The 55,608-nt window shown below is 68.2% G+C and carries 56 protein-coding genes and 1 tRNA gene (2 of these 57 cut by a window edge); 25 read left to right on the top strand and 32 right to left on the bottom strand.

What is annotated here, in order from left to right:
* The 7 genes from EAH84_RS01730 to EAH84_RS01760 form a co-directional block, all read right to left on the bottom strand.
* Positions 1–923: the 5' portion of an LLM class flavin-dependent oxidoreductase gene (locus EAH84_RS01730; RefSeq protein ID WP_140866719.1), read on the bottom strand. Its footprint begins 76 nt before the window's first position; only the first 923 of its 999 coding nucleotides appear in the window; it begins with the start codon at positions 921–923; the stop codon falls past the left edge of the window.
* 82 nt (positions 924–1,005) lie between these two features.
* Positions 1,006–3,321, bottom strand: coding sequence for a S8 family peptidase (locus EAH84_RS01735; protein ID WP_241656401.1), 2,316 nt, complete (start codon positions 3,319–3,321; stop codon positions 1,006–1,008).
* 219 nt (positions 3,322–3,540) lie between these two features.
* Positions 3,541–4,356 (bottom strand): DUF815 domain-containing protein, encoded by an 816-nt coding sequence (locus tag EAH84_RS01740; RefSeq protein WP_140866722.1) that lies wholly within the window; start codon positions 4,354–4,356, stop codon positions 3,541–3,543.
* Between the two features lie 37 nt (positions 4,357–4,393).
* A complete protein-coding gene (locus EAH84_RS01745; RefSeq protein ID WP_140866725.1) occupies positions 4,394–6,388 on the bottom strand; it encodes a tetratricopeptide repeat protein in 1,995 nt (664 codons plus the stop codon).
* Positions 6,381–7,730 (bottom strand): PEP-CTERM-box response regulator transcription factor, encoded by a 1,350-nt coding sequence (gene prsR, locus EAH84_RS01750; protein WP_140866728.1) that lies wholly within the window; start codon positions 7,728–7,730, stop codon positions 6,381–6,383. The genes EAH84_RS01745 and prsR overlap by 8 nt, the downstream gene beginning before the upstream one ends.
* On the bottom strand, positions 7,727–9,760 hold the full coding sequence (prsK, locus tag EAH84_RS01755; protein WP_170209829.1) for an XrtA/PEP-CTERM system histidine kinase PrsK: 2,034 nt from the start codon (positions 9,758–9,760) through the stop codon (positions 7,727–7,729). Before prsK ends, prsR begins: the two co-directional genes overlap by 4 nt.
* Entirely contained in the window at positions 9,757–11,145 is a 1,389-nt protein-coding gene (locus EAH84_RS01760) for a TIGR03013 family XrtA/PEP-CTERM system glycosyltransferase (RefSeq protein WP_140866731.1), read from the bottom strand. The genes prsK and EAH84_RS01760 overlap by 4 nt, the downstream gene beginning before the upstream one ends.
* A gap of 163 nt (positions 11,146–11,308) precedes the next feature.
* On the opposite strand from EAH84_RS01760, the gene EAH84_RS01765 reads away from it, so the two are divergent.
* Positions 11,309–12,361 (top strand): mannose-1-phosphate guanylyltransferase/mannose-6-phosphate isomerase, encoded by a 1,053-nt coding sequence (locus EAH84_RS01765; RefSeq protein ID WP_140866733.1) that lies wholly within the window; start codon positions 11,309–11,311, stop codon positions 12,359–12,361.
* A 15-nt stretch (positions 12,362–12,376) separates the two neighbouring features.
* Here EAH84_RS01765 and EAH84_RS01770 read toward each other — a convergent pair whose 3' ends face one another.
* From EAH84_RS01770 to EAH84_RS01785, 4 genes are all read right to left on the bottom strand, one after another.
* The gene (locus tag EAH84_RS01770) at positions 12,377–12,922 is read right to left on the bottom strand and encodes a hypothetical protein (RefSeq protein WP_140866736.1); all 546 of its coding nucleotides are present in this window, start codon (positions 12,920–12,922) and stop codon (positions 12,377–12,379) included.
* A 246-nt stretch (positions 12,923–13,168) separates the two neighbouring features.
* Positions 13,169–14,812: a chaperonin GroEL gene (gene groL, locus EAH84_RS01775; protein ID WP_140866739.1), complete on the bottom strand. Its 1,644-nt coding sequence runs from the start codon at positions 14,810–14,812 to the stop codon at positions 13,169–13,171.
* An 82-nt stretch (positions 14,813–14,894) separates the two neighbouring features.
* Positions 14,895–15,185, bottom strand: coding sequence for a co-chaperone GroES (gene groES, locus EAH84_RS01780; RefSeq protein ID WP_140866742.1), 291 nt, complete (start codon positions 15,183–15,185; stop codon positions 14,895–14,897).
* A gap of 84 nt (positions 15,186–15,269) precedes the next feature.
* The gene (locus tag EAH84_RS01785) at positions 15,270–16,730 is read right to left on the bottom strand and encodes an MATE family efflux transporter (RefSeq protein ID WP_140866745.1); all 1,461 of its coding nucleotides are present in this window, start codon (positions 16,728–16,730) and stop codon (positions 15,270–15,272) included.
* A gap of 182 nt (positions 16,731–16,912) precedes the next feature.
* On the opposite strand from EAH84_RS01785, the gene sppA reads away from it, so the two are divergent.
* Together sppA and EAH84_RS01795 are read left to right on the top strand one after the other, a co-directional pair.
* On the top strand, positions 16,913–18,796 hold the full coding sequence (gene sppA / locus EAH84_RS01790) for a signal peptide peptidase SppA (protein ID WP_140866749.1): 1,884 nt from the start codon (positions 16,913–16,915) through the stop codon (positions 18,794–18,796).
* Between the two features lie 4 nt (positions 18,797–18,800).
* Positions 18,801–19,358, top strand: a complete 558-nt coding sequence (locus EAH84_RS01795; protein WP_140866753.1) for a GNAT family N-acetyltransferase — start codon at positions 18,801–18,803, stop codon at positions 19,356–19,358.
* Here the strand turns inward: EAH84_RS01795 and EAH84_RS01800 are convergent.
* The gene (locus tag EAH84_RS01800; protein WP_140866757.1) at positions 19,355–20,008 is read right to left on the bottom strand and encodes a trimeric intracellular cation channel family protein; all 654 of its coding nucleotides are present in this window, start codon (positions 20,006–20,008) and stop codon (positions 19,355–19,357) included. The two genes, EAH84_RS01795 and EAH84_RS01800, sit on opposite strands and share 4 nt — an antisense overlap.
* A 130-nt stretch (positions 20,009–20,138) precedes the next feature.
* Here EAH84_RS01800 and ychF point away from each other — a divergent pair, with 130 nt between their 5' ends.
* A complete protein-coding gene (gene ychF / locus EAH84_RS01805) occupies positions 20,139–21,236 on the top strand; it encodes a redox-regulated ATPase YchF (protein WP_140866762.1) in 1,098 nt (365 codons plus the stop codon).
* Between the two features lie 123 nt (positions 21,237–21,359).
* A complete protein-coding gene (locus EAH84_RS01810) occupies positions 21,360–22,571 on the top strand; it encodes an MFS transporter (RefSeq protein WP_140866765.1) in 1,212 nt (403 codons plus the stop codon).
* 35 nt (positions 22,572–22,606) lie between these two features.
* On the opposite strand, the gene EAH84_RS01815 is transcribed toward EAH84_RS01810, so the two are convergent.
* Positions 22,607–23,848, bottom strand: a complete 1,242-nt coding sequence (locus EAH84_RS01815) for a dipeptidase (protein WP_241656402.1) — start codon at positions 23,846–23,848, stop codon at positions 22,607–22,609.
* A 202-nt stretch (positions 23,849–24,050) separates the two neighbouring features.
* On the opposite strand from EAH84_RS01815, the gene EAH84_RS01820 reads away from it, so the two are divergent.
* Positions 24,051–24,458 (top strand): (R)-mandelonitrile lyase, encoded by a 408-nt coding sequence (locus tag EAH84_RS01820; RefSeq protein ID WP_338326023.1) that lies wholly within the window; start codon positions 24,051–24,053, stop codon positions 24,456–24,458.
* A 27-nt stretch (positions 24,459–24,485) separates the two neighbouring features.
* On the opposite strand, the gene EAH84_RS15855 is transcribed toward EAH84_RS01820, so the two are convergent.
* The 8 genes from EAH84_RS15855 to gltX form a co-directional block, all read right to left on the bottom strand.
* Positions 24,486–24,653: a hypothetical protein gene (locus EAH84_RS15855; protein ID WP_161978311.1), complete on the bottom strand. Its 168-nt coding sequence runs from the start codon at positions 24,651–24,653 to the stop codon at positions 24,486–24,488.
* 50 nt (positions 24,654–24,703) lie between these two features.
* Positions 24,704–25,123, bottom strand: coding sequence for a hypothetical protein (locus EAH84_RS01825; RefSeq protein ID WP_140866774.1), 420 nt, complete (start codon positions 25,121–25,123; stop codon positions 24,704–24,706).
* Between the two features lie 42 nt (positions 25,124–25,165).
* The gene (gene ribH, locus EAH84_RS01830; RefSeq protein WP_140866777.1) at positions 25,166–25,585 is read right to left on the bottom strand and encodes a 6,7-dimethyl-8-ribityllumazine synthase; all 420 of its coding nucleotides are present in this window, start codon (positions 25,583–25,585) and stop codon (positions 25,166–25,168) included.
* A 93-nt stretch (positions 25,586–25,678) separates the two neighbouring features.
* On the bottom strand, positions 25,679–26,755 hold the full coding sequence (gene ribB, locus EAH84_RS01835) for a 3,4-dihydroxy-2-butanone-4-phosphate synthase (RefSeq protein ID WP_425326435.1): 1,077 nt from the start codon (positions 26,753–26,755) through the stop codon (positions 25,679–25,681).
* A gap of 49 nt (positions 26,756–26,804) precedes the next feature.
* A complete protein-coding gene (locus EAH84_RS01840; RefSeq protein WP_140866782.1) occupies positions 26,805–27,410 on the bottom strand; it encodes a riboflavin synthase in 606 nt (201 codons plus the stop codon).
* On the bottom strand, positions 27,410–28,477 hold the full coding sequence (gene ribD / locus EAH84_RS01845) for a bifunctional diaminohydroxyphosphoribosylaminopyrimidine deaminase/5-amino-6-(5-phosphoribosylamino)uracil reductase RibD (RefSeq protein WP_241656403.1): 1,068 nt from the start codon (positions 28,475–28,477) through the stop codon (positions 27,410–27,412). Before ribD ends, EAH84_RS01840 begins: the two co-directional genes overlap by 1 nt.
* Positions 28,465–28,878, bottom strand: a complete 414-nt coding sequence (locus tag EAH84_RS01850) for a hypothetical protein (RefSeq protein WP_241656404.1) — start codon at positions 28,876–28,878, stop codon at positions 28,465–28,467. The genes ribD and EAH84_RS01850 overlap by 13 nt, the downstream gene beginning before the upstream one ends.
* Entirely contained in the window at positions 28,878–30,209 is a 1,332-nt protein-coding gene (gltX, locus tag EAH84_RS01855) for a glutamate--tRNA ligase (RefSeq protein ID WP_140866784.1), read from the bottom strand. The genes EAH84_RS01850 and gltX overlap by 1 nt, the downstream gene beginning before the upstream one ends.
* A 92-nt stretch (positions 30,210–30,301) precedes the next feature.
* Between gltX and EAH84_RS01860 the strand changes: the two genes are divergently transcribed.
* On the top strand, positions 30,302–31,237 hold the full coding sequence (locus tag EAH84_RS01860; RefSeq protein WP_140866786.1) for a ribose-phosphate pyrophosphokinase: 936 nt from the start codon (positions 30,302–30,304) through the stop codon (positions 31,235–31,237).
* A 154-nt stretch (positions 31,238–31,391) separates the two neighbouring features.
* On the opposite strand, the gene EAH84_RS01865 is transcribed toward EAH84_RS01860, so the two are convergent.
* Positions 31,392–31,724 (bottom strand): pilus assembly protein PilZ, encoded by a 333-nt coding sequence (locus EAH84_RS01865; RefSeq protein ID WP_140866788.1) that lies wholly within the window; start codon positions 31,722–31,724, stop codon positions 31,392–31,394.
* 25 nt (positions 31,725–31,749) lie between these two features.
* Complete coding sequence (locus EAH84_RS01870; protein ID WP_140866790.1) at positions 31,750–32,268, bottom strand: sterol desaturase family protein; 519 nt, start codon at positions 32,266–32,268, stop codon at positions 31,750–31,752.
* A gap of 123 nt (positions 32,269–32,391) precedes the next feature.
* Here EAH84_RS01870 and sucC point away from each other — a divergent pair, with 123 nt between their 5' ends.
* The 3 genes from sucC to EAH84_RS01885 all read left to right on the top strand — a co-directional run bounded on the left by sucC (position 32,392) and on the right by EAH84_RS01885 (position 35,503).
* Positions 32,392–33,591: an ADP-forming succinate--CoA ligase subunit beta gene (gene sucC, locus EAH84_RS01875; RefSeq protein WP_140866792.1), complete on the top strand. Its 1,200-nt coding sequence runs from the start codon at positions 32,392–32,394 to the stop codon at positions 33,589–33,591.
* A 118-nt stretch (positions 33,592–33,709) separates the two neighbouring features.
* Positions 33,710–34,456 carry an electron transfer flavoprotein subunit beta/FixA family protein gene (locus tag EAH84_RS01880; protein ID WP_140866794.1) on the top strand — a complete coding sequence of 249 codons (747 nt, stop codon included), beginning with the start codon at positions 33,710–33,712 and terminating at the stop codon, positions 34,454–34,456.
* Positions 34,457–34,561: 105 nt separating this feature from the next.
* Positions 34,562–35,503: an electron transfer flavoprotein subunit alpha/FixB family protein gene (locus EAH84_RS01885; RefSeq protein WP_140866796.1), complete on the top strand. Its 942-nt coding sequence runs from the start codon at positions 34,562–34,564 to the stop codon at positions 35,501–35,503.
* A 259-nt stretch (positions 35,504–35,762) separates the two neighbouring features.
* On the opposite strand, the gene EAH84_RS01890 is transcribed toward EAH84_RS01885, so the two are convergent.
* Positions 35,763–36,848: an alkene reductase gene (locus tag EAH84_RS01890; RefSeq protein ID WP_140866798.1), complete on the bottom strand. Its 1,086-nt coding sequence runs from the start codon at positions 36,846–36,848 to the stop codon at positions 35,763–35,765.
* Positions 36,849–36,897: 49 nt separating this feature from the next.
* On the opposite strand from EAH84_RS01890, the gene EAH84_RS01895 reads away from it, so the two are divergent.
* The 7 genes from EAH84_RS01895 to EAH84_RS01925 all read left to right on the top strand — a co-directional run bounded on the left by EAH84_RS01895 (position 36,898) and on the right by EAH84_RS01925 (position 43,504).
* Positions 36,898–37,851, top strand: coding sequence for a DMT family transporter (locus EAH84_RS01895; RefSeq protein ID WP_140866799.1), 954 nt, complete (start codon positions 36,898–36,900; stop codon positions 37,849–37,851).
* A 3-nt stretch (positions 37,852–37,854) separates the two neighbouring features.
* Positions 37,855–38,502: a COQ9 family protein gene (locus EAH84_RS01900; RefSeq protein ID WP_140866801.1), complete on the top strand. Its 648-nt coding sequence runs from the start codon at positions 37,855–37,857 to the stop codon at positions 38,500–38,502.
* Between the two features lie 72 nt (positions 38,503–38,574).
* Positions 38,575–39,096, top strand: coding sequence for a hypothetical protein (locus tag EAH84_RS01905; RefSeq protein ID WP_140866803.1), 522 nt, complete (start codon positions 38,575–38,577; stop codon positions 39,094–39,096).
* A 30-nt stretch (positions 39,097–39,126) separates the two neighbouring features.
* A complete protein-coding gene (locus EAH84_RS01910; RefSeq protein WP_140866805.1) occupies positions 39,127–39,405 on the top strand; it encodes a FeoA family protein in 279 nt (92 codons plus the stop codon).
* Positions 39,406–41,268, top strand: a complete 1,863-nt coding sequence (gene feoB / locus EAH84_RS01915; protein WP_170209830.1) for a ferrous iron transport protein B — start codon at positions 39,406–39,408, stop codon at positions 41,266–41,268.
* A 122-nt stretch (positions 41,269–41,390) separates the two neighbouring features.
* Entirely contained in the window at positions 41,391–41,954 is a 564-nt protein-coding gene (gene ssb / locus EAH84_RS01920) for a single-stranded DNA-binding protein (protein WP_140866808.1), read from the top strand.
* 35 nt (positions 41,955–41,989) lie between these two features.
* Positions 41,990–43,504: a sensor histidine kinase gene (locus tag EAH84_RS01925; RefSeq protein ID WP_194150342.1), complete on the top strand. Its 1,515-nt coding sequence runs from the start codon at positions 41,990–41,992 to the stop codon at positions 43,502–43,504.
* A gap of 38 nt (positions 43,505–43,542) precedes the next feature.
* On the opposite strand, the gene EAH84_RS01930 is transcribed toward EAH84_RS01925, so the two are convergent.
* From EAH84_RS01930 to metX, 3 genes are read right to left on the bottom strand one after another with little or no spacing between them, the layout of a single operon-like run.
* Positions 43,543–43,941 carry a response regulator gene (locus EAH84_RS01930; RefSeq protein WP_140866811.1) on the bottom strand — a complete coding sequence of 133 codons (399 nt, stop codon included), beginning with the start codon at positions 43,939–43,941 and terminating at the stop codon, positions 43,543–43,545.
* Positions 43,942–44,001: 60 nt separating this feature from the next.
* On the bottom strand, positions 44,002–44,589 hold the full coding sequence (metW, locus tag EAH84_RS01935) for a methionine biosynthesis protein MetW (RefSeq protein WP_140866814.1): 588 nt from the start codon (positions 44,587–44,589) through the stop codon (positions 44,002–44,004).
* Positions 44,586–45,701 (bottom strand): homoserine O-acetyltransferase MetX, encoded by a 1,116-nt coding sequence (metX, locus tag EAH84_RS01940; protein ID WP_140866817.1) that lies wholly within the window; start codon positions 45,699–45,701, stop codon positions 44,586–44,588. Before metX ends, metW begins: the two co-directional genes overlap by 4 nt.
* 60 nt (positions 45,702–45,761) lie before the next feature.
* On the opposite strand from metX, the gene hisC reads away from it, so the two are divergent.
* Both hisC and EAH84_RS01950 read left to right on the top strand, forming a co-directional pair.
* On the top strand, positions 45,762–46,862 hold the full coding sequence (hisC, locus tag EAH84_RS01945) for a histidinol-phosphate transaminase (protein ID WP_140866820.1): 1,101 nt from the start codon (positions 45,762–45,764) through the stop codon (positions 46,860–46,862).
* Between the two features lie 120 nt (positions 46,863–46,982).
* Positions 46,983–47,891, top strand: coding sequence for a prephenate/arogenate dehydrogenase family protein (locus EAH84_RS01950; protein ID WP_140866823.1), 909 nt, complete (start codon positions 46,983–46,985; stop codon positions 47,889–47,891).
* A gap of 33 nt (positions 47,892–47,924) precedes the next feature.
* On the opposite strand, the gene EAH84_RS01955 is transcribed toward EAH84_RS01950, so the two are convergent.
* The 4 genes from EAH84_RS01955 to ftsE are packed head-to-tail and all read right to left on the bottom strand — an operon-like array spanning position 47,925 to position 50,744.
* Positions 47,925–48,611 carry a lysophospholipid acyltransferase family protein gene (locus tag EAH84_RS01955; protein WP_194150343.1) on the bottom strand — a complete coding sequence of 229 codons (687 nt, stop codon included), beginning with the start codon at positions 48,609–48,611 and terminating at the stop codon, positions 47,925–47,927.
* Complete coding sequence (locus tag EAH84_RS01960; protein WP_140866826.1) at positions 48,608–49,150, bottom strand: YdcF family protein; 543 nt, start codon at positions 49,148–49,150, stop codon at positions 48,608–48,610. Before EAH84_RS01960 ends, EAH84_RS01955 begins: the two co-directional genes overlap by 4 nt.
* Complete coding sequence (locus tag EAH84_RS01965; protein ID WP_140866828.1) at positions 49,150–50,040, bottom strand: cell division protein FtsX; 891 nt, start codon at positions 50,038–50,040, stop codon at positions 49,150–49,152. Before EAH84_RS01965 ends, EAH84_RS01960 begins: the two co-directional genes overlap by 1 nt.
* Positions 50,040–50,744 (bottom strand): cell division ATP-binding protein FtsE, encoded by a 705-nt coding sequence (ftsE, locus tag EAH84_RS01970; protein WP_140866831.1) that lies wholly within the window; start codon positions 50,742–50,744, stop codon positions 50,040–50,042. The genes EAH84_RS01965 and ftsE overlap by 1 nt, the downstream gene beginning before the upstream one ends.
* Before the next feature lie 155 nt (positions 50,745–50,899).
* Here ftsE and EAH84_RS01975 point away from each other — a divergent pair, with 155 nt between their 5' ends.
* Positions 50,900–51,652 carry an MJ0042-type zinc finger domain-containing protein gene (locus EAH84_RS01975; RefSeq protein ID WP_140866834.1) on the top strand — a complete coding sequence of 251 codons (753 nt, stop codon included), beginning with the start codon at positions 50,900–50,902 and terminating at the stop codon, positions 51,650–51,652.
* 102 nt (positions 51,653–51,754) lie between these two features.
* Positions 51,755–51,841, top strand: a tRNA-Leu gene (locus tag EAH84_RS01980).
* A 70-nt stretch (positions 51,842–51,911) separates the two neighbouring features.
* Here EAH84_RS01980 and EAH84_RS01985 read toward each other — a convergent pair.
* Positions 51,912–52,358, bottom strand: coding sequence for a hypothetical protein (locus tag EAH84_RS01985; protein WP_140866837.1), 447 nt, complete (start codon positions 52,356–52,358; stop codon positions 51,912–51,914).
* A gap of 234 nt (positions 52,359–52,592) precedes the next feature.
* Between EAH84_RS01985 and EAH84_RS01990 the strand changes: the two genes are divergently transcribed.
* The 4 genes in view from EAH84_RS01990 to msrB are tightly spaced (at most 32 nt apart) and all read left to right on the top strand, a layout consistent with a single transcriptional unit that may run on beyond the window.
* Positions 52,593–53,651 (top strand): type III polyketide synthase, encoded by a 1,059-nt coding sequence (locus EAH84_RS01990; RefSeq protein ID WP_140866839.1) that lies wholly within the window; start codon positions 52,593–52,595, stop codon positions 53,649–53,651.
* The gene (locus EAH84_RS01995; protein ID WP_140866842.1) at positions 53,648–54,337 is read left to right on the top strand and encodes a methyltransferase domain-containing protein; all 690 of its coding nucleotides are present in this window, start codon (positions 53,648–53,650) and stop codon (positions 54,335–54,337) included. Before EAH84_RS01990 ends, EAH84_RS01995 begins: the two co-directional genes overlap by 4 nt.
* Entirely contained in the window at positions 54,316–55,404 is a 1,089-nt protein-coding gene (locus EAH84_RS02000) for an NAD(P)/FAD-dependent oxidoreductase (protein ID WP_140866845.1), read from the top strand. The genes EAH84_RS01995 and EAH84_RS02000 overlap by 22 nt, the downstream gene beginning before the upstream one ends.
* A gap of 32 nt (positions 55,405–55,436) precedes the next feature.
* Positions 55,437–55,608: the 5' end (the start) of a peptide-methionine (R)-S-oxide reductase MsrB gene (gene msrB, locus EAH84_RS02005; protein ID WP_140866848.1), read on the top strand. 230 nt of this gene lie beyond the right edge of the window; 172 of the gene's 402 nt are visible here — the first part of the coding sequence; it begins with the start codon at positions 55,437–55,439; its stop codon lies off the right edge, out of view.

Raw genomic sequence — 55,608 nt, forward strand, 5'->3', positions numbered from 1 at the left:
ATCGCGCTCGCGACCATGATCTCGTCGACCCCGGTGCGCTCGACGAACGCGGCCAGCGCGCGCGCGACAGTGGCGGGGCTGCCGACCGCGCTGCATTGCAGGACGTGATCGAGGATCGCCGATCCCTGCGCGCCGAGGCTGGCGCGATAGCCCGCGACCGGCGGGGGCAGCTGGCGCGGATTGCCGGTGCGCAACGCGACGAACGATTGTTGTTGCGAACTCGCGAGCAGTTCGGCCTCGGCATCGGTGTCGGCGGCGAACACGTTGAAGCCCGCCATGACATGGGGTTTCGAGAGGCGCAACGACGGGCGGAAATCGCGGCGGTAGACGCTGAGCGCCTGGTCGAGCGCGTAGGGGGCGAAATGCGAGGCGAAGGCGTAGGGCAGCCCAAGCGCGGCGGCGAGCTGCGCACCGAACAGGCTGGAGCCGAGAATCCACATCTCGATCTCCGCACCCGCGCCGGGGGTGGCGCTGATCCCGGTCTGGCCGTCATCGGCAAAATAGCTTTGCAGCTCGAGCACGTCCTGCGGGAAGGCATTCGCGTCGGTTTCGAGCGTGCGGCGCAGCGCGCGCGCGACGCGCTGGTCGGACCCCGGTGCGCGGCCCAGCCCCAGGTCGATGCGACCGGGGAACAGCGCGTCGAGCGTGCCGAATTGTTCGGCGATGACGAGCGGGGCGTGATTGGGCAGCATGATCCCGCCCGCACCGACGCGGATGCTGCTGGTCGCGGCGGCGACATGGCCGAGCACGACCGAGGTCGCGGCGCTGGCGATGCCGCGCATGCCGTGATGTTCCGCGCACCAGTAGCGCGCGAAGCCGAGCGATTCGGCGTGACGCGCGAGATCGGCGGCGTTGGCGAGCGCTTGCGACACGGTGCCGCCTTCGACGACGGGAACGAGATCGAGAAGGGAGAGCCTGGTCATTACGCGGATGTGGGGATTGGCGCGCGCAATGCCAGCCCGATCCGCGCCAGGTGAGGCGGCCGAAACGACCGGGGAACGGGCGTCAGAAGCCGATGCCGTAGCGGATCGCCATTCCGTAATCGTCGGGTAGCGCCGCGACGTTGCCGGGGTCGCGCCGCCAGAACAGGTTGGTCTGAAGTTCGCCGCCGGGCATCAGGATGCGATAGCGCGCCTCGACATCGATCTCGCGGCCCGTCGGCGCCAGATTGAGGAATTGCGCGGTGTAGGCGTCGACCGACTGCGAACCATAATCATAATTGGTCGGGAGCAAATAATCGATCCCGCCGCGCGCGACGCGCAACGGCTGGGCGATCCGCAGGCCGATGCTGTCGCCGCCGAAGATGCCGTCCTTGCCGATATCGGCGGCATAGGCCTCGGTGACGAGCACGCCGTGGCCGCCGACACCACCGCGGAGCCGCGCTGCCGACCAGCCGCGCCGTGCGGTGGCGCCAAGCGACCAACCGGTCCCGAATCCCCAGCGCGCGCTGGCGTCGAGGAACCGGGTGGTCGCGTGCGCCGCGCCGAGCCCGCCGTCGAAGCGCGCGCCGAGCAAGGTGTCGCGCTCCACCAGTGTCGTAGCGGCGAGCGTCGTCGCCACCGCGCCAAGATGCGTATCGAAGCCGACGGTAGCCTGGTCGTACGGCGAGTGCCGCCAAGCCGCCGGGCCGCCGATCGCGTCACCCGCGCGCGCGATCACGTCGCCACTCTCGATCGCAGCGGTGATCCCGATGCCACCGATGTCGTGCCGGATCGCGCCGGCGGAACGCGCCTGGTTGCGGAATCCCATCGTACCGGCAGTGGCGACGAGGAAGGCGGGGTCGCTCCGACCGACGAGTTGCGCGGTCAGGACGCCGCTGGCTTGGGCCACGCCGAGCGCGATGCTGGTCTTCGCATCGATACGCTGGGTGACGAGGCCCGCGATCGCGCGCGCGCTGTCGGTCTGTTCGCCGGTCAGCATCGTGCGTTCGAGCGCGACCTCGCCGTGCACGCGCGGGGCGAGCGTGATCGCCATCGTCATGCCCCCGCGGGCTGCCGCGACGGTGCGCACCCGCGACTGCAGCGCGCCGAGGAGCACCGGATCGGGCGCGGTTCGCTGGATCGTGGTGGCGAGATCGATCGCGAAGGCGCGTGCGTAGCGGTCCAGGATCACCGCGCCGAGTGGCCCGGTCGCGGCATCGCCCATCGGCGCCGACAGCGTCGCGTTGCCGGCGAGCGAGACCGCGGTCTTGGTCCCCGCGAGCGACGCGGTACCGACCGGCTGGAACGCCTTGGTGAGATCGATCACGCCGTTGCCGTAGACGCTGTCCACCCCTGCCGCGCCGACATCGCGTGCGGTACGATAGAGCAGGTCGACGATCTGCGCGCCCGACAGGTTGGGAAAGGCCTGCGCCAACAGCGCGATCGCGCCCGAGATCTGCGGCGCGGCGAACGACGTGCCCGACCACAGATAGGCGGTGTTGCTGGCATCGGGTGCGCGGACCTGCTCGCCGACCGCGGCGAGATAATGGGTGGCGGCGTCGCCCGCACGGTCGCTGAACGACGAGATCACATCGCCGCTGCCGATCGACCCCGCGACGATGACGAGGTTGCGCGCGACCGCGTCGTTGGTTGCGACCCCCGCGAACGGATCGACATTGGCGCTGCCGTCATTGCCGGCCGCGATCACGACGATGATCCCCGCCGCAGTCGCGCGACCGATCGCCGCGGCCAGCGCGGGGGGCATCGCCGATCCCCCGAGCGACAGGTTGATGACCCGAGCGCCCGCGGTGCGCGCGGCATCGACCCCGCGTGCGATCGCGTCGGTATCGAAACTACATCCCGAATCGTTGCTGCCCGCGCTCGCGGCGGCGCAACTGCCCGGCGTATCGGCGCGGAGCACGACGAGCGTCGCATCGAACGCGACGCCATGGGTGCCCGCGTCGTTGCGTCGCCCCGCCGCGGTAAAGGCGACCGCAGTACCGTGGCCGTCCTGGTCGTCGATCGTGGCGTTGCCGGCGACGTCGCGCGATGCCGCCGAGATGCGGCTCCCGAATTCGGCGCTGTCGAGGTCGACGCCACTGTCGATGATCGCGAGGTTGATGCCCGCCCCGGTCGCGCCCTTTTGGTAGGCGGCGAGCGCGTTCATCGACACTGCGCCGACGGTGGCGCGATATTCGCTTGTGTCGAACCCGGGCGCCGGCGTCGGGGTGGGCGCGGGGGTAGGACTTGGTGCGGGCACCGGTGTCGGAGTCGGGGTGGGAATCGTCGCAACCGGGGGGGCTGGCGTGCTGGCGACCCCGCCACCACCGCCGCCCCCGCACGCGGCGAGCATCAGCGCGAGCGCGATCGCGGTCGAACGGAACAGCCTCTGCATCGCCATGATCATGCCATCCTGTTCGCCGTCACCCGAGCATGGAATAGATTTCGCGAATTTACAGTTCCTTAATACGGATGGCGTGCCTCCTCGGATGCGGGGGTGTTCACGCGGGAGCGGGTTGCTCGGCGACGAGCGGCGTAAGACGGGCCGGGGTGGCTGGTGATGCCCGGCCGTGGCGACAGGGAGCGAGACGTTGCGTAACTGGTGGGACTCAGCTGTGCGTCAATGATCGTGCAGTCGCTGTCCGGCGCGCCCGGCGGCATCGACGATATATTGCCACGCGACCCGGCCCGAGCGGCTGCCCCGCCGGATCGCCCATTCGAGCGCGTCGTCCCGCTGGGCCTGGACCGCGTAATGCGCGGCATAGGCAGCAACGATCGCGAGATAGCCGTCCTGGTCGAGCGCGTGGAAACCGAGGGCGAGCCCGAACCGGTCGGCCAGGGCGAGCTGGTCGTCGACCGCATCGCGCGGATTGATCGCGCTCGCCTGTTCGGCGATGTCGCGCGGCAGCAGGTGGCGGCGGTTCGACGTCACCGCGAGCCGGACATTGTCGGGCCGCGCCTCGGCGCCACCGTCGAGCAGCGATCGCAGCCACCGCGCGCCCGCGGTCCCGTCGAACCCCAAATCGTCGAGGAACAGCACAAAGCGCCGGTCGAAATCGCCGAGCAGCGCGAACAGCGCCGGTAGATCGTCGTGCGTCGCCACGTCGATCAGCGCGATGTCGCCGCCGTCGCGGCGCACCTGCGCGAGCGCGCTCTTGACCAAGGCCGACTTGCCGGAGCCGCGCGCGCCCCACAGCAGCACGTCGTGCGCCGCCCCCCACGCCGCGTGTCGCCGCCAATTCTCGACCAGCGCCGCCTTCTGCCGGTCGATCCCGATCAGCAGGTCGACCGGCAATGGCGCGAAGTTGCGCGCGGCCGCGATCCCGCCGCGCCGCCAGACATAGGCGGGATGCGCCGCGAGGTCCGCGGTTGCAGCGGGCGGGGGCGCCAGCCGATCGAGCGCATCGGCGATGCGGCGCAGATAATCCTCGGTCATCGCCAAATCATGACCGCGCCGCCCGCGCGCCGCAACCCTAGCGGCTGATCTGTGCGAGGTGCGCGGCGACCGTGGCGTTGCCGGGGTCGAGCGCGCGTGCCTTCACCAACATTTGTCGCGCATCGTCGACCCGCTGATCCGCCGCGAGCGCGACGCCATAGGCATCGACGACCGCGACGTTCATCGGCGCGAGCGCGTAGGCAGCGCGGCCATAGCGGTGCGCAACCGCGCCGTCGCCCGCCGCCACATAGGCCAGCGCGAGGTCGGCGAGCAGCGCCGCGTCGCGGTTGCCGACCATATGACGCACCGCCTCGAGCGGTTCGATCGCCGTTGCGCCCGCCCCGCTGGCGACGAGCCAATGCGCGCGGAGCCGTTGGGCGACGATGCTTTGCGGATTTTGCTGGAGATACAGCGCCAACGTCGCGGCGGCTTCCCTTGCGTGCCCGGTCCGACCCAGCGCATCGACCAGCCGGAGCATCGTCGGTTCGTCGAACGCGAGGTCGGCCGCGCGCGTATAGGCGTCGATCGCCTCGCCGACCCGGCCGCGCGCGACCAACGCATCGCCGAGCGCGCGGTGCATCGCGGGGTCGCCGGACGAACGCGCGACCAGATCGCGCGCCTGGTCGATGGCGATGTCGGCATCGCCCGAATCGATCCGTGCACGGATCAGCGCCACCGCGAGCGACGGATCCGCGGGTGCGCGTGCGGCATCCTGCGCGAACGAGGCGAGCGTACCGTCGATCGCGAAGGCGCGCGAGGGCTGGCTGGTGCCGGTGGCCGCACGATCGAGCAGCCGTCCTGCTCGCACGCGGTCACCCAAGCGTTCCGACGCCCGCGCCGCCACCGTCAGCGAATAGCTGTCCGCATCGTCGCGCGCGAGCATCGGGGCGAGCATGTCGAGCGCGCCTTGCGCATCCCCCGACCGCAGCAACGCGGCGGCGAGCAGGCGGCGGGCGGACAAGTTCATCGGCTGACGCTCGACCAACCGTCGCCACGCGCCGATCGCCTGTTCGGAACGACCATCGGCATAGTCCACCGCCCCGGCGAGCAGCATCGCACCCGCGACCCGCTCATCGATCGGTCCCGCGCGCTGGAGCAGCGAGCGTGCAAGCGTGATCCGCCCCGCGCGCGCCGCCAGCGTCGCCTGGAGATAGAGCGCCTGCGGGCTGCCGGGCCGCGCGGCAAGCGCCTTGCGGGTCGCGGCGAGCATGTCGGCATGGCGACCGAGGTCACCGAGCGTCGCGGCATATTCGATCAGCGCGGAATGATAATAGGCGTCGCGCCGCAACGCCGCCTCGAACCAGGGCAGCGCGGCGACGAGCCCGTAGCGGACCCGGACGACCTGACCCTGAATCTCCAGCGCGGCGGGATCACGCGGTGCCAGCGTCGCCGCGCGCGTTGCCGCCACCGCGGCACTACCGATATCCCCCGCATCGAGCCTGATCCACGCCAGATCGACCCACGCCGGCGCCGCCGATCGGTCGCGCGTCAGCGATGGCGCCAGCAGGCGCTCCGCCGCGGCGCGCTGTCCCTGCGCCGCGAGGATGCGGGCATGAGTCCGAATCGCCATCGGGTCGGTTGGCATTGCCGCGACGGATTCGGCCAGCGCCCGATCGAGATCGCCCTGCAGGAACAGCGCGCGCGCGCGCGCTCCCCGGGTCTGCGTCGCGGGAATGCCCTGATCGTTGGCGCGTGCCAGTTCCGCCTCCGCGGCCAGCCCGTCACCGAGCTGCACATACGCGCGCGCCAGCGCGAGATGTGCGGTGGGCAACGAGGGGTCAGCGGCGATCGCGGCCATCGCATCGTTGCGTGCGGCGCTGTAGTTGCCGCGCGCCATCGCCGCCGCCGCCTCGACCAGCGCCTGGCGGGGATCGGTGGCATCGTGGCGACGCAACGCGATCACCGCACTGACAGCGAGCACCAGGGCGACGATGACGAGCGTGATCGACCGCATCCCGATCTGCGGAATCCCCCACGACCGCGCGGATCGCCGCCGGTGCGCGCGGAGCAGCGGATAGGCGGTGTCAGCCATGCAGGTCGTAGGTCTTGAGCAGATCGTACAGCGTCGGCCGACTGACCCCGAGCAGCCGCGAGGCGCCCGCGATATTGCCGTCCGACCGCGACAGCGCATGACGGATCGCCTTGCGATCCGCGATCTCGCGAACCGTGCGCAGGTTGAGCGGCAGCGCGTCGGTGAGGCTGTCGTCGAGATCGAGATCGGCGGCGGTCACGGTCTTGCCGTCGGCCATGATCACCGCGCGCTTGATCCGGTTTTCGAGCTCGCGGACGTTGCCCGGCCAGCCCCAGGCATCGATCGCGGCGAGCGCATCGGGGGCAAGTCCGGTGACCGCCGATTTCATCGTGGCGGCGTGGCGTGTGACGAAATGGCGGGCAAGCAATCCCGCATCGCCGCTGCGTTCGCCAAGCGCGGGGATCCGCACGACAATCTCGGCAAGGCGGTAATAGAGGTCGTCGCGAAAGCTGCCCGCGGCCACCATCGCGTCGATATCCTGGTGCGTCGCGCACACGATGCGGGTGTCGACCGCGATCGGCTTGCGGCCGCCGAGTCGCTCGATCACGCGTTCTTGCAGAAAGCGGAGCAGTTTGACCTGGAGCGCGAGCGGGACATCGCCGATTTCATCGAGGAACAGCGTGCCGCCACTGGCCTGTTCGATCTTGCCTTCGACGGTGCGCACCGCGCCGGTGAATGCGCCCTTTTCATGCCCGAACAGTTCGCTTTCGAGCAAGGTTTCGGGGATCGCGGCGCAGTTGATCGCGACGAACGCCCCGCCTGATCGCGACGACATATCGTGGAGCCCGCGCGCGAGCAGTTCCTTGCCCGTCCCGCTCGCGCCGAGCAGCATCACCGATACGTCGGCGGGGGCGACGCGCTCGATCGTCCGCACCGTCCGCGTCATTTCGGGCGAGGCGTAGATCAACCCGCCGAACCCCGCGTCGCCGCGCGCGGCGAGGCGGCGGTTCTCTGCTTCAAGCGCGTGGACGTGGAAGGCACGCGACACGATCAACCCGAGCGCGTCGATGTCGATCGGCTTGGCGTAGAAATCCCACGCCCCCTGCGCGATCGCGTGGCGGGCGCTGTCGCGCGCGCCGTGCCCCGAGGCGACGATCACCTTCGTATCGGGCTTCAGCGCCAGCATCTCGGCCAGCGTGGCGAAGCCTTCGCTGGTGCCGTCGGGATCGGGCGGCAGGCCCAGATCGAGCGTGACGACCGCGGGTTCGTGCGCGCGCACCGCATCGATCGCGGCGGCGCGGGTTCCCGCGCAAACGACCTCATAGCCGTCGTACGCCCAGCGCAACTGCCGCTGGAGCGCGGCGTCGTCCTCGACGACCAGCAATACCGGCTTGTCGCTCATGCCGCGGCCTCCCATGCGGGGGCGGCAGGCAGCGACACGCGGAAACGCGTCCCCACGCCTTCCTCGCTATCGACCGCGATGCTGCCGCCCATCGCCTCGGCGAGCTGGCGGGCTTCATAGGCGCCGATGCCGAAGCCATCGGGCTTGGAAGACGCGAACGGGCGGAACAGTTGGTCGCGAACGAACGCTGGCGACATCCCGCAGCCACGATCGGCGATCTCGATCGATACGCGCCCGTCGATCGAGGTGACCTGCATGGTCACGGGATCGGCGGGGGCGCTCGCCTCGACCGCGTTCTGAATAAGGTGGCGGAGCAGTTGCTCGAGCCGGTTCGGCTGCGCGAGCGCGATGCCGCGGCCCGCAGCCTTGATCCGGTGTTGCGCGCGGCGCGGCGCCGACAGCCGTGTCGCGAGCGCCGCGACATCGACCGGCTGGGTCGGCTCGACCGACGATTGGTGATGCTGCGACAGCTTGGCGAGCAACCCGTTCATCCGCGCGACCGAATCCTGCAGCGTCGCGATCATGTCGGCACGGAATTCGGGGTTGTCGGCGTGGCGTTCGGCGTTGCGCGCGACCAATGTCAGCCCGCTCACCAGATTCTTGATGTCGTGGAGGATGAACGCGAAGCGCCGGTTGAATTCGTCGAACCGCTGGACATCGGCGAGCGCACCGTGCGCGCGATCCTCCGCAAGATAGCTCGCCGCCTGGCGCCCGGCGACGCGCAACAGGTCGAGGTCCTCCCAATCCAGCGCCCGGTCCACCGGGGGTCGCGCGAGCAGGATCGCGCCGACCAGCGTCGCATGGTGGATCAGCGGCACCAATATCCACGCATCGGCCCGCGCGATCATCCAGTCCGGGATGGCCGCCGCCTCGACTGCATCGACCCGCTGGCGACGAACCATGTCGAGTTCGACGATTCGCGAGGTGGTTTCGAGATACGCCGCCAGATCGGTCCCGACCTCACCGCTGCCATCCCAGCGCCAGCTCGTCGCGGGTTCGAGCCCGCCTGCGTGCGGGATCAACAGCAGTCCCGCGGGCGCATCGGTCAGATCGGCGATTGCCTTGACGATGCGCCGGTCGAGCGGGTCCGCGCCGGGGCCGGGCAAACCCAGCGTCGTCGTGAATCGCTGCCATTCGGTGCGATAGTCGTAGCGATGGCGAAACAGGTGTTTGGCGAGCTTCACGCGGGTCCAGGCGCGCAGCCAGGGCGTCGAAACCAGTGTCATCAGCGCGGTTGCCGAGCCCAGTACGATCGCGGTCTGGACGATCCGGGCGTAGCCGGCGGGCGCGTGCCTTGCGAGCGTCGTCAACCAGATCGTGACGCCCGCATAGGCGATCAGCGCGACCACGGTCAGCGCTCTCATCGCGACGCCCCGCGACACCGCCAACCGCGATTCGCCGCCATCCCTGGCCGCGATCCCGAACAGTACCGCCGCCGCGCTGAGGACGAACCCGCGCACCGCCGCCAGTGACGACGGCACGCCGTTCCCCAGGTAGCCGAACGCCGCGGTCAGCAGATCCGCGCCCCACAGCGCGGCCAGGATCACAACAAGCGGCCTGGCAAGCCAGCGGGTGCCATTATCGGCGGCGCTGTCGAGATGATGCACCAGGACCAGCGCTGCCAGGGCACCCATCATCCGACACGCGTAGCCCGCGGTCGCGAGTGCCTCCAGCCCCGCGGGTTCCATCGGCGCAGTAGCGACGAGCGCCAGCGCGGCGTTCGCGATCGTCATGCCGACCGCCACCGCATAGACCGACACCAGCGCGAGCCCCGCGCTGCGGTGGCGGCGGACGAGCATCCCCATCACCGCGAACCACGCGACGTCGCGGACGGTCAGCGCGATCTGGGTGGCGATATCGCGCGACTCCATTCCTGCGACCGCGAGCGCCCACAGGCTCGTCGTGGCCATTGCCGTGACGAGCGCGGCCTTGGGCCAGTCACCGCGCGCCCGATTGGCCTGACCGAGCGCCAGCAATCCGAACGCCAGCGCGGCGAGCGCATGACCCCACAGGACGAGCGCTGCGATCATCGCGCGCCGATCGGCCAGAGCACAACGCGCAGCGTCTGGAGCATGATCAGCAGGTCGAGAAAGGGTGAGTAGTTCTTGGCGTAATAGAGATCATATTCCAGCTTGTGGCGCGCATCGTCGATCGAGGCGCCATAGGGGTAGTTGATCTGCGCCCAGCCGGTGATCCCCGGCTTCACCATGTGGCGTTCGGCATAGAAGGGAAGTTGTTGTTCGAGCTGGTCGACGAAGTGCGGCCGTTCGGGGCGCGGGCCGACGAAGCTCATCTCGCCCTTCAGCACGGTCCATGCCTGGGGAAGCTCATCGATCCGCACCTGGCGGATGAGCCGACCGACCCGGGTGACGCGCGGGTCGCGCTCGGCGGCCCACACCGCCTTCCCGCCGATCTCGGCGTCCGCGCGCATCGAGCGGAGTTTCAGGATATCGAACGACTGGTTGTAGAGCCCGACCCGGCGCTGTCGATAGAAGGCCGGGCCGCGCGATTCGAGCTTGATCGCGATCGCGGCGATCACGACGATCGGCAGCGTCGCGACGAGCAGCACCAAACTGGCGAGGATGTCGAACGCGCGTTTGACGACGCTCGACACCATTCGTCCCGACGCGAAGCCATCGGAAAAGATCAGCCAGGACGGATCGACGCTGTTGAGGTCGATGCGTCCGGTCTCGCGTTCGAGGAAGGTCGAGATCTGGCTGACGAGCACGCCGGTGGTCTTGACGCGGAGCAGGTCCTTGAGCGGCAGCGCGTTGCGCCGCTCTTCGAGCGCCAGCACGACCTCGGTCGCGCGAAGCTGGACGACATGTGCCGCGAGGTTCGCGATCGCATCGCGCGGCACCGCACCGGGCACCGCCGGTGCGGATTCGCCCATCGCGACGAATCCCGCGACGATGAAATTGGCCTCCGGTTTTTCGGCCAGTGTCTCGATCCGTGCCGCGCGCGTCCCCGCCCCCAGGATGACGATCCGACGCTTGAACCGATCGCCCCCCAGTGCCTTGCCGAGGATGGCACGCACCGCGACGAGCAGGGTGATCGCTAGCAGCATCGAATAGAACAGGCTCGACCGCCACAGCGACAGCGTCGGAAACAGGAAGAAGATCAGCGACAGGAACACGACACCCAGCGACACAGCGACCGCCAGCCGCGCCGCGGCGAACCGCAGCGACAGGAACGACGCGGCGCTATAGCCCCCGACCGCGACCAGCGCGATCTGGAGCGCGGCGGCGAACGACACGAGCTGCGGGATACGCGTGGAGATCGGCGCGACGTGCATGCCGATCTGGCGGGCCCGCAGCACCCAGCCGATCTCCGCAGCAGTGATCAGCAACGCGGCATCGACGATGCCGAGCAACAGGACTGCGTGGGGCAGGTAATGTTTGAAGATCCGGATCATCGTTTCAGCGCTTCCGACGGACCTCATGTAAAACTTTCCGACACTGGGGCATCGCACCAAAAGGCAAATAAAGGCTGAACGGAGATGCGGGGTCGGCACAATTGATCCCGATCGCTTGCCACGCGTTATCCTGGGCTTCATGGCAAGCGGTAGTGGAGGATTCATGGCCGAGACGACGATCGTTCCCGTTATCCTGTCGGGCGGATCGGGGACGCGGCTATGGCCGATGTCGACCCCGGAACACCCGAAGCAATTGCTGGCGCTGACCGCGGACCAGACGATGCTGCAGCTGACCGCGGGGCGCGCTCACGGCGCAGGCTTTGCCGCGCCGATCGTCGTCGCCAACGCCGCGCACGCCGACGAAGTGGAGCGCCAGTTGGGCGCGGTCGGCGCCGACCCGCAAGCGTTGATCCTCGAACCGGTCGCGCGCAATACCGCCCCCGCGATCGCGCTCGCCGCACTCGCCGTCGGCGGGGGCGACACGCCATTGCTGGTCATGCCGTCGGACCATGTGATCGGCGATGTCGACGCCTTTCATGCCGCGGTCCACGCCGCGCTGCCGCTGGTCGAACAGGGCTGGCTCGCGACCTTCGGGATCGAGCCCGACGCGCCCGAGACGGGCTATGGCTGGATCCGGATCGGCGAGGCGATCGGCGAGGGCGTCCACCGCGTCGCGCGCTTCGTCGAAAAGCCCCCGCAGGCAAAGGCGGAGGCGATGCTGGCCGCGGGCGATCATGCCTGGAACGGGGGGATATTCCTGTTCCGCGCCGATCGCTTCCTCGAGGAACTGGCCGCTTTCGAACCCGCCATGCTCGCCGCTGCCAAGGCCGCGATGGACGCCGCGGTGCGCGAGGGCACGCGGATCTATCCCGACGCGGAACGGTTCGCCGCTGCGCCCGCGGAATCGATCGATTATGCGGTCATGGAACGCGCGGAGCGGGTCGCGGTGGTGCGGGTCGCGATGGGGTGGAACGATGTCGGGAGCTGGGATGCGCTCCACGCGATCAGCGCGCAGGACGACGCGGGCAACGCGCATCGCGGTGAGGTGATCGCGATCGATACCCAGGGTTGCCTGGTCCGGTCCGACGGCGCGCGGGTGGCGCTGGTCGGGGTGTCGGACCTGATCGTCGTCGCGAGCGGCAACGACATCCTGGTGATCCCGCGGGGGCGCAGCCAAGAGGTGAAGGCGTTGATCGAGGCGATGAAGCGCGACTGATCGCGGCGGCGGCGGTCAGGGCGCCGTTGGGGTTACCTCCGGCACCGCGAGCGTCAGCCAATGGGTGCATCCGCCCTGCGTCGTCACCGCGATGCCCGACATCTCGTGGGTCTTGCGACCGAGCGTGAGCAGTCCGTCGCTCGCGGTATTGCGATCCGCATCGCTGATCGTCGTGCCGGGTGTCAGCACCGCGGCCAGCTTGGGCAGCGCGGCGAGCAACGGCTGCGAGACGCCGCAATGGTTGGGCGCGCCGGTCACCAGCTTGACCTGCCACACCTTACCGTCGCGGCGGCTGAAGATCTGCGCGCTGCCGGTGGCGCCGTTCAGGACGCGCACGGTGCCGCCAGTCCTGGTATCGACCATCGGTTCGCTGGTGCGCGCCTCGTTCCACGGTGAGCCGAACGAGCGGACCGCAGCGATCACCGCCGGGCCATCCGCCGCGAAGGCGGGCTTGGCGGGCTCGCTGGCGGTGGGTGCCGCCGCGGGGGTGTCGGACGGCGAGCCGCAGCCCGCCAGCGCGATCGCCAGCGCCATCGTTCCGATCGTGATCGCTCTGCGCATCTAGCTCGTCTCCTTGGCGGCGCTTCTGCACGACCGCGCCGCGCGGGTCGATAGGGGTGCTCGGGGGTGCGGCGCAGATAGGCAAGAAAAGGGCCGGGGGATCGCTCCCCCGGCCCTGTTTCCGAACGTCGATATGGGCACCGGCAAAGCCGGTGCTGGGACGTCAGACCGGATCGGCGGAGCCGACCGGCTGGCCGATCCAATGGGAGTCCTGAGCCAGCGTCGCTGGTCCAGGCCCCATTCGGATCAGAAGTCCATGCCGCCCATGCCGCCCATGCCGCCGCCGCCCATGGGCATGGCGGGCTTGTCGTCGGGCATTTCGCTGACGGCCGCTTCGGTCGTGATGAGCAAGCCTGCGACCGAGGCTGCATTCTGCAGCGCGGTACGAACGACCTTGGTCGGATCGATCACGCCGGATTCGACCAGGTTTTCGTACTTGTCGGTCTGCGCGTTGAAGCCGATCGACGGATCGTTGCCTTCGAGCAGCTTGCCCGACACCACCGCACCGTCATGCCCGGCGTTCTGCGCGATCTGGCGAACCAGCGACGTCAGCGCCTTGCGGACGATGTCTACGCCGCGGGTCTGGTCGTCGTTGTCGCCGGCCATGCCGTCGAGCGCCTTGGTCGCGTACAGCAGCGCGGTGCCGCCACCGGGGACGATGCCTTCTTCGACCGCGGCGCGGGTTGCATGAAGCGCGTCGTCGACGCGGTCCTTGCGCTCCTTGACCTCGACCTCGGACGCGCCGCCGACCTTGATGACCGCAACACCGCCCGCGAGCTTGGCAAGACGCTCCTGGAGCTTCTCCTTGTCGTAATCGCTGGTCGTGTTCTCAATCTGCTGGCGGATCGCTTCGGTACGGCCCTTGATCGTGTCGGAATCACCAGCGCCATCGACGATGACGGTGTTGTCCTTGTCGATCGACACGCGCTTGGCGGTGCCGAGCATGCCGAGCGTCACGGTCTCGAGCTTGATGCCGAGGTCTTCCGAAATCATCTCGCCCTTGGTCAGGATCGCGATGTCCTCGAGCATCGCCTTGCGACGATCGCCGAAGCCGGGTGCCTTGACCGCTGCGACCTTGAGGCCGCCGCGCAGCTTGTTGACGACGAGCGTGGCGAGCGCCTCACCCTCGATGTCCTCGGCGATGATCAGCAGCGGGCGACCCGACTGGACGACGGCTTCCAGGATCGGGAGCATCGCCTGCAGGTTGCTGAGCTTCTTCTCGTGGATCAGGATGTACGGATCGTTGAGTTCGACCGTCATCTTTTCCGGGTTGGTGATGAAGTACGGCGACAGATAGCCGCGATCGAACTGCATGCCCTCGACGACGTCGAGCTCGAATTCGAGGCCCTTGGCTTCCTCGACGGTGATCACGCCTTCCTTGCCGACCTTTTCCATCGCTTCGGCGATCTTCTCGCCGACGACCTTGTCGCCATTGGCCGAGATGATGCCGACCTGCGCGATTTCACGCGTGCCGGAAACTGGCTTCGAGCGCGCCTTGATGTCAGCGACGACGGCTTCGACTGCCTGGTCGATCCCGCGCTTCAGGTCCATCGGGTTCATGCCCGCGGAAACCGACTTCATGCCCTCGCGAACGATCGCCTGGGCGAGGACGGTCGCGGTGGTGGTGCCGTCACCGGCGTTGTCGTTGGTCTTCGAGGCCACTTCGCGCAGCATCTGCGCACCCATGTTCTCGTACTTGTCCTTGAGCTCGATCTCCTTGGCGACGGTGACGCCGTCCTTGGTGATGCGCGGTGCGCCATAGCTCTTGTCGATGACGACGTTGCGGCCCTTCGGCCCCAGCGTGACCTTGACCGCATCGGCGAGGATGTCGACGCCGCGAAGAATGCGCTCACGCGCGTCGCGGCCGAATTTTACGTCCTTGGCTGCCATGTTGGCTACCCTTTCAGAAATGTGAGTTTGACGAAGTTGACACGGAATCGGGTGTTTGCGCGGCGCCGTGTCGGGGCAGAAATCAGCCCTCGACGATGCCGAGGATGTCCGATTCCTTCATGATCAGCAGCTCTTCGCCGTCGACCTTGACCTCGGTGCCCGACCATTTGCCGAACAGGATGCGGTCGCCGGTCTTCACTTCGAGCGGATGGACTTCACCCGCTTCGTTGCGCGCGCCGGCACCGGCGGCGACGACTTCACCCTCCTGGGGTTTCTCCTTGGCGGTGTCGGGGATGATGATCCCGCCAGCGGTCTTTTCCTCGGCCTCGACGCGGCGAACGAGCACGCGGTCGTGCAACGGACGAAAGTTCATTGCGGATACCCTCTTATCTGGTTCGTGACAGTTTTTTGGCACTCAAACGAGTCGAGTGCCAGCGCCCCGCATATGTGTACCCGTTCATCGGGCGTCAATGGCCGCGGCCTGCGAAATCGCCAACAATTTTGCGTCGGCGAGCGCATCGGGGGTGAGCCCGAGCGCATCGCGGCGGTGCCACCGCCAGATGAGGAGCAGCGACACCGCGAACAACCCCGCCGCGAGGCCGACCCAGATCCCGACGCCCTGCCAATCCGCCCAGAAGCCGAGCGCCAGCGCGGTGCCGAACCCGACCACCCAATAGCCGAACAGCGCGATCAACATCGGGACCCTGGTATCCTGCAGCCCGCGCAGCACCCCCGCCGCGACCGCCTGCCCGCCGTCGAACAGTTGGAACATTGCCGCGATCGTCAGATATTGCAGCGTCAGCGCGACGAGCCGGGCGTTGGCGGGGGCATCGACGTCGATATAGACGCTGATGAACAGCCGCGGCAGCAGCCACAGCAGCGCCGCGGTGACGACCATGCAGCCGATCCCGAGCGCCAGCGCGACCCAGCCCGCACGCGCCATCCACGCACGGTCGAGCGCGCCATAGGCCATCCCGACGCGGATCGTCGCCGCCTGCGCGATCCCGAACGGGATCTGGAACGCCACCGCCGCGATCTGGAGCGCGATCGCGTGCGCGCCGACCTCGGTCACGCCGAACAACCCCATCAGGAATCCCGCCGAACTGAACAACGCGCCCTCGAACGTCATCGTCAGCGCGATCGGCACCCCGATCCGGACGATCTCGAGGAGCCGCGACCATTCGGTGCGCCACCAGTTGCCGAACAACCGGAACCGCCGGATGCGGCGATCGGTGACGAGGATCACGACATAGGCGAGCAGCATCGCGGTGCTGGTGATGACGCTGGCGATCGCGGAGCCTTCGAGCCCGAGCGCGGGGAACCCCCAATGCCCGAAGACGAGCAGCCAGTTGCCGAGCAGGTTGACCCCCAGCGCCAGCGCGGTCACCGCGGTCGCCCAGCCCGGCCGCCCCAGCGCGGCGGCGGTGACGCGCATCGCCGCGGCCGCGATCGAGGGGATCATCGCGAACAACAGGATATCGAGAAACGCGCCGGTCCGCGCCGCGACGACCGGGTCCTGGCCCGCCAGCCGCAGCAGCGTCTCGCCCTGGGCCAGCACGACGAGGAAGGGTAGCGCCCCGAGCACCGCGAGCCACAGCGACATCCGGAACGACCGCCGCACCTCGCGCACCGCATGGCGGCGGCGGCCGAGCTCGGCGGCGATCACCGGCGCGGCGGCGCCGACCAGCCCGACCAGTGCCCACATCATCACCGAATAGAGATAGACGCCGAGCGTCGCGGCGGCGAGTTCGACCGTCCCCAGCCGCGCGACGAACACGACATCAACCGCATAGACCGCCATCTGGAGCAGGTTCGCCACGACCAGCGGCGACGCGAGCGCCACCAGCGCCGCCAGCTCCCCGCGCGCAGTAGCGGGGGCGGGGCCGGTGAGCGGCGGAATCGGAACAAGCGCGGTCATGGTGGCGGGTGCCTAGCAGGCGGATGCGGGCGGTGCTGCTGATTCTTCGCGCGCGCCCGAGCGCCATTTCGATCCTCCCCCGCCAGGGGGGATTTGAGACGACACGTCATCCCGTGCCAGAAAGAAGCGTATTGCTCCGGCATGACACTTCCGGCTAGATCGCTGCGACCGAGGAGAATGACGTGAAACTGCTGCGTGGCGCATGGAAGCTGTTGGTGGCGATCAAGGATGGGCTGGTGCTCATCGCGATGCTGCTGTTCTTCGGCCTGTTGTTCGCCGCGCTGAACGCACGCCCCGGCAGCAAGCCGATCCACGACGGCGCGCTGGTGCTCGATCTCGACGGCGCGATCGTCGAACAGCCCGAAGATCCCGCGCCGTTCGCCGCGCTGTCGGGCCAGCCGATCGCGCGCCAGTTCCGCGCGCGCGACCTGATCCGCACCATCGACGCCGCGCGCAGCGACGATCGCGTCAAGGCGCTGGTGCTCGACCTCGACGGGTTCGGGGGTGCGTATCCGGCGACGTTGAACGAGGTCGGCAACGCGATCCGCCGGTTCCGCGACACCAGGAAGCCCGTGCTCGCCTATGCGACCGGCTATACCGACGGCGGCTATCGCCTCGCCGCCAACGCCAGCGAAATCTGGGTCGACCCGCTGGGCGGCACGATGTTCGCAGGGCCGGGTGGCAGCCAGCTCTATTACAAGGGGCTGATCGACAAGCTCGGCGTCAACGCCCACGTCTATCGCGTCGGCAAGTTCAAATCGTTCGTCGAACCCTATACCCGCAGCGACCAGAGCCCCGAGGCGCGCGAGGCGAGCCAGGCATTGTATGGCGTGCTGTTCGCCGACTGGCAGGAGGCGGTGAAGACCGCGCGGCCCAAGGCGCAGATCGCGCCGTTCCTCGCCAACCCGCAAGCGCCGATCCTGGCCGCCAACGGCGACGTGTCGAAGGCCAACCTGGCCGCGGGGCTGGTCGACAAGCTGGGCGACAAGGTCGCGTTCGGGCGCCGCGTCGCCGCGATCGTCGGTGGCAACGATGCCAAGCCCGCGGGCTGGTACGACACGATCGACTATGACGATTATCTCGGCGCACACCCGCTGCCGACCGCGGGCGACGCGATCGGCGTCGTCACCATCGCGGGCGAGATCGTCGACGGCAAGGGCGGGCCTGGCACCGCGCATGGCGACACGATCGCCAACGCGATCCTGAAGGGGCTCGCCAAGAAAAACCTCAAGGCGCTGGTCGTCCGGGTCGATTCGCCGGGCGGATCGGTGCTGGCATCGGAGAAGATCCGGCTCGCGATCCTGGAGGCCAAGCGCCAGGGGCTGCCGGTGGTGGTGTCGATGGGCGGGCTCGCGGCGTCGGGGGGCTATTGGGTATCGACCCCGGGCGACGTGATCTTCGCCGAACCCTCGACGATCACCGGGTCGATCGGGATTTTCGGGATCATCCCGACCTTCGAGAACACGCTCGCCAAGATCGGCGTCACCACCGACGGGGTGAAGACGACGCCGCTGTCGGGTCAGCCCGACATCCTGGGCGGGACGAGCCCCGCGTTCGATGCGATCCTGCAGGCGACGATCGAGAACGGCTATCGCGAATTCATCGCGCGGGTCGCGCAATCGCGCCACATGACGCCGGCGCGGGTCAACGAGATCGGCCAGGGCCGCGTCTGGGACGGCGGCACCGCGCACCAGCTTGGGCTGGTCGACCGGTTCGGGACGATCGACGATGCGATCGCGGAAGCCGCGCGGCGCGCCAAGCTCGATCCCGCCAAGGTCCATGCCACCTATCTCGAAAAGAAGCCCGGCTGGGCCGCCGAACTCGCCAAGTCGCTGCGCGACAAGGACGACGATGAGGATACCGTGGGCACCGACGCGTTCGCGCGGATCGCGGGGGACCGGCGCGCGACGCTGGCGCGCGCGATCGGCGACGTCAAACGGCTCGCGACGACGACCGGCATCCAGGCGCGCTGCCTCGAATGCGGTGGGCTCGGCCCGCGCGCGGCGAGCATCGCGGATAGCCGGTTGCTCGATATCGTGCTCGCGAAGCTCGGCTTCGGGGGCTGACGCGTTGATCGCGATCCGCGCCGCGCGCGCCGACGATGCCGCCGCGATCGCCGCAATCTATGCGCCGCACGTGCTGGTCGGCACCTCGTCGTTCGAGGTCGAGGCGCCCGACACGCGGGCGATGAAGGCGCGGATGGCGGCGTCGGACGGGCTGTATCCGTGGCTGGTCGCGACCACGGGCGAGGACGACGGCGTGCTCGGCTACGCCTATGCGACGCGGTTCCGCGATCGCCCCGCCTATGCGCATACCGTCGAGACCTCGATCTACGTCGCCGACGTCGCGCAGAACCAGGGCGCGGGGCGGCTGCTGTACGAGGCGCTGATCGACACGCTCCGCGCACAGGGCTTCACCCAGGCGGTCGGGACGATCGCGCTGCCCAACGACCGCTCGATCGCGCTCCACGAACAGATCGGGTTCAGGCGCGCGGGCGTGTTTCGCGAAGTCGGCTACAAGCTCGGGCGGTGGATCGACGTCGGCTTCTGGCAATGCGACCTCGCCGCTCCCGCGACGCCGCCCGCCCCGCCGCGCCGCTTCGCCGAGATCGGGGTCGTGCGCGGCTAACGGAGCCCGCGATAGGCGGGGAGCGCGAGGCGGTAGTGGATCGCGATCGCGCGCAGGCCGAAGCCCAACGCTGCCGCGATCACCGCGGCGACCAACCGGACCGTGCCGAGTTCGACCAGCGCGACATAGCTTGCCGCCGACAGCGCCGCGGCGGTGACGTAGAGTTCGGGGCGCATCAGGATCGACGGTTCGCCCGCCAGCACGTCGCGGATGATGCCGCCGACGCACGCGGTGATCACCCCCATCACCGCGGCGGGCACCGGCGGGACGCCATAGGTCAGTGCCTTGGCCGCGCCATAGACCGCATAGGCGCCGAGGCCGATCGCATCGAACCAGGCGAGCGCGCGATCGGACCACCAGCGTTGCGGCGTGATCCAGATCACGAGCGCGACGAGCAGGCACGTCGCCGCCGCGCGCGCGTCCTGGACCCAGAACACCCGCGCGCCGATCAGCAGATCGCGCACCGTGCCCCCGCCGACCCCGGTGATCAGCGCGAAGAACGACAAGGTTACGATCGTCTGCCCGCGCTTGGCGGCCGCGAGCGCACCCGAGGCGGCGAAGACCCCCAGCCCCGCCAGATCGAACCACGGCGCGAACGCAGGGAGCAGCGCGGCGGCGGGCGAGAGCGAGGGGGCGAAGGTGGCGGGCATGGTGCGCCCTAGCAATCAGACGCTCCGCCGTCAGCCGGATTTCGGCACGCCCGCTGCGAAAACCGTGTCAGGCTGGCAATCGGGCGCCCGCTTCTCTAACGCCGCGGCGACACATCAAAAGGTAAGTGACATGGGTTTCCGTTGCGGCATCGTGGGCCTTCCCAATGTCGGCAAATCGACGCTGTTCAACGCGCTGACCGAAACCGCGGCGGCGCAGGCGGCGAATTATCCGTTTTGCACGATCGAGCCCAACGTCGGCAACGTCGGCGTCCCCGACAAGCGGCTCGACAAGCTCGCCGCTATCGCGGGATCGCAGAAGATCATCGAAACCCAGCTCGCGTTCGTCGACATCGCCGGGCTGGTGCGCGGCGCGAGCAAGGGCGAAGGGCTGGGCAACCAGTTCCTCGGCAACATCCGCGAGGTCGACGCGATCGTCCACGTGCTGCGCTGTTTCGAGGATGGCGACGTGACGCATGTCGAGGGCAAAATCGATCCGATCGCGGATGCCGAGACGGTCGAGACCGAGCTGATGCTGTCCGACCTCGAAAGCCTCGAAAAGCGCGTACCGAGCCTCGCCAAGAAGGCCGCGCAGGGCGACAAGGAGGCCAAGATCGGCGCCTCGGTGCTCGGCCAAGCACTCGACCTGCTCCGCGACGGCAAGCCCGCGCGGCTGACCGTGCCCAAGGACGAGGAAGAAGCGCGGGTGTTCAAGGGAGCGCAGCTGATCACCAGCAAGCCCGTCCTCTACGTCTGCAACGTCGACGAAAGCGACGCCGCGCACGGCAACGCGCTGTCGGCGCGGGTGTTCGACAAGGCGAAGGCGGAGGGCGCCGAGGCGGTCGTCGTGTCCGCCGCGATCGAGGCGGAGATCGCGACGATGCCGCCCGCAGACCGCGGCGATTTCCTCGGCGAACTGGGCCTCGAGGAAACCGGGCTCGCGCGCGTCATCACCGCGGGGTATAAACTGCTCCACCTGCTGACCTTCTTCACCGTCGGGCCGAAGGAAGCGCGCGCCTGGACCGTCCATGACGGCGCTTCCGCGCCGCAGGCCGCGGGCGAGATCCACGGCGATTTCGAAAAGGGCTTCATCCGCGCCGAAACGATCGCCTACGACGACTTCGTCGCGCTCGGCGGCGAAGCGCGCGCGCGCGAAGCGGGCAAGCTGCGCGCGGAGGGCAAGGGCTATGTCGTGCAGGACGGCGACGTGATGCACTTTTTGCACAGTTGAAGGTCCAATTCGGCGACAAGTGGGTCGCGCTCGTTCCAGCAACCCCTAATCGCGCCGTGCGGCAATCCGACGAACCGGTGGCGGGGATCGGCATCCGCTGGATTAGCGCGTATCGCGTACGCCATGTCGTTCTCGCCCGCCGCCACTAGCGACCATGACCGCAGGTCGACCGGGTTCCTGCTCGTCTTTGCGCTCGCCAATGTCGGCGGGGTCATCGGTTATCTACCGCTGCTCACGCTCCTGCTGCCGCTCAAGATCGAGGGGCTGGCGGGGGACGCGCATTTCGGGGTCTTTACCGCGACGATCGTGGTTGGCGCGATCGCCGCGAGCATCGCCAACATCGCGTTCGGCTGGGCCAGCGACCGCACGCTCGCCCGCGGCGGCGAACGACGGGGATGGGTCGCGGGCGGCGTGCTCGCGACCGCAATATCCTACGCGGTCATCGCGTTGGCGCACACGCCCGCGCAGATCATCGTCGCGGTCGGGCTGTTTCAAGTCGCGATCAACATGCTGCTCGCGCCGTTGTTCGCGATCATGGCGGACGAGATTCCCGATCCGCAAAAGGGGTTGACCAGCGGCTGGCTGGCGCTTGCGAACCCGGTCGCGTCCGGGCTGTCCGCGGTGCTGGTCGGCCTGGTGTTGCTCGGCGACGGCGCCCGATTTGGCGTGCTGGGCGTCGCGATGGTCGCGTGCACGATGCCGCTGTTGCTGGCCCGCGCGCGCGCGGTAGGACGGCGCGCAGCGGCAACGATCCGACCCGCCGTCGCCCGCCGCGATCTGGCGATCGCGTGGGGATCGCGGATGGCGGTGCAGGTCGCGGGGAACGTCCTGGCACTGTACCTGCTCTATTATTTCGAAAGCTTGGAGCCGGCGATGCCGCATGGCACCATCGCGGTGCGGGTCGGGCGATTATTGGCGATCGCCTATGCGCTGCCGCTGCCCGTCGCGGTGATCGCGGGGCGGCTGTCGGACCGGATCGGTCGGCGCAAACCGTTCCTGCTGGCGGCGGCAATGGTGGCGGCGGGCGGGCTGGTCGCGATGGCGATCGGCGGCAATTGGCGGCTTAGCGCGGCAGGGTTCGCGCTCTACGCGGTCGGATCGGCGGTCTTCCTCGCGCTCCATGCGGGGTTTGCGATGCAGTTGCTGCCCGATCCGCGGCACCGCGGACGCGATTTGGGTCTGATCAACCTCACGAACACGCTGCCCGCGCTCATCGGGCCGGTGCTGGCATGGTTGCTGGCCACGCCCAGCAATTTCGCGGGGTTGATGGTGATCCTGGCGGTGTTGACGTTCGGCGGGGGGCTGGCGATCCTGGCGATCGACGGGAACCGCTAGGCTGTCGTGACCAGGGGTGCATTGGATGGCACCGCTTAGCGCGCGGTGGCGTCGATTGGGGGTTGGGCGGCGAGACTGGTCGCGACCGCCTCGACGCGTTCCATCACGCGCAGGATGTTGCCGCTCGACAGCTTGGCGAGATCGGCGTCGTTCCAGCCGCGGCGTGCGAGTTCGGCGAAGACGAGGGGATAGCCGTCGACCCCCTTCATGCCTGCGGGCCCGGTGCCGTTGATCCCGTCGTAATCGCCGCCGATCCCGACATGGTCGTGGCCTGCGACCGCGACGATGTGGTCGATATGGTCGGCGACGTCCCTGGCGGTGGCCTGGGGTTCGGGGTGCGCGGCATCCCAGGTCGCGAGCGGCGCGGGTGAGCGCGGGCCGTAGATGTCGGCGGGAACGCCGATCGACTTGGCATAGTCGGTCCGCAGTTTGTCCCACGCGCGCCACGCGTTCGACAGGAAGGCGGGGTAGAAATTGACCATCGCGACGCCGCCGTTTCTACCGATCGCGGCGAGGAGGTCGTCCGGAATATTGCGCGGGGCGTCGGTGATCGCGCGCGCGCCCGAGTGCGAGGCCATCACCGGAGCTTTCGATACCGCAAGCGCGTCGCGCATCGTGGTATCGGCGACGTGGCTGACATCGACGATCATGCCGAGGCGGTTCATCTCGGCGACGACCTGTTTGCCGAACGCGTTCAATCCGCCCGCGCGCCCATTCGTTCTGGGGTCATCGGTCGAGCTGTCGGCCCATTCGAGGCTCTTGCCGTGGGTCAGCGTCATATAGGCGACACCCAATGCCTTGTACTGGCGCAGCACCGAGAGGCGGCCGTCGATCTGGTGCCCGCCCTCGACCCCGATCAGGCTCGCGATCCGCCCCACCTGTTCGATCCGGCGGATGTCGGCGGCGGTGGTGGCGAGTGCGAACGCGGTCGGGTTGGCGGCGACGAAGCGGCGGACGATGTCGATCTCCTCCAGCGTCATCTCGACCGCGCGCGGGCCGGCCGTGTCGGCGGGGATCCACACCGACCAGAATTGCGCGCCGACATGGCCGCGACGGAGCCGCGCGATATCGGTCTGGAGCGGATGGGGGAGTTTATCGGTATCGCGGGTGAGGTCGGTCGCCTCGACCTTGCCGCCCTGCGCGTCGCGCAATTCCCAGGCGAGGTCGTTGTGGCCGTCAACGATCGGCGCGGCGGTGAGGACGCGAGCGATTCGGGTATCGACGGTCTGCGCGGCGGCGGGGGTGGCGACGAGCACGGCGAAAAGCGCGAGCGACATTGACGACATTGACACGGAATGGGGTGGTTTGCGGCGTCTCCGCAAAGGGCTGGCGGCGCGGCGGATGGAGCGGGCGGAGGTACGGATCGACATGCCTGCATTCGAGCATATCGCGCCGGTGTAGGACAGGGATTTCGCCGGGGTTGGTGCGCGGATGAACGATCGCGCTGCCGGACGGTTTGGGTGTCAGACCGACAGGAGAATGACGATGGAGATCACGCGCAACGGATCGCGCCCCTCAAGCCAAGGCCCCGCGGACTGGTTCACGGGCACGGTGCGGATCGATCCGCTGCTCGCGACCGAACCGCCCGCGCGCGTCGCGGGGGCGGTGGTGACGTTCGAGCCCGGCGCGCGGACCGCGTGGCATACCCATCCGCTCGGCCAGTCGCTGGTCGTGACCGCGGGACTCGGCTGGGTCCAGCGCGACGGCGGCACGATCGAGGAAATCCGCCCCGGCGACGTCGTCTGGATCGCGCCGGGGGAGAAGCATTGGCACGGCGCGACCGCGACCACCGCGATGACGCATATCGCGATCCACGAGGCGCTCGACGGCAACGCGGTCGACTGGATGGAGCAGGTGAGCGAGGCGGACTATCTGGCGCGCAGCTGAGCGGCGCGGATGACGCCCGGCGACGCGTCACGCCTTGTCGCGATCCTTGTAGTTGGGTTTGCCGCCGCTGCCGTCCGGATAATCGTCGGGGGTGACGGTCGCCTGGTTTTCGACCGCCTGTTCGTCGCCCGGATCGCGGGGTGAGCCATCCGGCTTGAAATCGCCACCGGGCTTGTTGGGTTGCTGGTCAGACATCGTCGTTCTCCGTTCGAGGCGCCAACGCGTGAACCGACGATTCGGGTTCGTTACGCCCCGTTGCGGTCGAGCCAGCCGGTGGCGAGCGAGCGGAGCGCCGCGCGCGGCTTAGTGCCGCCGACGACCGGGATCACGATCAATGCCATGGGGAAGAAGGTCGCAACCGCGATCAGGATCGCGACGCCCAGCGCGAGGCCGACCCACACCGGCCGGAGCGTTTCGCCGGTCAGCGTCACGCGGCGCGGGCCGTGATCGTCGAACCAGCGCGCGGTGAGGAGTTCGCTGGTGCCGTCGAACTTGACGGTGCTGAGCCGGGGGAGCGCTCCACCCTCCATCGGTTCGGGCCGACCTGCGCGCGCGCGGGTGCCGCCGGGACGCGTGTCGATCACCTCGAGCCGCCGCCCGCGCTCGACGATCCGGTAGCGCGACGGGGGGATGTCGGTCGGGCTGCGAGCCGCGATCCACGCCAAGTCGGCGGCGCTTCTCGACCGAAGGCCCGACCGGCGACATCGTCAGCCCAGCCGGTCCCGGAGCGCGAGCATCGCGAGCGCGGCGTGGGCTGCGCCGCCGCCCTTGTCGAGCTGCGCGGGGTCGGCGCGGGCGATCGCCTGGGCTTCGTTTTCGGTGGTCAGAATGCCGTTGCCGATCGCGATGCCGTCGAGGGTGAGCGCCATGATCCCGCGCGCGCTTTCGCCCGCGACGATCTCGAAATGATAGGTTTCGCCGCGGATGACGACGCCGAGCGCGACATAGGCGTCGTAGCGGTCGGTGCCGATGCCGAGCGCGATGGCGCCGGGGATTTCGAGCGCGCCGGGGACGGTGATCGTCTCATGCGTGTGCCCTGCGGCCTCGATCGCGGCGCGTGCGCCCGCGACGAGCAGGTCGTTGAGGTGGTCGTAGAAGCGGGCTTCGATGATGAGGACGTGGGCCATCTATATTCCTTGCGGCGTCACCCCGGGCTCGACCCGGGGTCCCGCTGTCATCAAAAAAGCGGGACGCCGGCTCAATGGCCGGGGTGACGGAGGTCAGTCGACGTCGATCGCGCGTTCGCCGACGATCGAGAGGCCGTAGCCGTCGAGCCCGACGAGCGTGTGATGCGTGTTGGTGAGCAGCACCATCTCCTCGACCCCGAGTTCGGTGAGGATCATCGCGCCGACGCCGTAATCGCGCAATTCCTCCATGTCCGCCTTTGGCAGCGTGCCGGTCTTCATCTTGAGCGCGACGGTGAACGCGTCCGACCGCTGTTTGTTAATGACGACGATGACGCCCGCGCCTTCCTCGCCGATGATTTCCATCGAGCGCTGGAGCAGGCTGGCGCGTTCGCTGTCTTCGCCGAACACGTCGGCGAAGGTCGACAGCGCGTGCATCCGGACCAGCGTCGGCGTGTTGGGATCGACCTTACCCTTGACCAGCGCGATCTGTTCGGTGCCGGTCGCCTTGTTCCAATAGGTGAGCGCGGTCCACTCGCCGCCCCAGCGGCTAGTGAACTTCGCCTCGGCGCGCTTTTCGACGAGATGGTCGTGGCGGCGGCGGTACGCGATCAGGTCGCGGATCGTGCCGATCTTGAGGTTGTGATGCTGCGCGAAGGCAACGAGGTCGTCGAGGCGGGCCATCGTGCCGTCCTCGTTCATGATCTCGCAGATCACGCCCGACGGATTGAGCCCGGCGAGGCGGGCGACATCGACCGCGGCTTCGGTATGCCCGGTGCGCACCAGTACGCCGCCGTCGCGCGCGACCAAGGGAAAGACGTGGCCGGGGGTGACGATTTCGTCCTTCGACTTCGACGAATCGATCGCGACCGCGATGGTGCGCGCGCGATCGGCGGCGCTGATCCCGGTGGTGACGCCGTCGCGCGCCTCGATCGAGGTGGTGAAGGCGGTTTCGTAGCGGGTGCCGTTGTGGCGGCTCATCAGGTCGAGCCCGAGTTCGTCGACGCGCTTCTTGGTCAATGCGAGGCAGACGAGCCCGCGGCCGTATTTGGCCATGAAGTTGATCTTTTCGGGCGTCGCCATCTGCGCGGGAACGACCAGGTCACCCTCGTTCTCGCGATCCTCGTCGTCGACCAGGATGAAGATACGACCGTTGCGCGCCTCGTCGATCATCTCCTCCGGGCTGGAAAGGAAGCCGTGGCGCAACCGGGACAGCTCAGGCTTATTTGGCACGATAATGCTCCATCCGTTGGAGGTAGCGGGCGAGGACGTCGATCTCGATGTTGACCGCCTGCCCGGCGTCGAGCGCGCCGAGCGTCGTCATCGCTTGGGTATGCGGGATGATGTTGACCGCGAAATCGGTAGTGTTGCCGTCGTCCTTGACCGCATTGACGGTCAGCGAGACGCCGTCGATCGTGACCGACCCCTTGGTCGCAAGGAAGGGCGCGATCTCGGTGCCGACGCGAAACCCGATCCGCTTCGAATCGCCGTCGGCGCAGACGCCGATCACTGCGGCGATGCCGTCGACATGGCCGGTGACGATATGCCCGCCGAGCTCGTCGCCCAGCGCCATCGCGCGTTCGAGGTTGAGGCGCTTGCCCTCGGTCCATTGCCCTTGCGCGGTGCACGCGATCGTCTCGCCCGATACGTCGACCGCGAACCAACCCGATCCCTTGTCGACCACGGTGAGGCACACGCCCGAGCACGCGATCGATGCGCCGAGGTCGATGGTCGTGGTGTCGTAGGCGGTGCGCACGACGATGCGCGTGTCGCCCGTTCGCTCGATCGATTCGATCGCGCCGATATCGGAGATGATTCCGGTAAACATCAGGCTGCCTCGTAGACCTCGACCCGATCGCTGCCAAGCTGGCGCGCGTCGTGGAGCCGCCAGCGCCCGTGCGCGGCGGCGAGGTCGGTGAGGCCGATGTCGCCGAGCGCGGGGGTGCCGCCACCGATCAGGATCGGCGCGCGGTAGAGGATGAGGCGGTCGACGAGGTTGGCGCGGAGAAACGCGGCGGCGGTCTGCGCGCCGCCTTCGACGAGGAGGTGGTCGGCGGGGAGGGTGCTTATGGCGGCGGGGGAGGTGAGCCAGATATTGTCCTCTCCCTTCCCACCGGCTGCGCCGGCGGGCACCTGCCCTCTCCCGCCGGGAGAGCGAGGGAGGCGCAACGCGCCGGAAGGGTGAGGGCGGGAGGCGGACAGGATGACTCGCAGTGGCGACCGCTCTTCCAACCCCGGAAGTCGCACGTCGAGTGCGGGCGAATCCGCCTCCCACGTCCCCCGCCCGACCAGGATCGCGTCGTGCCGGCTGCGCTCCAGATGCGCGTGGGCGCGCGCGTCGGGGCCGGTGATCCAGCGGCTGGTGCCGTCGGCGAGCGCGATGCAGCCGTCGAGGCTGGTCGCGAGCTTCAGGGTGACGTGCGGGCGGCGGTGGCGCTGGCGGGTCAGGAAGCCCGCGATCGCGCGCGCGGCGTCGGCGGCGCGGATATCGGTCTGCGTCGCGATTCCTGCCGCCGCGAGCCGCGCGAGGCCGGTGCCGTCGGTGCGCGGGTCGGGATCACGCAGCGCGACGACGACGCGCGCGATGCCCGCCGCGACGAGCAGGTCGGCGCACGCGGGGCCGCGCGGCGATTCATGCGCGCACGGTTCGAGCGTGGTGTAGCAAGTTGCGCCGCGCGACTTCGCGCCCGCGGCCGCGAGCGCCATCGCTTCGGCGTGGGGGCGGCCACCGGGCTGGGTCCAGCCGCGCCCGACGACGCGGCCGTCGTTGATGATCACGCAGCCGACATTGGGATTGGGGGCGGTCCGCCCGCGCCCGCGCTCGCCTAGCGCCAGCGCCGCGCCCATCCAGCGATCGTCGTCGCGCCCCGACTCGCGGGCGGTCAGATTCCCCATTTGCTCAACGTATCGTCGAGCTTCTTGAACTGTGCGCGGCGCGCGTCGCGTTGCGCCTGTTGGTCGGCCAGGCGCTTGGCCTTCACCTTCTGGTCGATCTTCTGCGCGGCGCGGATTTCAGCGTCGGTGCGACTCATCGGCCATTGTTCGACATAGATGATGTCGGCGCGATACGGCGGCGGCGCGATGTCGTTGCGCGCGAACAGATAGATGAGGAAGCCGGTGGCCGCCATCGCGAGCATCAGAAACACGATCTCGTATGGCGGGCGGGTGGCGAGGTACGAGCGAAGATCCTGAATCGCGCGGACCGGGGAGAAGCGGGCGAAGAACGACATGCGGCCAAGATAAGCGGGCGGGGCCGACGATGCCAGCCCCGCCACCGGGTTGTGCTGCCGCCTCATCAGCCCGCCGCAAGCCGTTCGATCGCCCGCTCCCGCCCGATCAGCGGGAGCAGCGCGGCCATGTCGGGGCCTGAACCGCGCGCGGTGAGCGCCTGGCGAAGCGGCAGGAACAGCGGCTTGCCTTTGCGCCCGGTTTCCGCCTTCAGCGCTGCGGTGAGCGCGTGCCAGGGGTCGGTGGACCAGTCGATCGTCGCGGCGAGCGCGGCGGCGCGGTCGAGGAAGCCGCGGGTGTCGGCGTCGACCACGGGCGGGTCGATCGGGCCTTCGACCACGTGCCACCAGTCGGCGACATCGCCGAGCGTGGTGAGGTTGGGGCGAATCGCCAGCCACGCCGCTTCGTCGACGCCCGCTGGCACGCGGTCCACGACCACGCCATGGGGCAGCTGGTGGAGGATGCGCGCGTTGAGCTGCGCGAGTTCGGCCTCGTCGAACCGCGCGGGGGCGCGGCCGAAGCGCGCGAAATCGAAACTGTCGACCAGCTTCTCGCGATCGACGATCGGTTCGACCGGGTCGCTGGTCCCGAGCCGCGCGAGCAGCGCGACGATCGCCTGCGGTTCGATCCCCGAGTTGCGGAAATGATCGACCCCGAGCGAGCCGAGCCGCTTCGATAGCTTGCCCTCGGTGCCGGTCAGCAACGCCTCGTGCGCGAAGCGGGGGGGCTCGACGCCCATCGCGGCGAACATCTGGAGCTGGAGCGCAGTGTTCGAGACGTGATCCTCGCCGCGGACGACATGGGTGATGCCGAGATCGGCGTCGTCGATCGCGCTGGGCAGCATGTAGAGCCACGAACCGTCGGCGCGGCGGATGACGGGGTCGCTCATCGTCGCGGCGGCGAAATGCTGGGGGCCGCGGATCAGGTCGTCCCATTCGATTCCCGCATCATGGTCGAGCCGGAACCGCCAGTGCGGCTTGACGCCATCGGCGTCGAACGCCGCGCGCGCTGCGTCGGTCAACGCCAGCGCGGCGCGATCGTAGATCGGGGGGAGGCCCCGCCCCAACTGGATCTTGCGCTTGAGGTCGAGTTCCTGCGCGGTTTCGTACGCGGGGTAGACGCGCCCCGCCGCGACGAGATCGTCGAACCGCGCCTGGTAGAGCACGAAGCGTTCCGACTGGCGGACCATCGCGTCGGGTTCGAGCCCGAGCCAGGCGAGATCGGCGCGGATGCCGTCGACGAACCGTTCCTCGCTGCGGTCGGCATCGGTGTCGTCGATCCGGAGGACGAAGCGCCCGCCGTGCTGGCGCGCGAACAGCCAATTGTGGAGCGCGGCGCGGATGTTGCCGACGTGGAGCGCGCCGGTCGGCGACGGCGCGAAACGGGTGGTGACGGTCATCCCCGAGGCTGTAGGCGCGACCGCGGGACCGGCAAAGCCCTTCCGATCCGCGGAATGCGCGATTAAGGCGACGCCTTCGGGAGACGACACGCATGAAACTGATGACCGGCAATTCGAACCTGCCGCTGGCACGCGAGATCGCAGGCTATCTCGAGATCCCGCTGACCGACGCGCTGGTGCGGCGCTTCGCCGACGAGGAAATCTTCGTCGAAATCCAGGAAAATGTCCGCGGCGAGGACGTGTTCGTGCTCCAGTCGACCGGGTTTCCCGCCAACGACAACCTGATGGAATTGCTGATCATGACCGATGCGCTGAAGCGCGCGTCGGCGAAGCGGATCACCGCGGTGATTCCCTATATGGGCTATGCGCGGCAAGACCGGAAACCGGGACCGCGGACCCCGATCTCGGCCAAGCTTGTCGCCAATCTGATCACCGTCGCAGGTGCCGACCGGGTGCTGTCGGTCGACTTGCACGCGGGGCAGATCCAGGGGTTTTTCGATATCCCGACCGACAATCTGTACGCCGCGCCGGTGATGAGCGCGGACATCAATGCGCGGTTCAAGGGCAAGAACATGATGATCGTGTCGCCCGACGTCGGCGGGGTGGTGCGCGCGCGGCAACTCGCCAAGCGACTCGACAACGCGCCGCTCGCGATCGTCGACAAGCGCCGCGAGCGCGCGGGCGAATCGGAGGTGATGAACATCATCGGCGAGGTCGAGGGGCGGTTCTGCATCCTGATCGACGATATCGTCGATTCGGCAGGCACCCTATGCAATGCGGCCGCCGCGCTGAAGGAAGCGGGTGCGGAGGATGTGGTCGCCTATGTCACCCACGGCGTGCTGTCGGGCGGCGCGGTCGCGCGGGTCGAGGGATCGGAACTGCGCGAACTGGTGATCACCGATTCGATCGGCAACCATGATTCGATTCGCAGCGCGGGCAAGATTCGCCATCTCCCCATCGCGGCGCTGCTCGGCGAGGCGATCAAGCGGATCGCGGACGAGACGAGCGTGTCGTCGCTGTTCGATTGATTGCTCCCCTGCCTTGAAAGTAGAGGAGAGGAGTCAGTGATTGCTCAGTGGGGCCACGACGACGGCAAAGCCGCCGTCGGACGGGTTCGCCTTGCGAACCGCCGTCCGGTCGATCGCTTGCGCGTGCCGCGCATTGGCGCGGGCGTGGCCGCGCCTAGCGGTTCGACAACGCAATAATATGGTCGAGCACCGCGGGATGGAGCGGTTTGGCGAAGGCGCAGCCGTATTTGAACTTGTCGCGCCAGGCGACCACCGCCTCGAGACCCGCGAGTCCCGGCAGCGTCAGCCAAACGACGGTGCCGGGCCAGAGCGTGAAGCTGGTTTCGGCGCGAAACCCCGACATCGACAGGTCGGTGACCTCGATCTCGAACCGGGTCTGCCCCCGATCGCGCAGGTGCGCGCGCATCTTGACGGACTTGCGCAGCGCGCGGCGCGCGTCCTCGTCGATGATGGCCTTGAAAGGCGCATTGAAACTCGGCTGTTCCATGACGCGCCTTGTGCCACGCCAGTGGTTACTTTTCGGCTAATGCGCGATCCGGCTGCGGCGCGCGGATGCCCTGGCGGTCGCGGCGCTTGATTTCGGCCTTCAACCTTGCGGGATCGGGGGCGACCAGAAAGCCGAAGCTGACGGTGCCGCGCCGGGTTTCGACGACGTGGTGCAGCCGGTGCGCCTGGATGATCCGCTTCATATAGGTCGAGCGGGGCAGGTAGCGCGTCGGAATGCGGTTATGGACGATGATGTCGTGGAAGCCGAAATAGATCGCGCCATAGGCGGCGATGCCCGCGCCGATCCACGCATGGCCCGGCCACCAGCCGAGGCTGACCCCGCCGAGGATCAGCGTGATCGACGGCAGCGCGAAGATCACCGCGTAGAGATCGTTGAGTTCCCACTTGCCCTCGCGATGGCGGTGGTGGCTGGCGTGGAGGAACCAGCCGGGGCCATGCATCACCCAGCGGTGCATGACATAGGCGAACCCCTCCATGCCGATGACGGTGACGAGCAAGAGCAGGATTCCGAGCGGCCAGGACATGCGAGTTCATATAGTGGCGACCGCCGGTGAAGGCGAGCGGGGTGAGCGGGGGTGGATTCACCCGTCGCCTTATGCTTTAGGCCGGTCCATTCCCGTTTTTCGAAAAAAGCCGAGGGCCGCTTCATGAACATCCACGAATATCAGGCGAAGGAACTGCTGGCCACGTTCGGCGTCCCCGTTCCCGCGGGCTTCGGTGCGCTGAGCGTCGAGGAAGCTGTGGCGGCGGCGGGCAAGCTGCCCGGACCGCTCTATGTCGTCAAGGCGCAGATCCATGCGGGCGGCCGCGGCAAGGGCAAGTTCAAGGAACTCGGCCCCGACGCCAAGGGCGGCGTCCGCCTCGCCAAGACCGCGGACGAGGTGCGCGCGGCGGCGACCGACATGCTCGGCAACACGCTGGTCACGATCCAGACCGGCGACGCGGGCAAGCAGGTCAACCGCCTCTACGTCACCGACGGGGTCGACATCGCCAAGGAATTCTACCTCGCGTTGCTGGTCAACCGCGCCACGGGTCGCATCTCGATGGTCGCGTCGACCGAGGGCGGGATGGACATCGAGACCGTCGCGCACGACACGCCGGAAAAGATCCACAGCATCGACATCGATCCCGCGACCGGCTTCATGCCGCATCACGGCCGCGCGGTCGCCGCCGCGCTCGAGCTGACCGGCGATCTCGCCAAGCAGGCGACCAACACCGCGTCGAAACTGTACGACGCCTTCATCGGCACCGACGCCGAGCAGATCGAGATCAACCCGCTCGCGGTGACCGATGACGGCAAGCTGATGGTGCTCGACGCCAAGATGGCATTCGACGGCAACGCGATGTTCCGCCACCAGGACCTGATGGAACTGCGCGACGAGAGCGAGGAGGACGCGTCCGAACTCGAGGCGAGCAAGTACGACCTCGCGTACATCAAGCTCGATGGCGACATCGGCTGCATGGTCAATGGTGCGGGCCTCGCGATGGCGACGATGGATATCATCAAGCTGAACGGCATGTTCCCCGCCAACTTCCTCGACGTCGGCGGCGGTGCCACGACCGAGAAAGTGACCGCGGCGTTCAAGATCATCCTGGCCGATCCCAATGTGAAGGGAATTTTGGTCAATATCTTCGGCGGGATCATGAAGTGCGACATCATCGCCGACGGGATCGTCGCGGCGGCGAAGGAAGTGAACCTTTCGGTGCCGCTGGTGGTTCGGTTGGAAGGCACGAACGTCGCGGCGGGCAAGGACATTTTGTCCAATTCCGGCCTGGCGATCGTGCCTGCTAACGATCTGGGCGATGCGGCGCGGAAGATCGTCGCCGAGGTGAAGAAGGCCGCCTGAACGACAACCGTCGCCTCCCACGTCATGCCGGCGAAGGCTGGCATCTCCCCGATCGGGAGCGCGACCCAACCAGGAGACCCCAGCCTACGCTGGGGTGACGAGCTGGAGAGGATTGAGAATGAAGGTATTGGTCCCCGTCAAGCGCGTGCTTGATTACAATGTGAAGCCCCGCGTGAAGGCGGACGGGACGGGGGTCGATCTGGCCAACGTCAAGATGAGCATGAATCCCTTCGACGAGATCGCGGTCGAAGAGGCTATCCGCCTGAAGGATAAGGGCGTCACCGAGATCGTCGTCGTCTCGATCGGCGAGCAGAAATCGCAGGAGACGCTGCGCACCGCGCTGGCGATGGGCGCGGATCGCGCGATCCTGATCGTTAGCGAAGAAAAGGTCGAGCCATTGGGCGTCGCGAAATTGCTGAAGGCGATCGTCGACGAAGAGAAGCCCGACCTCGTCATCCTCGGCAAACAAGCGATCGACGACGACAACAACCAGACCGGGCAGATGCTCGCAGGGTTGCTCGGCGTCGGCCAGGCGACGTTCGCGTCGAAGGTCGACCTCACCGCGACCAACGTCACGGTGACGCGCGAAGTCGATGGCGGGTCGGAGACCGAGGAGTTGTCGCTGCCCGCGGTGATCACCGTCGACCTGCGCCTCAACGAGCCGCGCTATGCCTCGCTGCCCAACATCATGAAGGCGAAGTCGAAGCCGATGGCGAACAAGACGCCCGCCGATTACGGCGTCGACGTGACGCCGCGATTGACGACGCTGAAGGTCGTCGAGCCGCCCAAGCGCTCGGGCGGGGTCAAGGTCGCCGATGTCGACGAACTGGTCGCCAAGCTGAAGGCGATGGGCGTCGCGAAATAGTCCACGCCGTTCGGGCTGAGCCTGTCGAAGCCCGTTTGAGACTCACCGCCCTTCGACAAGCTCAGGGCGAACGGTTCGGGGACACCCCCGGGAAGGTTTGAAACGATGAAGACTCTGGTTTGGGTCGAACATGACGGCAAGACCGTCAAGGATGCCACGCTCGCGGTGGTCACTGCCGCGGCGCAACTCGGTGAGGTCCACCTGCTCGTCGCAGGGCAAGGCGTCGACGCGGTCGCCGCGGAAGCCGCCAAGATCGCGGGCGTCGGCAAGGTTCATGTCGCCGACGACGCCGCGTTCGCGCATGCGCTGGCCGAGAATGTCGCGCCGCTTGTCGTCGAGTTGATGGGGCATCACGACGCGTTCCTCGCGCCCGCGACCACGCACGGCAAGAACATCGCGCCGCGGGTCGCCGCACTGCTCGACGTCATGCAGATCAGCGATATCCTGTCGGTCGAGTCGGAAGATACGTTCACCCGCCCGATCTACGCGGGCAACGCGATCGCGACCGTCCAGTCGAAGGACGCCAAGAAGGTCATCACCGTCCGCGGCACCGCATTCGAAAAGGCCGCGACCGAGGGCGGATCGGGCGCGATCGAGAAGGTCGCGTCGACGGGTGGAGCCAACGCGGATGGGGGCCTGTCAGTGTTCAAGGGCCAGGAAATCGCCAAGTCCGAACGCCCCGAACTGACCAGCGCGAAGATCATCGTGTCGGGCGGGCGCGCGCTGGGATCGTCGGAGCAGTTCCACGCGCTGATCGATCCGCTCGCCGACAAGCTCGGCGCGGGGGTCGGTGCGAGTCGTGCGGCGGTGGACGCTGGCTATGCGCCCAACGATTACCAGGTCGGGCAGACCGGGAAGATCGTCGCGCCCGAAGTCTATGTCGCGGTCGGCATTTCTGGCGCGATCCAGCATCTGGCCGGGATGAAGGATTCCAAGACGATCATCGCGATCAACAAGGACGAGGACGCGCCGATCTTCCAGGTCGCGGACCTCGGGCTGGTCGGCGATTTGTTCAAGATCCTGCCCGAGCTGACCGAGAAGCTGTAGGGGTCGGCCGCGGCCACGAAAAAGGGGCGGTGCGCAATGATCGCGCCGCCCCTTTTTTTATTCTTCAGTCCTCCCCCTGGCGGGGAGCGCAGGGTTGAATGGCCCCCGGCCATTCAAGATCACGCGGGGCGTGATTGACCCTGCTCTGTGGCAGCGTAGCTGACGGAGGGGGCGGATACGGAACGAGAGATGGTCGCTTCCCGCCCCCTCCGACCCGCTCGCGCGGCCCACCTCCCCCTGGCGGGGGAGGATTTAGGGGTTACGCGTCCACCAGTTCGAGCGCGGGATAGTCGATGTAACCCTCGGGGCCCTGGCTGTACCAGGTCTTGGCATCGTCCGCGTTGAGCGGCACGTCCTGGCGGAAGCGTTCGGGGAGGTCGGGGTTCGCGAGGAAGGTCCGGCCATAGGCGATCGCGTCGGCGATCCCTGAATCGATCACGGTTTGCGCGTCGTCCTTGAGGTAATCGGAGTTAAGCACCAGCGGGCCGTCGAACACCTCGCGAATCGCGGGTGACAGGCGGGGGACGGCGGTCTTGCCGAAGGTGCCGCCGGGGCCGGGTTCGCGCAGTTCGAGGAAGGCGATGCCGATGTCCGACAGCGCCTTGGCGGCGGGGACGAACACCTTCAGGGGCGTGCTGTCGTCGACGCCCTGCGATTCGCCGTTGGGCGACAGGCGGACCGCGGTGCGATCCGCGCCGATCACCGAGGCGACGCGCTCGGTGACTTCGCGGAGCAGGCGGATGCGGTTTTCGGGGCTGCCGCCATATTGGTCGTCGCGGTGGTTGGCACCGTCACGCAGGAACTGGTCGATCAGATAGCCGTTCGCGGCGTGGATCTGGACGCCGTCGAACCCGGCGGCCTTCGCGTTCAGCGTCGCGCGCTCGTAATCGTCGAGCAGGCGCGGCATTTCCTCGAGGCTGAGCGGGCGCGCGGTTTCGAAATCCTGCTTGCCTTCGAACGTATGCGCCTGGCCGTTGGTCCGGGTCGCCGACGAGGACACCGGCTGGCCACCGATCACCGAGGAATGGACCTGGCGGCCCATGTGCCAGAGCTGCGCGACGATGTGGCCGCCCGCGGCGTGGACCGAATCGGTGATGGGTTTCCACGCGGCGGTCTGTTCGTCCGTCCACAGTCCCGGCGCATAGGGCCAGCCGAGCCCTTCGCGGCTCATGCCGGTCGCTTCGGAGATGATCAGCCCCGCGCTGGCGCGCTGGGTGTAATATTCGACCATGATATCGGTCGGCACCGCGTCCCTGGTCGCGCGACCGCGGGTGAGCGGGGCCATCAGGATACGGTTGGACGCGCGGATCGCGCCGAGATCGATCGGATCGAACAGGCTGGGCAAGGGACACTCCTTTGGTGGTTTCCCCACAGGTAGGGCGTTAGGGGGCGACATGCATCCGCCCACCGCCCCTAGAAAAGCTATCGCGGCGCCAAGCGCCCCAGCATCCGTAGCAACGGCGCCGCCGCGATTTGCGTTCGTCGCGGTGGTGCTGGCCAATGTCGCGTTGGCGTTCGGGCCGTGGTTCGTGCGGATGGCGGATACCGGGCCGGTCGCGGCGGGATTCTGGCGGATCACGCTCGCGATTCCGTTCCTGATCGGGTTGAGTTTCGCGAGCGGGGCGCGCCCGGTACGGTTGGAACGCGGGGTAGGGCTGTTGCTCGTCGCGGGGGGAATCGCGTTCGCCGCGGATCTGGGCAGCTGGCATCTCGGGATCCTGAGGACCACGCTCGCCAACGCCACGCTGTTCGGCAATTCGGCGACGCTAATCTTTCCGATCTATGGCTTCCTGATCGCGAGGGCGTGGCCGACGCGGGTCCAGGCGCTCGCCCTGTTCCTCGCCTTTTGCGGTGCGGCGCTGTTGATGGGGCGGTCGTACGAACTCGACCCGCGGCATCTGGCGGGCGACCTGCTCTGCATCCTCGCGGGGATTCTCTATACGGTGTATTTCATCGCGATGGCGCGCGCGCGCGCGACGATGGCGCCGCTGCCCGCGCTGACGCTGTCGACGATCGCGAGCGCGTTGCCGCTGCTCGGGTTCGCGCTGCTGCTCGGCGAACGGGTGATGCCGACGCACTGGGGGGCGCTGATCGGGCTGGCGCTGGCGAGCCAGGTGTTCGGGCAAGGGCTGATGATCTACGCGCTCGGCAAATTGTCGCCGCTGGTGGTCGGAATCGCGCTGCTGATGCAGCCGATCGTCGCGGGGACGGTGGGGTGGATCGTCTATGACGAGCGGCTGGGACTGCCCGATGTGGTCGGCGTCGTGCTCGTCGGAATCGCGCTGGTCCTCGTCCGCCGCGGCGAGCGACCGGTTGCGCCCGCGCCGATCGAAGCGCAGAACGGATAGGCTATGGAAGACCTGACCCTCGACGAAATCCGCATTCGCCTGGCGGGCGACATCGCCGCCAACGCCGCGTTCGACGGCTGGACCGCGGCGGCGCGCGAGATGGCGGCCGACGCGAACAACATCGATTCCGACGTCGCCGCGCTGGCGCTGCCCGATGCGATGACGATGATCGATGCGTGGTTTGCGCGGATCGACGCCGCGATGGAGGAAGCGCTGTCGGTCGAGACGCTCGCCGCGCTGAAGATCCGATCGCGAATCCAGCGATCGATCGAGGCGCGGCTCGACGCGATGGCGCCCGACCGCGAGGCATTGCGCCGCGCGCTCGCGATCCTGGCGATGCCGCAGCATGTCGTCGCCGCGGCGAAGCTCGGCTGGCGGACGGTCGACCTGATCTGGCACCGCGCAGGCGACACCGCGACCGATTACAATCATTATACCAAGCGCGGCATCCTGTTCGGGGTCTATGCCGCGACCGTCACGGTGTTCCTCGACGACGAGAGCGAGGGGTTCACCGAGACTCGCGCGTTCCTGGCGCGGCGGATCGAGGGGATCATGCGGTTCGAAAAGGCCAAGGCGGGGTTCCTGAAGCGGACCGAGCATCTGCCGAGCCTGTCGCGCTTCGTCGGGCGGTTGCGCTACCCGGTGGCGTAACGCCGGTGATCTGACGGGCGCGATCGTCGATCGGCGCCGCAACCATTGGCCGCGGACGCCCGTTGAGAGGATATGCTGCCAAAGTCGTTCGTGCTGATCGTCGTTGCCGCCGTATCGCTCGCCGGATGCGGGCCGCGCGCCGCGCCCGACCCCGCGCCGACGGCGGTGGCATCACCCCTGCCGACACCCCCTCCGCCGACCGCGGCTGCCCCCGATCCGGCCGCCGGAGCGAGCGAGCGCCCCGCATCGGAAAGTAAGATTCCGGTGGCGATCCGGGGGACGTGGGCCAAGAGCGAGCGCGACGCCGCGCCCACCGCCGCGGATTGTGCGGACAATTATACCAATGCGGGGCGCGTGGTGCGGATCGAGGTCGACCGAATCGGCTATTTCGAAACCAGCGCGTTGCTCGAATCGATCGACCAGATTTCGGCGGACTATCTGCGCGCGACCTTTACCGAACGAGTCGGCGATTCGGTGTCGCACTCGACCCTGACGCTCGCCGTCGAGGATGACGGGACGCGGCTGACGATCCGCGGCCCTGATTCGCCCGGCGCCCGGTCCGTCACGCGCTATCGACGGTGCCCGACCGCGTAACAGTAATTGATAATCAATCGCATCAGGTTTATGTCAGTGTCAGTGACGCGCGATATCAGCCTCGAATCTCTGCCCCGGCGGCAGCCCGCGACCGTCGCGACGATCGACTGGGCGCGGCTGGCGGTGCCCGAGGCGCGGCGGCTGCGCGAGCTCGGTTTCGATGAGGGCGTGTCGGTCGAAGTGTTGCATCGCGCGCGGCTGGGCCAGGGGCCAATCGCGTGCCGGATCGGGCGGATGACCGTTGCGCTGCGCCGCGCGGTGGCTGGCGCGATCCACGTTTTGCCCGTGTCCGGCGCCGCTGCGAGCTAGATGACCGCAACCCCGCTGGTGGCGCTGGTCGGCAACCCCAATGCCGGCAAAAGCGCGTTGTTCAACGCGTTGACCGGCGCGCGGCAAAAGGTCGGCAATTATCCTGGCGTCACCGTCGAACGCCATTCGGGGCGGATCTCGCTCGACGACGGGCGCCCGATCGAGCTGATCGACCTGCCTGGCGCGTACAGCCTGGAGCCGTCGAGCCCCGACGAGCGCGTCACCCGCGACGTCGTCACCGGGCATGGCGGGCTGGAGCGGCTGCCCGATGCGCTGCTCGTCGTGGTCGATGCCGCGAATCTCGACAACCACCTGCGCTTTACGCTCCAGCTCATTGCGCTGGGGCTGCCGGTCGTCGTCGCGCTCAACATGATCGACCTCGCGACGCGCGACGGGCTGACGCTCGATCCCGCGATTCTCGAGCGCGAACTGGGGGTGCCGGTCATCCCCACCGTCGCAGTCAGGAAGCGCGGGCTCGATGCGTTGCGCCACGCGCTGACCGCGAAAATCGAGGACGGCGCGACCCGGCTGCGCGCGTCGGATGGCAGCATCGCCGAGGATATCGTCACGCTCCAGCGGCGGGCGCGGAAGATCGCGACCGCGGCGACGGTGGAGGAGACCGCAGTCCGGCGGTGGACGCATGCGTTCGACGCGGTCGCGCTTCACCCGGTCGCGGGGCCGCTGCTGCTGCTCGCGATCCTGTTCCTGATGTTCCAGGCAGTATTCACCTGGGCGACCGCGCCGATGGACCTGATCGACACGGGGTTCACCGCGCTTCAGGCGGGGATCAAGGACGCGTTGCCGCCGTCGATCCTACGCAGCCTGATCGCCGACGGGGTGATCGCGGGGGTCGGCGCGGTGGTGGTGTTTCTGCCGCAGATCCTGATCCTGTTCCTGTTCATCCTGGTGCTCGAAGCGTCGGGCTACATGGTCCGCGCGGCGTTCCTGATGGACCGGCTGATGGCGCGCGCGGGGCTGTCGGGACGGGCGTTCATCCCATTGCTGTCGAGCTTCGCGTGCGCGATCCCCGGGATCATGGCGACGCGGACGATCGATGATGAGAAGGACCGGCTGACGACGATCCTGATCGCGCCGCTGATGACGTGTTCGGCGCGGCTGCCGGTGTATACGCTGATCATCGGGGCATTCATTCCCAACACCCGCGTGCTGCCGTTCGTCGGATTGCAGGGGCTGGTGATGCTGGCGCTCTACGCGATGGGGATCGTCGGCGCGTTCGTCGCGGCGCTGGCATTGCGGCACACCGTCACCAAGGGTGCGTCGTCGGGGTTCATGATGGAGATGCCCAAATACCAGATGCCGCAGGTGCGCGACGTCGCGCTGGGGCTGTGGAGCCGCGCGCTCATTTTCCTGAAGCGCGCGGGCACGATCATCCTGTTTTCGACCGTCGCGCTGTGGGCGCTGCTGAGTTTCCCCACGCCCCCCGCCGGCAGCGCGGTATCGCCGGTCGATTATTCGGTCGCGGGTCGGATCGCGAACGGGATCGCCCCCGTGTTTGCGCCGATCGGGTTCAACCGCGACATCACGCTGGCGCTGATCCCCGCGATGGCGGCGCGCGAGGTCGCGGTGGCGGCGATTGGGACGGTCTATGCGATCGACGACCCCGAAAGCGCGACCGGCAGCCGCGCGATGGTCGACAATCTCAAAGGTCGCTGGTCGCTGCCGACCGCGCTGGCGTTCCTGATGTGGTTCGTGTTCGCGCCGCAATGCATCTCGACGATCGCGGTGACGCGGCGCGAGACCAATGGATGGAAATGGCCCGCGTTCATGGTTGGCTATTTGTTCGCCGCCGCGTACATCATGGCCGGAATCACATACTGGCTGGCGGTCGCCGCCGGGCTTTAGTTTGTAGGCGGTGCCAGCCCGCTCCCCCGCCCGGCCTCCCATCGAGGATACCGTGTGGGAGGCCGGGCGGGGGAGCGGGCTGGCACCGAAACCGGCGTGAGCCGGACATATAGAGGGACATCATGGCAGGCAGCGTCAACAAGGTCATTCTGGTCGGTAATCTGGGCGCCGATCCGCAGTCCAAGGCGTTCCAGAACGGCGGCAAGGTCGTCAACCTGCGGATCGCGACGAGCGAATCGTGGAAGGACAAGAATTCGGGCGAGCGCAAGGAAAAGACCGAATGGCATTCGGTCGCGATCTTCAACGAAGGCCTTGCCAACGTTGCCGAACGCTATCTGCGCAAGGGTAGCAAGGTGTATATCGAGGGCGCGCTGCAAACCCGCAAATGGCAGGATCAGTCGGGTGCCGACCGTTATTCGACCGAGATCGTGCTGCAGGGATTCAACAGTGTGCTGACGATGCTCGACGGCGCGCCCGGTAGCGGTGGCGGCGCGGGCGGCGGAAGCCGTGGCGGTGGCGGCGGCGATTGGGCCGGCGGCGGCGACGATTTCGGTGGCGGATCGGGCGGCGGCAGCCGTGGCGGGTCGTCGGGCGGCGGGTCTGGCGGCGGCGGGTCATCTGGCGGCGGCGGCTTCGGGCAGGGCGGCGGGTTTGCCGACGACCTCGACGACGACGTGCCGTTCTGAGCGCAGATGTCGCCGCCGCCCCGGGCGTACCGACGGTGAGCCATCGCGCGCGCCAGGTCGCCGCCTATGACATCGCCACGGTCCGCGACCGCGGCGAGCTGGACGATCTCGCCACCTTCGCAGCCGAGCTGTGCGAGGCGCCGATCTCGCTGATCTCGCTGATCGACGACGTCGACCAGCGCTTCGTCGCGCGGGTCGGCGCGGAGATCGACGTGGCACCCGCGGACATCTCGTTCTGCGGGCAGGCGATCCTCGGCGACACGGTGATGATCGTGCCCGATGCGAGCCTCGATTCGCGGTTCGCGGATCACCCGATGGTGAAGGGCGAACCGTATCTGCGCTTTTATGCGGGCGCGCCGCTGGTGGCGACCGACGGAACCGCATTGGGCGCGATCTGCGTGTTCGACGTAACGACCCGCGCCGACCTGACGCCGTTGCAGAAGCGCGGGCTGTCGGTGCTCGCGCGCGCGGCGATGGCGCGGCTCGACGACCGGCGGCAGGCGCGCGAGCAGCGTCAGTTGGAGGAGCAGCGCAGCCAGGAGCTGGCGGCGAGCCAGATTCGATTTCACACGCTGGCCGACACGATGCCACAGATGGTGTGGTCGACGCTGCCCGACGGCCATCACGATTATTACAACGCGCGCTGGTACGAATTCACCGGTATCCCCGAGGGATCGACCGACGGCGACGGGTGGAACGACGTGTTCCATCCCGACGACCAAGCCCGCGCCTGGGCGGCGTGGCGCCATTCGCTCGACACCGGCAAGCCGTATCAGATCGAATATCGGCTACGCCATGTCGACGGCACCTATCGCTGGGTGTTGGGGCGCGCGCTGCCGATCCGCGATCATGGCACCGATGGCTCCGATGGCACTGGCGCGATCACGCGCTGGTTCGGGACGTGCACCGATATCCACGAACAGAAGCTCGCGATCGAGGAACGCGAGATCATCAGCCAAGAGCTGTCGCACCGGATCAAGAACATCTTCGCGGTGATCGCGGGACTGGTGTCGTTCGCGGCGCGCGCCAAGCCCGAGATCGCGGAGGTCGCCGCCGACCTGCGCCAGCGGATCACCGCACTGGGCCGCGCGCATGATTTCGTCCGCCCGCACAGCGCCGAATCGCGCCCGGCGGGGCAACAGGACACGCTGGCCGGGCTGTTGGCGGAATTGTTCGAACCCTATCAGCAAGCCGACGGTCAGCGCATCGTCGTGAGCGGGGATACGATCGCGATCGACGACCGATCGGCGACCCCGCTCGCGCTCCTCTTCCACGAACTCGCGACCAACGCGACCAAATATGGCGCGCTGTCGCACCATGACGGGCGGATCGACGTCACGGTGACCGCAGACCGGGACGCAGCGACGATCCGATGGATCGAATCGGGTGGCCCGCCCGTGATCGCGCCAACGGCGGCGAGCGGGTTCGGGACGAAGCTGATCGAGCTGAGTGCGGTGCGTCAACTCGGCGGGACGATCGAACGCGAATGGCGCGCCGATGGCCTGGCCATGACCGCGCACATTCCGCTGGCGGCGCTCAGCCGGGGTTAGGCTCAGCCGCGGTTAAACGGCGCGGTTAAACGGCGCGGTTAAACGGCGCGGTTCGCCAGCCGGATCAGTTGCGGGTGATGCGCGGTGATGTCCCCCTCGCCGGCCAGCGCCGCCGCCGCGCGGACCGACGAATCGGTGAACGGCTTGCGGATATAGCCCAGGCTGCCGTCGCCATCGCCGATCTGCGCGGGGTTGGCGGTGACGAACACGACCTTCATGCCGAATTCGTGGACCATCCGTTCGGCAATCGCGGGGCCGGTCGAGCCATCGCGCAGGTTGACGTCAACGAACGCGAATTCGCAGCCGGGCGCAGCCGAGAGCGCGCTCTCGGTGTCGGCGGCGATCGCGGCGACGTGATAGCCCGCATCGATCAGGATGCGCTCGAGGTCGAGTGCAACGAAAATCTCATCCTCGACGATCAACGCGGTTTTGGTCATCGGGAGAAAGCCTTGGGGTTTGAGGGGGAGAGCCTTAACCTGAATAAAGCGGTAAGGTTCCTATCTCCTCAACAGAAACACCGCGTGTTCGGCAAGCAGGTTGGCCGCCGCCGAGGTCGTGCGCTTGCCGCCGGACAGGAACCATGCGCCCTCGACGACCACCGATCGGCTGCGCAAATGCTCGCGGAAATCGTCGATCGTGACATGGTGGATGTTGGGGGTATCGTACCAGCGTTCGGGGAGCAGCGGGGTGACCGGCATCCGCCCGCCCCACAGCAGCGACCCGCGCACCCGCCAATGCGCGAAATTGGGAAAGCTGACGAACGCCTGCGCGCCGATCCGGAGCAGGTGATCGAGCACCCCATCGGGCGCGCGCGCGGTCTGTAGCGTCTGGCTGAGGATCGCGTAATCGAAGCTGGCGTCGGGATAGGCGGCGAGATCGACATCGGCGTCGCCCTGAATCACCGACAGCCCGCGCGCCATCGCCGCCGCGACGTTGCCCGCATCGATCTCCAGCCCGCGCGCATCGACCCCGCTGCGATCACGCAACGCCGCCATCAACGCGCCGTCGCCGCAGCCGATGTCGAGCACGCGGCTGCCCGGCGCGACGTGATCGGCGATGATCGCGAGATCGGCGCGGAGCGTCATGCGGGGTTACCCAGGAAGCCCGCTACGATCCGGTTCATATCCGGCGCGTCGATCAGGAAGGCGTCGTGGCCATAGGGGCTCGACAGTTCGACGAAGCTCGCGGCCGCGCCCGCGGCGTTGAGCGCGTGGACGATGGTGCGCGATTCGGCGGTCGGGTAGAGCCAGTCGGTGTCGAAGCTGACAAGGCAGAAGCGCGCGAGCGTGCCGCGGAAGGCATTGGCGAGCATCCCGCCATGTTCCTCGGCCAGATCGAAATAATCCATCGCGCGCGTGATGTAGAGGTAACTGTTGGCGTCGAACCGGTCGACGAAGCTCAAGCCCTGGTGGCGGAGGTAGCTTTCGACCTGGAAATCGGCGTCGAACCCGAAACTCTTGGCATCCCTCGCCTGCAACCGTCGCCCGAATTTCTCGGTCAGCCCGGCTTCGGAGAGGTAGGTGATGTGCGCCGCCATCCGCGCCACCGCGAGCCCCGCCGCGGGTGCCTCGCCGCTGTAATAATCGCCCGCGTTCCAGCGCGGATCGGCCATCACCGCCTGGCGCCCGACCTCGTGGAACGCGATGTTCTGCGCGGTGTGGCGCGCGGTCGAGGCGATGACGATCGCCGCCTCGACGCGGGACGGAAAGGTCGCGGGCCAAGACAGCGCCTGCATCCCCCCCATCGACCCGCCGATCACCGCCTTCAGTCGCGCGATACCGAGATGATCGAGCAGCAACGCCTGCGCACGAACCATGTCGCGGATGGTGATGACGGGGAAGGCCATCGCATAGGGATGCGCGGTCGACGGATCGATGCTGGCGGGGCCCGAGGATCCCATGCAACTGCCGAGCACGTTGGCGCAGATCACGAAATCGCGGGTCGTGTCGATCGGGCAGCCGGGGCCGACCATCGCCCGCCACCAGCCGGGCTTGCCGGTGCGCGGATGCGGGCTCGCGACATATTGGTCCATCGTCAGCGCGTGACAGACGAGCACCGCATTGCCGCGATCGGGCGCGAGCGTTCCGTAGGTTTCGTACGCGATCTCGACCGGCGACAGACTGCCGCCGCCGTCGAGCGGCAGCGGTCCGGGGAGCGTAACCTGGCGGGCAAGCCCGAAGCGCTGGTCGTCCGACATGCCGTTCGCGCTACGGTCCCGCCCTTTGCAAGGCAAGTGCCGCCCGCTAAGCCCCGCGGCATGACCTCACCCCAGCCCAAATCCTATGTGATGGCGATCGCGCCCTATGTGCCCGGGCGCTCGACGACCGACGATGGGCGCACCGTCGCCAAATTGTCGTCGAACGAGAACCCGCTCGGCACGTCGCCCGCGGCGCGCGCCGCGTTTGCGGCGGCCGCGGGCAGCCTCGAACGCTATCCCGACGCGGGGGCGACGGTCGTCCGCGAGGGAATCGCGGCGGCCTATGACCTCGATCCGGCGCGGATCATCTATGGCAACGGCTCCGACGAGGTGCTCCACCTCGCCGCGGGGGCGTTCGCGGGGGCGGGGGACGAGGTGATCTTCGTCCATTACGGCTTCGCAGTGTATGAGATCGCGACGCGGCGGGTCGGCGCGACCCCGGTGGTGGCCCCCGACAAGGATTATGCGACCGACGTCGATGCGGTGCTCGCCTGCGTCACCGACAAGACCCGGATCGTCTATATCGCCAACCCCAACAACCCGACGGGGACGTTCGTCCCCCGCGCGGAAATCGCGCGGCTCCATGCGGGGTTGCGCGACGACATCCTGCTCGTGCTCGATCAGGCCTATGCCGAATATCTCGGGACCGATCAGGACGATGGCGGGATGGATCTCGCCAAGACCGCGAGCAACGTGCTGGTGACGCGGACCTTTTCGAAGATCCACGGGCTGGCCGCCGAGCGGATCGGCTGGGGCTATGCGGCGGCGCCGATCATCGAGGCGATGCACCGCATCCGGCTGCCGTTCAGCATCACGATCGCAGGGCAACATGCCGCGGTTGCCGCGCTGGGCGATACCGCGTTCGTCGATCACATCCGCGCGCACAATGCGACATGGCGCGCGTGGTTTTCGGACGAGATCGCCAAGCTGGGCAATGCGGGCTTGCGCGCGATTCCGAGCGAGGCGAATTTCGTGCTCGTCGTGTTCGAGGGGAAGCTGACCGCCGAGACCGCGTACAAGGGGCTGATGGACGCGGGCTATATCGTCCGCTGGCTGCCCAACCAGGGGCTGGCGCAAGGTCTGCGGATCACGATCGGTACCGAGGCGGAGACGCGCGGCGTCGCCGCGGCGCTGCGCGGGTTGGTGGAACGCCTGGACTAGCTAATCCCGTTCGTGCTGAGCCTGTTGAAGCACGTCCCAAACGAAACGCCCTTCGAAGGGGCCCATCAACGTAGTAGTTTGATGGGGTCCCGACAGGCTCAGGGCGAACGGAAGTAAATCATGCTGCCCTTTGCGCGCGTCACCGTTATCGGACTGGGACTGATCGGCTCGTCGATCCTGCGCGCGACGCGAAGCGCGATGCCAACGGTGCGGCTCACCGGATACGACGTCGACCCCGAGGTGCGCGGCATCGCCGATCGGATCGGGCTCGCCGACGATATCGCCGACAGCGCGGGCGCGGCGGTGATCGATGCCGATCTGGTCATCCTGTGCGTGCCGGTCGGCGCGATGGGCGCGGTGGCGGCGGCGTTGGCGGACGATCTGCCCGCCGACGCGATCGTCAGCGACGTCGGCGGATCGAAGGAGAGCGTGATCGCGGCGCTGCGGAGCGCGCTGCCCGAGGCGACGATCGTGCCGGGCCATCCGGTCGCAGGCACTGAGTTTAGCGGGCCCGAGGCGGGGTTCGCGACGCTGTTCCGCGGGCGCTGGTGCATCCTGACCCCCGACGACGCGACGCCCGAAGCCGCCACGGTCCGCGTCCGCGATTTCTGGGAAAAGCTGGGGGCGAATGTCGAGACCATGACCGCGCGCCACCATGATCTGGTGCTCGCGGTGACGAGCCATGTCCCGCATCTGATCGCCTATTCGATCGTCGGTACTGCGTCCGACCTGGAAGACGTGACCCAGAGCGAGGTCATCAAATATTCCGCAGGCGGTTTCCGCGATTTCACGCGGATCGCAGCGTCGGATCCGACGATGTGGCGCGACGTGTTCCTCAACAACCGCGAGGCGGTGCTCGAAATCCTCCAGCGGCTGACCGAGGACGTGACGATGCTCCAGCGCGCGATCCGCTGGGGCGACGGCGATGCGCTGTTAGACCTGTTCACCCGCACCCGCGCGATCCGCCGATCGATCGTCGAACAGGGTCAGGACGATGCCGCCCCCGATTTCGGGCGCGCACACGAATAGGCGCCGGTTGATCCTCCCCCTGGCGGGGGAGGTCTAGCCTTCGAGTGCGTTGATCGCGGCGTGGACGCGGGCGTCGATTTCCTCGCGCGGCAGGCCGGGCGGGATCACCTCGCCGAAGCGGATCGTGATGACGCCGGGGTGCTTGGCGCCGGTCTTGGGCATGAGCACGCCGCTGTCGAGCGCGATCGGGACGGTGGGCATGCCGAGCGCGCGATAGAGCCCCGCAAACCCCGATTTGAGCGGGGGCGTCTCACCGGGCTTCACGCGGGTGCCTTCGGGGAAGATCAGCACCGATCGCCCCGCCGCCTTCGCCGCCTTGCCCTCGCGCATCATCTGGCGGAGCGCCTTGGCGGAGGCGGCGCGGTCGATCACCAGCGCGCCGTAGCGCCGCGCCGCCCAGCCCCACATCGGGAGGTCGGCGAGTTCTTCCTTGAGGACCATCGCAGGGCCGTCGAGCAGCGCCTGCAGTTCGAGCGTTTCGAACATCGCCTGATGCTTCGAGGCGTAGAGCGCGGGGCCGACGGGGCGGGTACCCTCGATCCGGACATGAACGCCCAGGATCACGCGCGCCGCCCAGCGGTGGAACCGCGTCCACACCGTCGCATGCGCAATCACGACATGCTGCCCGAACAGCGCCGAGATCGGCACGGTCGCGACGATCGGGAAGGAGACGCTGTAGAAGAATGCGCGGAACACGACCGTGCGCAGCCACGCGATCATCGATCGAGCCCCAGCCACAGCGCGACGCGGCGCAGCAGCAGCTTGTTATATTCGTTGACCAGCGTGCCAAGCCGCGGCGTGCCCGGGACGCCGTCGCCGAGGATCAACACCTTGTCGCCGAGCGCCGCGCCCAGCTCCATCCGCGCGCGCGGCACGTGCCAGTCGGACGAGACGAGGCGGATGGTGCGATAGGAGTGCGCCTTGACCCAGGTGGCAGTCTCGGCGGCGTTCGAGCGGGTGTCGACCGCGTCGGTGCCAAGATCGATGCAGCAGGCGAACCAGCGCGGCGCGGTATTGTATTCGCGCGCCAGATCGCGCGCGCTGACCCCCGGCGCGACGCCGGTGACGAGCATCCGGCGCGCCTGGTGTGCCTTGAGCAGCGCGATGCCGCGATCGATCCGCCCCGCCGCGCCGGTCGGCACGACGATCGCGTCGGTGGTGTTGCCCTCAAGCGGCTTGGGCAGCAGCAGCATGAACACCGCGAAGCCGAGGCACCACAGCATCGCCATCGTCCCGACCAGCGTCGCCAACCGCCGCATCAGAGCGCCCGCCGCAGCGCCGCCACGACCGTCACCCGCGCCGCCACCGTCGCCAGCAGGACGAAGAACAGCGGCAAGAACGCGATCGCGATCCAGCCGCCGGTATCGAGCGTCACCCCGCCGAGCAGTTCCGACCCCAGTCCCTGAAGCCGCAGCCCGATGAACAGCACGACCAGCACGCCGGCGATGGCCCCGATCGTTCCCCCGATCGCCGCGTCGATCGCGATCCGCCGCTGAAACAGCCGCGCGACCTGGATATCGGTGGAGCCGAGCATGTGCATCACCTCGATTGTCGCGCGATGGGTTTCAAGCCCCGCGCGCGCCGCGAGCACCACGACCGCCGAGGTCGCGGCGACCATCAGCGCGACCAGCGCGACCGCGAGCCACGTCATCGTCGCCATGAAGCCGGTGACCGGCGACATCCAGCCCTGGTGCCGATCGACCCGTGCGCTGGGGCTGATCCGGCGCGCCTCTGCCGCGACGCGATCGGCGCTGCCGGTATCGGCAAGATCGACATCGATCATCGCGGGGATCGGCAATTCGGGATCGGCGCCCTGCTCCCCCAGCCACGGGCGGAGCAGCGTTTCGAGCTCGGTGCGATCGACCGCAGTGGCGCTGCGCACCCCCGGCAGCGCGCGCACCAGCGCGAGCACGCGCGCCGCGGCGGCATCGCGTGCGACCGGATCGCCCTCGACGATCTGGACCGTCAACCGCCCGCTGAGCTGGCGTTCGAGCGAGCGCGCCGAGGTGCGCGTCCCGATCCCGAGCGCGGCGGCGAGCACGGTCAAGAACAGCATGATCGCCATGACCCACGTCATCGCGCGCACGCCGCCGGCTTCGTCGAGCACCCGGCGTTCCGATGACGATCTGGTCGACGACGATCTGGCCATCAGCCGGGCCGTACCGGAGGATAGCGCAGCGCGCCGGTGGGATCGAGCAGCCGCCCCTTGTCGAGCCGCATCATCTGCGCGCCGGGCAGGCGGCTCAACAGGTTGAAATCATGCGTGGCGACGACAACGGTGGTGCCGAGCTTGTTCATCGAATCGAACAGCATCAGCAACCGATCAGCCATTTCGGGATCGACGTTGCCGGTCGGTTCGTCGGCGACAAGGATTTCGGGCCGCCCGATCACCGCGCGCGCGATCGCGACGCGCTGTTGCTCGCCGCCCGACAGCGTCGCGGGACGCGCCTGGGCGCGGTCGCCGAGCCCGACCCAGGCGAGCATTTCGCGCACCGGCTGATCGATCTCGTCCTCGACGATCCCCGCGACACGCAGCGGCAGCGCGATATTGTCCGCCGCGGACAGATGCGGGACGAGCCGGAAATCCTGAAACACCACCCCGATCCGCCGCCGGAAACCGGGCAACCGATCGCGCGGCATCGTCACCGCGTCCTCGCCAAACAAGCGGATGATCCCGCGGCTGGGGCGTTGCGCGAGATAGAGCAGCTTGAGCAGCGAGGTCTTGCCCGCGCCGCTCGCCCCGGTAAGGAAATAGAAGGTGCCGCTGGCCAGCGTGAAGCTGATGTCGGACAGCGTCTCCGCCCCGGTGCCATAGCGCAATCCCACATTTTCGAACTGCACGATGTTCGCCATGCGTGGCTGTCGTACCGCCTTGTCGCTGCCTGTCCCTAAGACCCGCTGTCGCATGCACGCGCCGTGGCTTCAAGCTTGCCACCACCCAAGCCCGCGTGCTTAGATTCGCATAACCGACGCACCGCGTTCCGCCGGTGCCGCAGTGAAGCGTCCGCATGATCCTCGAATGCCCCGAATGCCGTACCCGCTATCTGGTAGCCGACCGCGCGATCGGCGCCGAGGGCCGCACCGTGCGCTGCGCCAGCTGTCGCCACAGCTGGTACCAGGAACCCGCCGCGCCCGCACCGCTGCCCCCGCTGGCCCCTGCGCCGATCGCCCCGGGACCGACGATCGCGCCACCGCCCGCCGATGCATTCGCCGATACGGCGCCGGTTGCCGATTCGGTTCCCCCGCCGCCGCCGGTCTATGCGGACCCGATCGTCGAGGAACCGGCTGGCGATTACGACGCGTTCGCGAATCGGCCGCCGTTCCGCGCGCGGCGCAACCCGGCGCGGCGCTGGACGCTGATCGCGATCCTGGCGGGACTGATGATGCTCGCGGTCACCGGCGCGATCCTGTGGCTGGGCACGCCGGGGCTGTTCGCGCGCGTCGGCATCCCGATCGGCGCGGCCGAATCGCCGCTGCGGTTGAAGGACAAGCCGATCGAGCGGCGCGAGCTCGAAAACGGATCCGAGCTGTTCGCGGTCAGCGGGCAGGTCGTCAATCCGTCGGCGGATCGCCAGCGCGTGCCCGACATCCTGGCCGAATTGCGCGATGCGCAGGGGCGGCTGGTGTTCAGCTGGACGATCACCCCGCCGCAGCGCACGCTGGCACCGGGCGGGTCGATCGACTTCAATTCGGCCAAGCTCGACGTGCCCGCGAACTCGAAGCGACTCGAACTAAGCTTCGCGGGCGACAGTGCGCGCTGAGCCTGGGTAAGAAATGACGTTGCGGTCCCGATAGCGCTTTGCTAGGGGCCTCCCCTGCCAGCTGCCGGTCGCTCTACGAAGCGGGCCGGCGCTCTATCACGTGCGGCCGTGGCGGAACTGGTAGACGCGCAACGTTGAGGTCGTTGTGGGCGAAAGCCCGTGGAAGTTCGAGTCTTCTCGGCCGCACCATTTTTTTCAGATAAAACGCGAACGGCGCCGGGGATGACCCCCGACGCCGCCGGTTGTTCAGGCTGTCGGCTTAATTGCAGACACGGACGACGACGGTCCGCCGCGAATAGCGATCGTAGCGATTTTCGACGCGGCACCGATCATACGCGTTCTGGTCGTAATAGCCGCCGCCATAGGCGTTTTGGTCGTAGGCTCCGCCATAACCCTGGCCGCGATTGTCATAGCTGCGGCGGTAGTCGTTATAGCGGCCATCATTGTAGCCGTAGCCGTCACCGTAGGTGCCGCCCTGGATATAGCCGCGCTGCGAATAGCCGCGCCGGCGATACTGGTCGTTGTTGTTGGAACTGGCGATCACCGCCCCGATCGCCAATCCGGCGATCCCCGCGATGATCGCGGTGCCGGTGTTGTCGTGGTGGCGCTGGCGACCGTAATATTGTGCCTCGGCGGGGGCGGCGACGGTCAGCGCGGTGGCACTCATCGCGAGCGCGAGACCGGCCTTCTTGAGCAAATGGGTCATGGTGTCACTCCTCGAGGCCGGGCGACGATGTCCGAGGGGACATGCTCTCGTTCCAGCTTGCCTACCGTTATAGGGGTCTGCCATTGAACGGACCCGGAACGGACCTTGCAGCCGCGGTTCATCGCCGCGACGTTAACCGATTGGCGAAGCGACGGGCGCGTGCGACGAAACAGATCGTGGCGCGTTGATGATCTCACGCCAGGATTTTCGCCCGCGTGCGTCGAAAGGACGAGGTTGCCCGCATATTTGAACGCCATCGGTACCGCTGTCCCCGACCATGATATCCACGATGCCTTCGTCGGCTGGGCAGACGCGCGGGTCGACGCGCCATCGCGGAAACTGTTCGCGCGGATGGCGGCGCGATCGGGGATCGAGCATCGCTGGTCGGTCCTGCCACGCGGCCACAACGGCGGGTCGCCGGTCGGCGCCGGAGGGTTCTATGCCGACGGCATGCCCGGCACCGCGGCGCGGATGCAGATCTATGCCAAGGCCGCGCCCGACCTCGGCATCGCCGCGATCGAAGCGCTCGCCGCCAAGATGCCGCTCGGCGACATCACCCATATCGTCGTCGCGAGCTGCACCGGCTTCGTCGCGCCTGGGATCGATCAGATCATCGCGGGGAAGATCGGGCTCGCGCCCTCGGTCGAGCGGTTGCTGGTCGGATTCATGGGCTGTTACGCCGCGGTCGCGGCGCTGCGCAGTGCACGACATATCGTCCGGTCCGAGCCCGATGCGCGCGTCCTGGTGCTCGCGGTCGAGCTGTCGACGCTGCATCTCCAGGATACCGCCGAGATCGAGCCGCTGCTCGCGATGCTCCAGTTCGCCGATGGCGCGGCGGCGGCGCTGGTGACCGCCGATCCGACCGGGTTCGAGCTCGACCGCGGGTTCGCCGCCGCGCTGCCCGATAGTGCCGAGCTGATCCGCTGGGACATTACCGACCAAGGGTTCGCGATGCACCTGGGGGGAGCGGTCCCGAACCGGATCGCGGCGGCGCTGGCCGACGAGGCGTTCGTCGAGGTCGCGACCGGGGGCACCGCACCCGCCGATCTCGTCTGGGCGGTTCATGCGGGCGGGCGGTCGATCCTAGATGCAGTGCAAAAGGCGTTGCATCTTCCCGCCGACGCGCTCGACGCGTCGCGCGTGGTGTTGCGCGACAACGGCAACATGTCGTCGGCGACGCTGATGTTCGTGCTCGAAAAACTGCTTGCGGGGCCGTCGGTCGACAATGGCGTCGCGCTCGCGTTCGGGCCGGGGCTGGCGGCGGAGGGCGTCACCTTCCGCTCCGCCGCATGACGCTCGCGATCCGAGCCCAGGCCGATGAGTTGATGGACGCGGACGATCTGCCGGTAGAAACCTATACCAATGTCGTCGCCGACCTCGCGCAGGTGAATGCGGTGACGATGGCGGCGCGGCCGACGCTGGCGTTTCTCGACCGGATCGCCGTGAGCGACGCGCCGCTGCGAATCCTCGATGTCGGGTTCGGCGATGGCGACATGCTCCGCCGGATCGCGCGCTGGGCCGCCAAGCACGGGCGCGCGGTCGAGCTGGTCGGGGTCGACCTCAACCCGCGCAGCGAGGTCGCGGCGACGCGGCATACGCCCGCGGCGCTCGGCATCCGCTATGTCACCGGGGATTATGCCGACCTGGCGGGCGAGCGATGGGACGCGATCATCAGCAGCCTGGTCGCGCATCACATGACGCACGACCAGCTGGTCGACTTCCTCCGCTTCATGGAGTCGCACGCGCGGCGGGGCTGGTTCGTCAACGACCTCCACCGCCATGGCTTTGCGCATCGCGGCTTCGCGCTGCTGGCGACGATCGCGCGGTGGCACCCGATCGTCCGCCATGACGGCACGCTGTCGATCGCGCGCTCGTATCGGCCCGACGAATGGCCGCCGTTGCTGGCAGAGGCGGGTATCACCGAGGCCCGCGTGTTCCGCGCGTTTCCGTTCCGACTATGCGTCGAACGTCGGCGCTGATCGTCGGCGGCGGGCCGGCGGGGGCCGCGACCGCGATCGAGCTGGCACGCGCGCGCCTGCCGCACCTGTTGCTCGAGCGCGAACGCGGCGGCGATGCGTTGTGTGGCGGCTTCATCAGCTGGCGAACGATCCAGTCGCTCGAATCGCTCGGGGTCGATCCCGATACGCTTAATCCCGCACGGCTGACGCACGTACGGCTGTTCGCGAAGGATCGGCGGCGCGACGCGGCGCTGCCACACCCCGCGCTCGCGGTGTCGCGGCGGCGGCTCGATACGGTGATGCTCGATACCGCGATCCGGATGGGCGCGGCGGTCGAGGACGGGGTGACGATCCGCGAGATCGAGGGGCTCGTCGCGCGCGCCGCCGATGGCGCGACGATCGAGACCGAGGCGCTGTTCCTGGCGAGCGGCAAGCACGATATCCGCGGGCTCGCGCGCCCTGCGGACGCGCGCGGCGAGGATCCGACCTTGGGGCTGCGCGTCCGCCTGCCGCCGTCGCGGCGCGTCGCAGCGGTGGCCGATTCGATCGAGCTGCACCTGTTCGACCGCGGCTATGCGGGGCTGGCGTTGCAGGAGGATGGCAGCGCGAACCTGTGCCTGGCAGTTCACCGGTCGCGGTTGCAGGAGGCGGGGACACCACGCGCGCTGATCGACGCGATCGCGCACGACGCGCCAGTGCTGGCCGAACGGCTGGCCGATTTCGACGCCGGGCTGCCGATCGATGCGATCGCCAACGTGCCCTATGGCTGGCGCGCGCGGACCGGCGTCCCGGGGCTGTTCCGGCTCGGCGACCAGGCAGGGGTCATCCCCTCGTTGGCGGGCGAAGGCATGGGGATCGCGATTGCCAGCGGCATTTCCGCCGCGCGCGCCTATCGCGACCACGGCGCGGCGGGAGCGGCCGCCTGGCAGCTACGGTTCGCGCGGCAACTGGCGCGACCGATCACGGTCGCGGGGATCGTCCGCCGCGTCGTCGAACACCCCCGCGCCGCGCTGCTGATGCCGCTGCTGCGGCCGACGATGATCACGCTCGTCGCGAATGCGACCCGGGTCGGATATAATCGCTCTTGATTCCGCGCGTCGCAGCCACGAAATTCGAGGGCATGGACACGATCACCCACTCCGAAGCCGAATGGCGCCAGAAGCTAACGCCCGAGCAATATCACGTGCTGCGCGAAGCCGGGACCGAACGCGCGTTCGCGGGCGCGCTCAACGACAACAAGGCCGATGGTCTGTATCGGTGCGCGGCGTGCGGCAACGAATTGTTCGACAGCG

The sequence above is a fragment of the Sphingomonas oligophenolica genome, from assembly GCF_006438955.1.
GTDB lineage: Bacteria > Pseudomonadota > Alphaproteobacteria > Sphingomonadales > Sphingomonadaceae > Sphingomonas > Sphingomonas oligophenolica_A.

Bases quoted from the DNA above. Each gene is read 5' to 3' on its own strand.
- metW (WP_140866814.1), bottom strand. From the start codon at position 44,589: ATGACGCTCCGCGCCGATCTCGCGATCATCGCCGATCACGTCGCGCCG.
- EAH84_RS01820 (WP_338326023.1), top strand. From the start codon at position 24,051: ATGACGATGGAGATCACGCGCAACGGATCGCGCCCCTCAAGCCAAGGC.
- EAH84_RS01885 (WP_140866796.1), top strand. From the start codon at position 34,562: ATGAAGACTCTGGTTTGGGTCGAACATGACGGCAAGACCGTCAAGGAT.
- ribD (WP_241656403.1), bottom strand. From the start codon at position 28,477: ATGGGGAATCTGACCGCCCGCGAGTCGGGGCGCGACGACGATCGCTGG.
- EAH84_RS01905 (WP_140866803.1), top strand. From the start codon at position 38,575: ATGCTGCCAAAGTCGTTCGTGCTGATCGTCGTTGCCGCCGTATCGCTC.
- groES (WP_140866742.1), bottom strand. From the start codon at position 15,185: ATGAACTTTCGTCCGTTGCACGACCGCGTGCTCGTTCGCCGCGTCGAG.
- EAH84_RS01910 (WP_140866805.1), top strand. From the start codon at position 39,127: ATGTCAGTGTCAGTGACGCGCGATATCAGCCTCGAATCTCTGCCCCGG.
- EAH84_RS01930 (WP_140866811.1), bottom strand. From the start codon at position 43,941: ATGACCAAAACCGCGTTGATCGTCGAGGATGAGATTTTCGTTGCACTC.
- ribH (WP_140866777.1), bottom strand. From the start codon at position 25,585: ATGGCCCACGTCCTCATCATCGAAGCCCGCTTCTACGACCACCTCAAC.
- hisC (WP_140866820.1), top strand. From the start codon at position 45,762: ATGACCTCACCCCAGCCCAAATCCTATGTGATGGCGATCGCGCCCTAT.
- EAH84_RS02000 (WP_140866845.1), top strand. From the start codon at position 54,316: ATGCGTCGAACGTCGGCGCTGATCGTCGGCGGCGGGCCGGCGGGGGCC.
- EAH84_RS01950 (WP_140866823.1), top strand. From the start codon at position 46,983: ATGCTGCCCTTTGCGCGCGTCACCGTTATCGGACTGGGACTGATCGGC.
- EAH84_RS01995 (WP_140866842.1), top strand. From the start codon at position 53,648: ATGACGCTCGCGATCCGAGCCCAGGCCGATGAGTTGATGGACGCGGAC.
- gltX (WP_140866784.1), bottom strand. From the start codon at position 30,209: ATGACCGTCACCACCCGTTTCGCGCCGTCGCCGACCGGCGCGCTCCAC.
- EAH84_RS01770 (WP_140866736.1), bottom strand. From the start codon at position 12,922: ATGCGCAGAGCGATCACGATCGGAACGATGGCGCTGGCGATCGCGCTG.
- EAH84_RS01800 (WP_140866757.1), bottom strand. From the start codon at position 20,008: ATGCCCGCCACCTTCGCCCCCTCGCTCTCGCCCGCCGCCGCGCTGCTC.
- EAH84_RS15855 (WP_161978311.1), bottom strand. From the start codon at position 24,653: ATGTCTGACCAGCAACCCAACAAGCCCGGTGGCGATTTCAAGCCGGAT.
- EAH84_RS01785 (WP_140866745.1), bottom strand. From the start codon at position 16,730: ATGACCGCGCTTGTTCCGATTCCGCCGCTCACCGGCCCCGCCCCCGCT.
- EAH84_RS01745 (WP_140866725.1), bottom strand. From the start codon at position 6,388: ATGGCTGACACCGCCTATCCGCTGCTCCGCGCGCACCGGCGGCGATCC.
- metX (WP_140866817.1), bottom strand. From the start codon at position 45,701: ATGTCGGACGACCAGCGCTTCGGGCTTGCCCGCCAGGTTACGCTCCCC.
- EAH84_RS01955 (WP_194150343.1), bottom strand. From the start codon at position 48,611: ATGATCGCGTGGCTGCGCACGGTCGTGTTCCGCGCATTCTTCTACAGC.
- EAH84_RS01865 (WP_140866788.1), bottom strand. From the start codon at position 31,724: ATGGAACAGCCGAGTTTCAATGCGCCTTTCAAGGCCATCATCGACGAG.
- EAH84_RS01765 (WP_140866733.1), top strand. From the start codon at position 11,309: ATGGCCGAGACGACGATCGTTCCCGTTATCCTGTCGGGCGGATCGGGG.
- EAH84_RS01960 (WP_140866826.1), bottom strand. From the start codon at position 49,150: ATGCGGCGGTTGGCGACGCTGGTCGGGACGATGGCGATGCTGTGGTGC.
- ftsE (WP_140866831.1), bottom strand. From the start codon at position 50,744: ATGGCGAACATCGTGCAGTTCGAAAATGTGGGATTGCGCTATGGCACC.
- EAH84_RS01870 (WP_140866790.1), bottom strand. From the start codon at position 32,268: ATGTCCTGGCCGCTCGGAATCCTGCTCTTGCTCGTCACCGTCATCGGC.
- ychF (WP_140866762.1), top strand. From the start codon at position 20,139: ATGGGTTTCCGTTGCGGCATCGTGGGCCTTCCCAATGTCGGCAAATCG.
- EAH84_RS01740 (WP_140866722.1), bottom strand. From the start codon at position 4,356: ATGACCGAGGATTATCTGCGCCGCATCGCCGATGCGCTCGATCGGCTG.
- EAH84_RS01810 (WP_140866765.1), top strand. From the start codon at position 21,360: ATGTCGTTCTCGCCCGCCGCCACTAGCGACCATGACCGCAGGTCGACC.
- EAH84_RS01815 (WP_241656402.1), bottom strand. From the start codon at position 23,848: ATGTCGCTCGCGCTTTTCGCCGTGCTCGTCGCCACCCCCGCCGCCGCG.
- EAH84_RS01965 (WP_140866828.1), bottom strand. From the start codon at position 50,040: ATGGCCAGATCGTCGTCGACCAGATCGTCATCGGAACGCCGGGTGCTC.
- EAH84_RS01975 (WP_140866834.1), top strand. From the start codon at position 50,900: ATGATCCTCGAATGCCCCGAATGCCGTACCCGCTATCTGGTAGCCGAC.
- prsK (WP_170209829.1), bottom strand. From the start codon at position 9,760: ATGATCGCAGCGCTCGTCCTGTGGGGTCATGCGCTCGCCGCGCTGGCG.
- EAH84_RS01850 (WP_241656404.1), bottom strand. From the start codon at position 28,878: ATGAGGCGGCAGCACAACCCGGTGGCGGGGCTGGCATCGTCGGCCCCG.
- feoB (WP_170209830.1), top strand. From the start codon at position 39,406: ATGACCGCAACCCCGCTGGTGGCGCTGGTCGGCAACCCCAATGCCGGC.
- EAH84_RS01880 (WP_140866794.1), top strand. From the start codon at position 33,710: ATGAAGGTATTGGTCCCCGTCAAGCGCGTGCTTGATTACAATGTGAAG.
- EAH84_RS01895 (WP_140866799.1), top strand. From the start codon at position 36,898: ATGCATCCGCCCACCGCCCCTAGAAAAGCTATCGCGGCGCCAAGCGCC.
- EAH84_RS01760 (WP_140866731.1), bottom strand. From the start codon at position 11,145: ATGATCCGGATCTTCAAACATTACCTGCCCCACGCAGTCCTGTTGCTC.
- sucC (WP_140866792.1), top strand. From the start codon at position 32,392: ATGAACATCCACGAATATCAGGCGAAGGAACTGCTGGCCACGTTCGGC.
- EAH84_RS01860 (WP_140866786.1), top strand. From the start codon at position 30,302: ATGAAACTGATGACCGGCAATTCGAACCTGCCGCTGGCACGCGAGATC.
- prsR (WP_140866728.1), bottom strand. From the start codon at position 7,730: ATGAGCGACAAGCCGGTATTGCTGGTCGTCGAGGACGACGCCGCGCTC.
- ribB (WP_425326435.1), bottom strand. From the start codon at position 26,755: ATGATCGACGAGGCGCGCAACGGTCGTATCTTCATCCTGGTCGACGAC.
- EAH84_RS01840 (WP_140866782.1), bottom strand. From the start codon at position 27,410: ATGTTTACCGGAATCATCTCCGATATCGGCGCGATCGAATCGATCGAG.
- EAH84_RS01735 (WP_241656401.1), bottom strand. From the start codon at position 3,321: ATGGCGATGCAGAGGCTGTTCCGTTCGACCGCGATCGCGCTCGCGCTG.
- ssb (WP_140866808.1), top strand. From the start codon at position 41,391: ATGGCAGGCAGCGTCAACAAGGTCATTCTGGTCGGTAATCTGGGCGCC.
- groL (WP_140866739.1), bottom strand. From the start codon at position 14,812: ATGGCAGCCAAGGACGTAAAATTCGGCCGCGACGCGCGTGAGCGCATT.
- EAH84_RS01985 (WP_140866837.1), bottom strand. From the start codon at position 52,358: ATGACCCATTTGCTCAAGAAGGCCGGTCTCGCGCTCGCGATGAGTGCC.
- EAH84_RS01900 (WP_140866801.1), top strand. From the start codon at position 37,855: ATGGAAGACCTGACCCTCGACGAAATCCGCATTCGCCTGGCGGGCGAC.